Consider the following 57,671-nt stretch of genomic DNA (forward strand, 5'->3'; position numbering starts at 1 on the left):
CTTCTGCCGACCTTATATATCATCTGTCTGTCATGCGCACCGTTAAGCCATGCACATCTCACTTCCTGAAAACGCTTTTTTTGCTGTAGACCGCGTAGGAACGTTCATCATCGTTCACCGCATCTTCCAGCGCCTTTTCAGCCATGTCGTAAAGTTCGTCATAGTCGCCGCTGCTGTGAGGGAACACCGCCGCGCCTATACATATCTGCATATCACCCTGATTTGCCAGCATCACCGAGTTCATATGCTCGCTCAGCTTCACAAGGCTGTCTTTCAGCGCATCGTTCGCCTTGAACAGGTCATACTGGGTGAAGTTCGCCATAACTATGAACTTGCCCTCGCCTATCCTGCCGACTATGTTCTCAGATGTCGGGTCGTCTGTGCCGAAGAACTCTGCCAGACCGCGATAGGTCTTGATTATCGAGCCGTTGTATCCCGCTCTGCCGTAGCGCTTGCCCAGTTCTTCCATATTGACTATCTTCACCAGCGCCAGCATGTATGTCGAGCCTGCCGCGCAGGTTTCCAGCCTGTCTGCTATGGTGTTCTCAGCCTCTTCCGCGTTGGTTATGCCTGTAAGCATATCCACTTCGGGTGTCAGCATCGGTGAGCCGCCCAACGACTGTTCGTCCTTTGTACGCACCACATACATGACAGTCAGCACCGCCATAGTCAGCACCATCAGCACCGCCACTTCCAGCGCCAGCTTCTTATAGAATTCATAAATGGCTGTCATGTCCTTTATCAGCACGATCTTCCAGCCGTTGTCGAGCGTCCTGCAAACCTGAACTGCGGTATCTGTGATAACAGCGTAGCTGCCGCCCTCTCCCTCTTCAGGTTCGAGAGTTCCTTCGCTGTTGGATACCGACATTATCACATTGCCGTCACCGTCCTCCAGCAGCATGCCCACTTTGTCTTTCAGTTCAGCATCAGTCAGCATATATCGCAGTTCATCAGTGTAAAATCCGCCTACGAACAGCGTGTGTTCATTGGCGCGGCATATGTAAAACACCTTGTTGAAATTGCCATCTATGCCTGTCACCCATATCCTGCGCTTTTCGCCCAGCATATCGGTCAGCACAGGGTATATCTTTCCGTCATCATCGCCCAGCAGTTCCCGCGAACCCTCCGACAGCTTGCCTGCCGCCGCATCATTTCGGTAGAGCAGTGTGAAATCGCAGTAATTGTCGATAAGACTCAGCCCCGTGACCTTGTTCTTCAGTTCAGATAACCTGCGGGTCATATCATACTCGCTCATAGTCGAGAAGTCAGCCGCATCAAAATCGGTATACTCGCTGTCAGCCATCAGTGTAACGCTTGCATCTTCCAGCTTTGCGAGCTGCATATCCAGTCCCGAAGCCGCCTGCTGTGCGGATATCCTGAGCATCTCGGCTTCATTTTCCAGTTGTTTGTCATAGTGGATATACCCCATAAATTAAAAAACCCCTTTTGTCAAAATAGACAAAATTCGTATAGAATATTCTACTCCCCGTAAGGCGCGGTTAGTCTTGACAAAGAGGGACTTTTCGTGCGATAATCAAAAAAAGTCCAAAGGAGGAATTAACATGAAGAAGTTTGTATGTACGATCTGCGGTTATATCTATGAGGGCGAGTCTGCTCCCGAAAAGTGTCCCCAGTGCAACGCTCCCGCATCAAAGTTCGATGAACTTAAGGAAGCGGCTGAACTGACATGGGCTGATGAGCACAGAGTCGGCATCGCACAGGGTCTTGACCCTGAGATAGTTGCAGGTCTTAAGGAAAATTTCAACGGCGAGTGCAGTGAGGTAGGCATGTATCTGGCTATGGCAAGGGTCGCTTACAGAGAGGGCTATCCCGAAGTTGGTCTGTATTATGAGAAGGCGGCTTGGGAAGAGGCTGAGCATGCGGCTAAGTTCGCTGAACTGCTGGGCGAGGTCGTAACACCTTCCACAAAGAAGAACCTTGAAATGAGATACATGGCTGAGAACGGCGCATGCGAAGGCAAGATGAAGCTGGCAAAACGCGCTAAGGAACTGGGCTATGATGCAGTACACGACACCGTTCACGAGATGGCTAAGGACGAAGCAAGACACGGCTGCGGCTTCAAGGGTCTGTATGACAGATATTTCAAGTAATATGTACGCATAACGCAAAAGGCATGAGGATATCTCCCCATGCCTTTTTTTGTGCCTTTTTACAGAAATGCCCTCATATCGGCTGAAAGCTGTTCCTCGATGGATATGAGCTTTTTGGTGATGTCTTTGGAATATTCCTCAGCGGCGGCGTACTGGTTGAGGTACTTTGAAAGTGACTTTATGCCCATATTGCACCCATCGGTGATGAACTCTGCGGCGGCGCTGTCAGTGTCTTTGGTGACCAGCTTGAAGTTCGCCTTGATACTGCCCATGACCTCAGCTATCATCGGCGGGTCTTTGCCGTCATCTCCGAAACGGTCAAGGCGGCGGGCTATCTCACGGGACATCTCCATGTGCTGAGCTTTGCTGTGGTCAAGCACCTTTTTCAGCGGCTCGCTCAGCCGAAACTCCATCGTGTCCTCAATTGAAGAAACTCCCATCTTCACGCCCGCATCGCACTCCCTCAGCAGGCGTATGGTGTCTTTTTCTATCATGCTATCAGTCCTTTCGGTGTTGATGATCTTATTATTGCCGAAATGCCGCGCAAGTATACAAAAAGGCGGCACCGCCTCTCCGCCCCCTTACGGGGACGCAGTCTGGTGCCGCCACTCACTGTCAAATTGTTATTTCGCCGCGATATCCAGCTTGTAAACAGCTGTCAGCGGTTCGGCATCGGGAAGTTCTATCCCCGAAATATCGGGCGCATCGAGCGAACTGAAATACACCTCGCCATCAGCGATGTAAACAGGCGCACCGTCAATGCCGTGACCCTGTATAAAGCCCTTGCCCGCTTCAAAAAGTTCAGTCTGCGCGTTATCAGCGCCGCCGCCCGAAACATTGCCGTCTTCTGCCGTTGAAATGCACATCAGCAGGCGGTCGTCAGCCTTGTCGATGATGAAATATTCATATCCGCGTGCTTTGGCAGACCACACACCGTCATCAAGGGTGAAGTCATAAGCCATCTGCGGTTCGGCAAGCCAGAGGTCATCGGGGTTTCTGAACACCTCAGCCACCATGCTGTTTTCAGGGGCTTGCAGATAAGCGCTGTACTCACTGTTCAGGTATTCGCTTATTATCCTGCATTTCTCGGTCATATCGGGCTTATCTATGCCGCTGATGTCAACAGTCTGCCTGACCGCAGGCTGACTATCGCTGACGACTTTGCCGCATGCCGAAAATACCGTCGCACAAGCAAAGATCAAAGGTATCATCTTTTTCATAGTGAAGCACCTCCGAACTGATATATTGTACGTTGTCTGTTCATTTATGACATCATTATACCACTTTCCTCCCCCGATTTCAACAGTTAACGGCAGTTCTGTAACCATTTTTGTACATCTGCACATTTTGAGCGCACACTTTTCCGCCCTTTTCACAATTCGGGAGGGTCGAAAAAAGCGGCACGCTGTTTCGCATGCCGCCCTCTTTATCGCTTGTTACTTTTCTGCCGACAGGAATTTGTAAGTGAATGCCGCCAGTGCCGAACCTGCGAAAGGTCCCACGATGAACACCCACAGTTCCTTTATGGGCTGATCGTTGTCGAAGATAGCCGCGAATACTGCGGGGAACAGGCTTCTTGCGGGGTTTACCGATGTGCCTGTCAGACCGATGCCCAGTATGTGTACCAGCACCAGCGTCAGACCGATGATGAGTCCGCCGAAAGAACCGTGGCCCGCCTTGCTGTCGGTAACGCCCAGTATGGTCAGCACAAAGATGAATGTGAGAACTATCTCAACTACCAGACCTGCCGCGATACTGCCGTTAACACCGCCCAGACCGTTCGCGCCGAAGCCGCCTGTCTTGTCCTCAACGCCGCCCAGCGTGAAGATTATCGCCAGTATAGCCGAACCCAGAAGCGAACCCGCGCACTGTGAAAGCACATAGCCCACAAACTCACTGCCTGTCATGCCGCCCTTTATCAGAACGCCCAGCGATACCGCAGGGTTTATGTGACAGCCCGAAATGTTGCCCACGCAGTAAGCCATTCCCACTATCACCAGACCGAAAGCCAGCGCGGTGAGTATGTAGCCGCCGCCGTTCACGGCATCACAGCCCACCAGCATGGCAGTGCCGCAGCCGCAGGTCACAAGCACGCATGTGCCGATGCACTCGGCAAGATACTTTTTCATTTTTTCCATGTCAAGACCTCCTCTTAAATGTCAGAAAAACGCGCGTTTGCGCAGTTGCCGCCGATGTCCCCCGCCCGACGGGGCAGAGTTTACCATTTAAATTATATCCGAGTTCGGGCGGCTTGTCCAGCGAAAACGGACGGATTTTACATTGTATCTTTAAAATTATACTTTTTAGACAATCACGCCGCGTGATAATTGGGCAATTACACCGTCCCGAACGCCCCGCGCATAACTATCCCCAATACGCCCGCGAACCGCCCGTCATAAAACGGAGGGCATCATTCCGCCGACACCGCATCGTGCAGGACTTTTCTGACTGCCCCCGCACCTGCCAGCATCTTGTCGAGGTAAGCGGCTATCTTATCTGCCAGCCCGACACTCACAAGGTCAGCGCCGAAGAGAGCTTCGTTTTTCAGCACTGATTCAACAGCCGCCCTGTCACAGCCCTTGCCGAACCATTCGGGGCGGACTGTCTTCTGCATCTCGTCAAGCATCGGGTCGGCGCTGAGTTCCATCGGTGCGCCGTCATCTCCGACAGCTGTCAGGTATCTCAGCCAAGCCGCTATGACGAGTGGTATCATCTCCAGTTTTGATGCACTGCCCTTTTCGGCATACGCACGCACCGTCCCGCCGAAGCGTATGGCAAGTTTCTGGCTGGTATCGGTGGCTATGCGCTGGGGGGTATCGGGCAGATAGCTGTTAGGCAGACGTTCTTCAAGCACCTCTCTGAGGAAGTTTTCGGGGCTTATCATGTGCGGGTCGATGACCACAGGCAGACCCTCCTTATACCCCAGACGGTACACCAGCGCTTTCAGGTCGCTGTCTTCCATCTCTTCCGATATCTTCTTATGCCCCAGCAGACAGCCGAAAACTGCCAGCGCAGTGTGCAGAGGGTTAAGGCAGGTCATAACTTTCATCTTCTCAGCCCTGTCCACCGACTCTCTGTCGGTCATGTAAACGCCCGCCTTTTCAAGGGGCGGTCTGCCGTTGGGGAAATCGTCCTCTATGACCAGATATTCGGGCATCTCGGCATTTACGAAAGGCGCTGTGAAAGTGCCGCGCGAAGTTTTTACAGGCGACATGCCCTCAACGCCCAGCGCAGTCAGTTCGCCGCATATGGTGCTGTCGGGGCGCGGGGTTATCTTGTCTATCATGCTCCAGGGGAAGCTGACTTTCGGGCTTTTGAGCCATTCCACGAAATCAGCGCCGCAGAAGCCGCGCCTGCACCAGCCCTCAGCTATGGTCAGCACGCTTTCTTTCAGCTTTTCACCGTTGCGGCTGCAATTATCCATGCTGACGAGAGCGACAGGTGTGCCGCCCGCGCAGAACCTTTCATACATGAGCGCCGCCGTCACCGACATGGCAGAGCGCAGTTCACCCGACATGCCGTCGTCGATATCGGCTTGCACATACGGCAGTATATCGCCGTTCATATCTTTTACGGCATAGCCTTTCTCGGTTATGGTGTAGGATATCATTTGCAGGCTGTCACTTTTCGCGATAGTTCCGAGTTTCGCCATACCCTCGCCTTTTGCGCACACAGCGCCGCCGATACTGCCTATCACCCGCAGATATTTCTCGCCCCTTGCGGGCAGACCCACCAGCAGTGAGAGGTCATCGTATGGGTCGTATATCTTATCGATAGTTTCTGTATCGAAGCTGTCGGCGGCTATTATGCCGCTGTCCATATCGCCCTGACAGATAAGATCATCAGCCAGCCTTGCGATATACCCGCGAAAGATGTTGCCCCCGCCGAAATGCACCCAACGCGGGGCTTTTTCGGTGTTTCGCTTTATCATATCGGTATCGTACAGCGGCAGTATGAAGCCTTTCTCCTGCCAGAGGGCTTTTTCGCTGACGATGCTTTGGGTATTGAGTTTCATAGCAATTCTCCTTATCTTTGTACCTGTGCCGAGCCGTTCCCGAACGCCAGTGCTTTCACTTCATCGGCAGACATCAGGTTGCAGTCGCCCTCTACCGAGAGTTTCAGGCAGGAAGCCGCCGCCGCGAACTCCACCGCATCATGGGTGGACATACCCTCAGACAGGGCGTATATCAGCCCCGCCGCGAAGCTGTCGCCGCCGCCCACGCGGTCAACCACATGGGAGGTATACTCGCGGCTGAAGCAGTGCTGTTCGCCGTCATACAGCAGAGCCGCCCAGCGGTTGTCCTCCGCACTGAGGGTAGTGCGCAGTGTTATGGCGACTTTTTTCAGCCCGAAGCGTTCTCTCAGCTGTTCAGCCACAGCTTTGTAGGCGTTATAATCGCTGTCATCGCGGGCGTTGGTGGGTATGCCGAAGAGTTCTTCCGCCTGATCTCTTCCGCCGATGTAGATATCGGTATAGCGGAGTATCTCAGCCATGACCCGACCCGCAGTTTCCTTATCCCACAGTTTGCGGCGGAAATTTATATCACAGCTGACAGTCAGACCCATCTCCTTAGCGGTCCTGACGGCTTCAAGTGCGGCTTTGGCGGCTTCACCGCCCAGCGCGGGGGTTATGCCCGTTATGTGGAACCAGTCAGCGCCCGCGAGAAGTCCGCGCCAGTCATAGTCTTCCGCCTTAGCGGTGGCAAAAGCCGAACCTGCCCTGTCATAGATGACTTTTGAGGGTCTTTGCGCGGCACCTTTTTCGATGAAATAAATGCCTATCCTGTCACCGCCGCGAATGACCGCAGAGGTATCCACCCCGTACTGACGGAGTGTATTTATCGCCGCCTGACCTATCTCATGGGCAGGCAGTCGGCTGACGAACTTTGCATCATACCCGAACTGCACCAGCGAAACGGCGGTATTTGCTTCACCGCCGCCATATACCACGCCGAAGCTGTCCGCCTGAATAAATCTTTTATGTTCTTCGGGTGAGAGCCGCATAAGCAGTTCCCCGAATGTTACTACTTTTCTTGCCATATCTGTTCACCATTTTTTATTAGTTTTTTGTTTGATTTTTTGGGGTAGGGCGGGGGCTTGCTCCCGCCGTGTTACACCGCCACGCCGTGTTACATAACACCACCATGTTTAACGCCGAATTATCGGGTCACCGCCGCGAGGATTTGCCGTTTTATCGCGGGGGTGTGCGGCAAACTTGGGGTAGGGCGGGGGCTTGCTCCCGCCGCTTGATTATCGCCATGCCGTGTTAAAACGCCGAATTATCGGGTCACCGCCGCGAGGGTTCGCCGTTTTATCGCGAGTGTGTGCGGCAAACTTGGGGTAGGGCGGGGGCTTGCTCCCGCCGCTTGATTATCGCCATGCCGTGTTAAAACGCCGAATTATCGGGTCATCGCCGAAAGGGTTTGCCGTTTTATCGCGAGTGTGTGCGGGTCGAACGGCGGGAGCAAGCCCCCGCCCTACACTATTGACAGTTACCCGCCAAAACAGCCCGCTTTCGGTCATGTCAATAATTATGAATTATGAATTATGAATTAAAACACGCCCTACACCTTAGAATTGCGTTTCACGTAAGGGAGCGATGACCGACCGCCGCGAAAGTCTGCCTTTTTTATCACTTTGGAGCTATGACCGACCGCCGAAGACGCTGTCGCTGTTCGGCTAGATGTCGCGGGCAATTCGTCGCACGCACATGGTTTCTGCGGGGCGAGAATTTTGAGCACGCTCTTTTCTTTGCGAATTGCCCGCTCTTTTTTTGTAGGGCGGGGGCGTTCGCGACTGTGTCGGCGTTACTCTCGCCGTTGTTTACCGCCACGCCGTTGTTTACCGCCGCTTGTGGACGTTCATTTTGCTATGCTTTTATTGCTTGATGTGCATTTTGGCTTTGTGCTTCGGTGATTGAGGGCTCTGCCCTCAAACTCCCGCAAGCCTGCTGGCGCGAGGCTTGACCGCGCGCTTTTTCTCGCGCATAGCTTTGTGTTCTTACTCGGCTTTGTTGGGCGGCAAAGTGACCGCTGAAACTGCCCACTTTCGCCCCTGCCAATAATTATGAATTATGAATTATCCAAGCAGTCCCATACGCCTAAAATGTACATGATGCCTAATGCTCTGTCATATAAGCCGTATCCGGGACGGCATTTCTCCCCCCAGATGTGCCTGCCGTGATCGGGACGTATGTAACCATCAAAGCCGCAGTCATGGTACGCCTTTATGATGTCAAGGATACCCACATCTCCGTCACAGTCACGGTGTGATGTTTCACTGAAATCTCCGTTGTCAAAGTGCTTCACATTGCGTATGTGCGCAAACGCGATGCGATCACAGTGCTTGCGTACTATCTCAGCTACGTTGTTAGCAGGGTTCGACCCCAGCGACCCCGAACATAAGGTCAGACAGTTGTAAGGGTCATCTACCATTTTCAGGAAACGTTCCACCGCCGCTTCATCGGTGATAAGGCGCGGCAGACCAAATATGTCCCAGGGCGGATCATCGGGGTGTATAGCCATTTTGATGCCGCTCTCATGGCAGGTGGGCATTATCGCTTCAAGGAAATACTTGAGGTTCGCCCAGAGCGCCTCCTTGTCAACGTTCTTGTACAGTGCGAAAAGTTCTTTAAGGTTGGCGAGCCTTTCAGGTTCCCAGCCGGGCATCGTGTAGCCCTTAGTTTCTTTGAGAATGTACGCCGCCATCTCCTCAGGGTCTTGCTTTATCTTGCTTTTTTCGTAATACAGCGCGGTCGAACCATCGGGCAGTGGGTGGAACAGGTCAGTCCTCGTCCAGTCAAAGACAGGCATAAAGTTGTAGCATACCACTTTCACGCCGAATTCGCTGAGGTTCCTGAGCGTCTGCTTGTAGTTTTCGATATAGAGATCACGGTTCTTGCCAGCGGTCTTGATATCGTCATGAACGTTCACCGACTCAACTACTTCCATGCCGAAGCCGTACTTGTCAAGCTGATCTTTTACAGCCTGTATCTCAGCCTTTTCCCAGACTTCGCCTGGCTGTTTTTCATGCAGTGCCCAGACTATCTCGGTGACACCGGGTATTTGTCTGATATCAGCGAGAGATATGCTGTCATTGCCCTCGCCGTACCATCGGAAAGACATTTTCATACGCTTACCTCCTTATTTTCCGATTTTCAAGAATATTATACTGCAAAGCGGTCATAAATACAAGTAAAAATAAGCTATTCGCACATAAGGCACTGTAAACGATTATCAAGCCTGACTTCGGGGAAAAACGCAGTTCGGTCGGCAACAGGCGGGTTACCGATTATTGCGTTTTTGTGATACATAATCATTGGCATGACCGCAAGAAAGCGCGAACTAAGCCGCCCAACAAAGCCGAGTAAGAACACAAAGCTATGCGCGAGTCAAAGCGGTCGGTCAAGCCCGCCGCCAGAGGGCTTGCGGGAGTTTGAGGGCAGAGCCCTCAATCACCGAAGCGCAAAGCCAAAATGCACATCAAGCAGTAAAAGCAAAGCAAAACCAAAGCCCACAAGTCGGATAAGCAAAGCAAATTTTCCGACCAAAGAGCGGGCAATTCGCCAGAAATCAGCGGGGCGCACAAACCTCCGACAAACGCAGTCCTTTCGGGGCAAGACGAATTGCCCGCGACGTCCAGCCGAACAGCGGAGCGTCTTCGGCGGTCGGTCATCGCTCACCAGCGTGAAACGCAATTCTAAGGTGTAGGGCGGGGGCTTGCTCCCGCCGCTCGACCCGCACACACCCGCGATAAAACGGCAAAACCTCGCGGCGGTGACCCGATAATTTGGCGGTAAACACGGTGGTGTGATATAACACGGCGGGGGCAAGCCCCCGCCCTACCCGAATTTTGTCAAACCCACGATAAAACGGCTTACTTTCGTTCATGCCAATAATTATGAATCATGAATTATGAATTAAGAATTGCCCACAAATCCCGCTTATAAGGGGAGGTTACTTGTGTATATCGCTAAAACTTCGTTTTCTTCTTCCTGCCTTGCTTTACAAGCGCGATATTTAGTGCTATAATATACTTTGGCAAATTGCAGGGAGGTGCGGAAATGTTGTATAACAAGGTCATCAAAGACTATATGGACGACTGGGCTTCACGTTCCGCTAAGGCTGAATGTATCAGGTTCAAAAGGTTATCTCAGCGCGGTATGATGCTATCATGTACTGATGTGCAGATAAATGAGGTCATCGCTGAGGTGGCTGAGATTATGGAGTTCCGCTGTACCGATATCTCACTGTCTGACAATGAGGTGAAGGTGTGCTTTTACATGTCTTTCGCAAAAGGCGATATGATGGGCGAAGTTCCCGATGTGCTTGTCACCGATATCCCGCGCATTGCCGAAAAATTCAGGAACAAGTGCGCGGTGCTGTATACGGGCGCAGTCTTCGGGGCAGGCTTTGAACACAGCGCCGTTCCCCGCCCAAACAGCGCAACTGTCATACACGATGTCATCGGCGGAATGTTCTTCATGGCGTGCCGCACGCTGAAAAAAGGTGTGTACTACGCGGGCTTCGGCGGGTGCAGCATCAAGGCGAAAGCCCTCGCATCGGGCGGATATCTGCCTGTGATGACTTATGAGGACGCGCTCTTCATGGTGAAGTTTCAGCGCGAACGCCCCGATGAACTGTTCTGCTTTGACAACACCTACGGCGGCAGACTGGCTGACCTGCACAAAGCGCTCTTCACATGCCTTGATGAGTTCGACAGGATATGCAGAGCGAACGGCATAAAGTATTTTCTGGGCGGCGGGTCACTGCTGGGCGCAGTCCGTCACGGCGGCATGATACCCTGGGACGATGACATGGACGTTATGATGCTCCGCGATGACTACAGGCGCTTTCTCGAAGTGGTGGGAAGTGAGATAGACGATGAGAAGTTCTTCTTCCAGTCGGCTGAAACTGACAGCGATTACCACAGCATCTTCACCAAGATACGGCTGAACGGCACAGTTTTCACCACGCGGTTCTCGTCCCGTTTCGGCAGTTCGCATCAGGGCATATTCCTTGACATTTTCGTGCATGACAAGACGGCTGACATAAAGCCGCTGCAAAAACTGCATGTTTTCGCCACGCTGTTCGCGCGGTCGATGGTCTTCCACAAATGGGAGGGCACGCCGATGCACTTCTACGGCAAAGCGAAACTGCTGTGCAGGCTGGCGACATGGTACATAAAGCGCACCGACATGAAAAAGCTGGAGCGCATACAGGAGAGGGTCGTGACATTCTTCGACCGTTTCCCGACACACAGTCTGTATGACGGCACAGGCGAACATCTGCGGCATGGGGCATTTCCTGCGCGGTGGCTGAAAAAGTCGGCAGAGATGAAGTTCGGTGACAGGTCATATCCCGTCCCCGCAGGTTACGACAAATATCTGCGCTATTCATACGGCGACTACATGACCCTTATCCCCGCAAGCCTGCGCAAGGCGGGGCATGATATAGTCAGGTTCGATCTGGGTGAGTACGGTCGGTAAAAGGGCTGAACTTCCTGCATGACACGGCACAGCGCCGAAAGGGGCGCGGGCGTTCGGCAAAAGGGCGCGGGAGGATATCATCTCCCGCAGGGCGGCGCGTTATATGGCAAAGCCGCGACACGGCGGCAGGCTGACTGTTCCCGCGCGGGGCAAAAGTGTAAATTTTGGGAATAAAATACGTGGTTATCCCGCTGACACACCGCAAAAACGGCGGTTTTACGGAACTTAAGGTGGTTGGCGAATATCTTTAAGATATGGGGCGCTCAATTTGTTTACCGCATTTTCAGACGGTGTGCCAAAGGGATAGTCATAATAAAATAAATCGGAGGAATAAAAGGAAATGAGCGAGTATAAGGTACAGGGCAAGATAGGACAGATAGAAAGGCGCGCGGCTGAAAAGGCGTTCTTCAAATTTCTTTTCATGCGTGCAAGGCAGAAATCCGACCTGTTCATATCTTATCTGACCAAGACATATATCTCTTACAGCACACGCGACAAGGTCGAAAAGGACAAGATAGTTTTCATGCACTACAACGATGTTTATCAGTGCAATCCCAAGTACATCATCGAGGAGATACTCAGACAGGGGCTTGACTACGACATAGTTTTCGTGACCTCAAAGGCACATATGAACGAGTTCCCGCTGCCATTCCCCGAAGGTGTGAGAGTGGTGAGGAGAAACTCCCTCGAACACTTCTATGAAGCCGCCACCGCAAGGGTGTGGGTAGATAACGCTGTGTGCTTCCCCTGGAACTATGTTCCCAAAAAGAAGAACCAGATATATATAAACACATGGCATGGTTCGATGGGTCTTAAGAGGATAGACGCATCGAACATAACCAACAAGCACTGGCGCGATGCCGCTGAGATAGCGGGCAGGATAACCAATTTCATGATATCCGACTCGGAGTTTGAAACTATGGTATACCGCACCACTCACTGGCCTGACGAGAGGGTAAAGGTGCTTGAATACGGTCACCCCAGAAATGATATTCTCTTCTGCGATGACAAAAAGCGGGCTGAACTGAAAGCTAAGGTCTGTGAATTTTTCGATATCGAAGAGGACTGCAACCTGATACTTTACGCGCCGACTTTCCGCGATGCGAGAAATCTCGACTGCTACGACCTCGACTACAACAGGGTCATCGCGGCGGCAGAAGCACGCTTCGGCGGCAAGTGGAAGATAATCAACCGCTACCACTTCAAGGTGGCTAAGAAGCTGGCAGGTGTCAAGGCTATAAAGAACAATCCCGATATCCTCAGCGGCAACACCTACGATGATATACAGGAACTCATGGCAGTGTGCGATATCGGCATCACCGACTATTCCAGCTGGATATGCGATTTCGTGCTGACAGGCAGACCGGGCTTCATCTACGCCAACGACCTGAAAGCCTACGACAAGGAGAGGGGCTTCTACTATCCGCTCGACAGCACGCCTTTCCCCATAGCCGAGAACAACGATCAGCTTGAAGCTAACATACTTAGCTTCGATGCCGGCAAGTACGCCGCCGACAAGGAAGAATTCCTCAAAGCACGCGGCAGCAAGGAAGACGGCAGGGCGGCTGAGAGAGTCGTATCTCTGCTGAAGAGATACATGAAAGAAAAGAAACATAATAAGGAGGACTAATCACATGAATATAGCAGTTATCTTCGCAGGCGGAAGCGGCGTGAGAATGGGCGCGGGCATACCCAAACAGTTCCTTGAGATAAACGGCAAGCCCATCATAGTACACACGCTGGAACTTTTCGAGAACCACAACGAGATAGACAAAATATACATCGTGATGCTGGAGGACTATATCCCCTACATGAACAAGCTGGTGAAGAAATTCGCATTGAGCAAGGTGTGCGGCATAGTCAAGGGCGGCGAAACAGGTCAGGATTCCATCTACAACGGTCTTAAAAAGGCACAGAGCGAGAACCCCGATGACTCCATCGTACTGATACATGACGGTGTCCGTCCTTGGGTCAGCTACGATACCATCTGCAACAACATCGAGGGTGTAAAGAAGAACGGCAACGCCATCACCTGCACCCCATGCTTTGAGACCATACTGATGTCCACCACAGGCAAGACTGTCGAAACAGTACCCTACCGCAAGGACACCTACGCGGCGCAGGCACCCCAGAGTTTCTATCTGGGCGAGATAATCGCAGACCACGACAAGGTCCGCGCCACCGAGAACCGCTATGACAATCTGGTGGACTCCTGCACGCTTATCAAGAGCATCGGCAAGGAAGCCCACATGGTAGAGGGCAATCGCGGCAACATAAAGGTCACCACCCCCGAAGATGTCTACATGTACCGCGCACTTATCCAGTACCGCGAGAACGAACAGGCATTCGGCATCGGCTCGACCCCCGACATTCTCAAACAGAAATGATAATATCCCCCGACTGCAAAACACAGTCGGGGGATATTGTTGGGCATGAAAAACGCCGAAGAAGAGCAGTTCTCCTGCGTTTATTGTGAATGATGTGTGTGGTATTAAACATCTTCAGATATATTATACACCATTTTTTACTATTTGTCAAGCCCTGAACAGGTATTTTCCCCGCGCCGATGGCGGGAGAAGGTGACCTCCGGCGGAGGTTATCATGAACCTGATATCTGCTGTTGAAACATTACGGCTTCTGTATATGGCTGAACAGCAGAAAAAAGAAGCAGTCAGCATAAACGCCGAGGAACCGCCATTCCTCGGCGTTTTTTTGTGATTACTGATGGAGTTGATCAGTACCTTTATTGTCTATATTGTACACCGTTTTTCCCGATTTGTCAAGCCCTGTGATATCATTCCCTCATTGTCGGGCGGGGGACGATAATGGATCGACAGATCAGCTTATGAGCCAGTTGAGTATCTGGAAGTTGGGCTTATCGTCGCCGCTGATGAATTCTACGGTGACGGTGTGTTCTGCCGCTTCATCAGAAGAGAATATCTCATCGGCTTTGGCGTAGTTGCCCCAGCCGCCGGGAAAATCGCCGTCAATGATGACGGGTTCATTGTCATCGACCTTGACTGCCACCTGACCGAAATCGCCCTTGATATTTTTCAGATACAGCATACCCAGATTTTTGCAGTTTATCTTGAAAGTCGCACTGCCGCCCGACTCACTGCCCCAGCCGCCGTTGAAGTTAGCGAACTGTATGCGCTTGGTGAAAGTTCCCGCATCGACCACCTCAACAGTTTCGGGGGTGTCCATCGAACCCAGTGAAGCGCCCGCAAATTTGTCGCCTGTGGGGGACTCTACCGCCGCAGGGTCAAAGGGGGTGACTTCCTTATTTTCGTTTTCGAGGTTCTCCTTGACCTGCTCAAAGAGGTTCAGCACGCACTGCGCCATAACAGCGTGACCCGCATCGTTGGGGTGAACGTTGTCGTTGGAGGTATCCTTCCACTGGAAATTGCCCGCATCTATTTCGGGTATGATGGCATCGTGGTAGGATATGAACGGTATGTCGTAGGTCTGCGCGACCTTTAAATGCGCATTCTGTGGTGAGCCGCCGCCTTCGGTGGAAGGCTCGATAATTATTACAGCAGGCTGAGTTTCCATAGCAAGGCACTGTCTTACAAGGCTGTCCATCGTAGACTGATACAGCTCGTTGTCCTGATCGTTTATAAACTCGATGAAGATGATATCGCTCTCTTCGGGGACATCACGCGAAGCCCTGTGTACCGCGCAATAAGAGTCAGTCGCGCCGATGCCCGCATTAGTACCCAGCACATAGTAGCCCATATTTTCTTCCCACCATGCGTTTATCAGGTTGGTGTACTGCTTTGCGGAACCTGTCGCGCCCGAACCTGCTGTGATGGAGTCGCCCAGATAACAGATATTGGTTATCGCTTTGGGGTCATCGACTGCGCGCTGTAACTTTGCGGCTAAACGCGAAGTATCGCCGCGATAGAGAAGCGATCTGCCCAGCATATTTTCGGTCGCTCCTTTGGTAAAATCGTAAGCGCCGTCATTGACGGGGTACTGTGCGAGAAGCTGAGCGGAGAGCGAGTCATCTGCGGGAGTTTCCGCCGTTTCTGCGGTGCTTTCGGCTTCTTCGGGCGTGCTTTCAGCGGGAGCTTCTGCTGAACTTTCGGCAGAATTTGCGGCTGAGTTTTCAGCTTTTGCGGAACTGTCAGCGTTTCCGCCACAGCCGACAAAAGCTGTAGCACAGACAGATAATGCAAGTAATAAAGCGAGAGTTTTTTTCATAATAATATTCCTTTCATTTTTATAATTTCCTATTTTGATCCATAATTATTGGCACGAACGACGCCTTTTGTAATTCATAATTCATAATTCATAATTGTTGACATGACCAAAAGTGAGCCGTTTTATCGCGGGTGTGTGCGGGTCGAACGGCGTTCGCGACTGTGTCGGCATAACCCCCGCCGTGTTACATCACACCACCGTGTTTACCGCCAAATTATCGGGGATTTTCACGATGGTTCGCCGTTTTATTGCGGGTGTGGCAAACTTGGGGTAGGGTGGGGGCTTGCTCCCGCCGCTTGATTATCGCCATGCCGCGTTACACCGCCAAATTATCGGGGATTTTCGCGATGGTTCGCCGTTTTATCGCATGTGTGCGGCAAACTTTGGGTAGGGCGGGGGCTTGCCCCCGCCGTGTTACATCACACCACCGTGTTTACCGCCGAATTATCGGGGATTTCCGCGATGGTTCGCCATTTTATCGCGGGTGTGGCAAAATTGGGGTAGGGTGGGGGCTTGCCCCCACCGTGTTACACCGCCAAATTATCGTGGATTTCCGCGATGGTTCGCCGTTTTATCGCGGGTGTGTGCGGGTCGAACGGCGAGAGTAACGCCGACACAGTCGCGAACGCCCCCGCCCTACACTATTGACAGGCTTATCCTTTGGAGCTATGACCGACCGCCGAAGACGCTCCGCTGTTCGGCTAGTGGACGCGGGCAATTCGTCGCACGCACATGGTTTCTGCGGGTCGAAAATTTTGAGCACGCTCTTTTCTATGCGAATTGCCCGCTTTTGGCTTGCTTTGGTCGAATGCTTTGACCTCTTACCGTCCTTGCTTTGTTCGCCCAACTTGTTTTGTTTGTCGCTTGTGGACTGCTTCCCCGATTGAGGGCTCTGCCCTCAAACTCCCGCAAGCCTGCTGGCGCGAGGCTTGACCGCGCGCTTTGGTTCGCGCATAGCTTTGTGTTCTTACTTCACTTTGTTGGGCGGCACAGCATTCTCGCGTTCATGCCAATAATTATGAATTATGAATTCATTATACACCATCTTTGTGAATTTTTCAATAGTCTGCCCGCTAAAGCAAGCGAAAATCGTATGGAAAAGTCTTGTGCATTGTGCCAAAAATCTCAGTTTAATTTTGTCCTGTTGCATATAGCAAAATCAGGTCAAAAATGCTATAATAAAGTAGTATGTGATATAGCGAACGATATTAATATCAATATATATCCTGCGATCACAGCCACAATAATGTATATGCCGTTTGTCATAAATACCAACAGTCTTGGAGGACTTGTTATGAGATCAAAAAAAATAACAGAACTATTCCGCCGTACTCTGCCCGCTGTGATGTGCGCGGCTACAGTCCTGATAAGTTCGGGGTGCTACCTGCTGCCCGATGAGGAAGAAGCCGCCGTTCCGCCTGCCGTCAAAGCAAGCGAGGTCAGCTATACCACAGTTACGGCGAAACGCAAGGATATCGAGAAAAAACTTACCTCGACAGGTACAGTCACCGCCGAAAGGCAGTACGACCTCAGCTATGAAAAACAGAGCGGTGTCATATCTCAGTTCCATGTGCGTGCGGGCGACCGTGTGGCTGAGGGCGACCCCATCTGTGAGATAGATACCACCGACCTCGATGACCAGATAGCCGAAAAGGAACTCTATCTGCAAAAGGCTAAACTCAATGTCGATATGATATGGGAGAGCGGCGGCACGCAGGCGCAGATAGACTCGGCTTATGTTGATGTTCAGCTGATAGAACGCGAACTCAACAAGCTAAAAGCCAACAAAGAGGGCGCTGTGCTTCGTTCACCCATTGACGGCGTAGTTTCTCAGCTGGCAGATGTCCGCGCGGGTGACAGTGTAAATTCGGGGCAGACAGTAGCTACTGTCATAGACACCACCGCTCTGTACATTGCTGTCAAGCCTGATGACCTGACCAAATTCCCTGTTGACACCAAAGTGCAGATACGCATTGACCAGAACTTTTATGATGGCACAGTTTTCATGGATCCGAACGCCCTTGCAGAATATCAGGCTGAGGTGAAGGCGAGCCACGATGAAGAGGACAAGACGGGCATTGCCTACGAAGCTGACACCATATACGTTCGTTTTGACGGTGAAGCGCCAGCCGATGCGTTAGGACAGCTTGCTGATGTGATACTTGTGCTTGACAGAGTCGAGAATGCTATAGTCATATCAAACAATCTCATTAAAAAAGTTGACGGTGAGCAAGTAGTCTACCTTTTAAAAGACGGTGAAAAAGTTGCGGTACCTGTAGAAGTCGGGTTATCGACTGGTTCGCAGTCGGAGATACTTTCGGGAGTATCTGAGGGTGACGAACTGGTACTTAAGTAATTCATAATTCATAATTCATAATTATTGGCAGGGGCGAAAGCGAGTCGGTTCAACGGAAAAGAGAGCGAACCATGACGCGGACAAAGTGAAGTAAGAACACAAAGCTGTGCGCGAACCAAAGCGCGCGGTCAAGCCTCGCGCCAGCAGGCTTGCGGGAGTTTGAGGGCAGAGCCCTCAATCACCGAAGCGCAAAGCCAAAATGCACATCAAGCAGTAAAAGCAAAGCAAAACCAAAGCCCACAAGTCGGATAAGCAAAGCAAATTTTCCGACCAAAGAGCGGGCAATTCGCCAGAAATCAGCGGGGCGCACAAACCTCCGACAAACGCAGTTCTTTCGGGGCAAGACGAATTGCCCGCGTCATCTAGCCGAACAGCGGAGCGTCTTCGGCGGTCGGTCAGCACTCCAAAGGATAAGCCTGTCAATAGTTCAAGGCACAAAACCCGGTGGGCGGGTGGGCGGGCGCACTCCAAAGAAAAGCATGTCAAGGTTCAACGCACACACCCACGATAAAACGGCAAAATATCGCGAAAATCCCCGATAATTCGGCGGTGTAACGCGGTGGGACGGCAAACACGGCATAGCGGCGATAAACGGCAAATCATCGCGGCGATGACCCGATAATTCGGTGATAATCAAGCGGCGGGAGCAAGCCCCCGCCCTACCCCAAGTTTGCCGCACATGCGGGAAACGTCAAAACCGCGTTCCCGCAACTAAAATATTTATACCTTTATTTATTAAGACAAGCAAGGAGCAAATACTGTAATGTTTACACTTCTGCTTCGCAAAATGCGAAATACAAAATGGATGGTCTTCTGCCTGCTGATAGGCTTTATAATGGCTTCGGCAATGATGAGTACCATTCCCATATACATGAATGCTTCCCTACAGCGCATGCTGGTCAAGGATATGGACGCTTTTCAGGAAGAATTTATGATATATCCCGGCTCTTACAATACCTCTAAATCTTTCAGGAGCGGCATGGCGACCGACTCTCAGCTGCAAGCCATGAAAGATTATGTCAAAACGGTCGATGAACAGTTTGCCGCACTTGACCTGCCAGATGTGGGCAGTAAAAAGGTCATGCTGGATACTTACCTCTACTGCAAATCGTTCTCAATAGCTGACGGCGAATCTGCCGCAAGGCTGACTGTCGGCGGCATGTCGGATATCACCGAACATTCTGCGGCGGCTTCGGGACGCATGATGCAGAAAGGTCAGCGCGATGACGGCGTTTTTGAGTGCATGGCTACCGAAAGATCCCTTAAGACCAACGGTCTTGCACTTGATACCGTCTATGAGATAGCTAATGTCATGGGCGGCGATGCCTCCATCAAGATAGAGATAGTCGGTCTGCTTGATGTTGCCGATGAAAATGACCCCTACTGGGCTGAGGGCATAGATGAAGCCTACACCGCAACAGTCTTTACCGACTATGATACCATGCTTGACGAAATGTTACCCACAGGCGCGGTCAACCTCTCAAAGGCAAGCTATAACTATTTCATCGACTACACCCGCCTCGATATCGCACAGCTGGGCGGCATAAACAACAGCTACAACAAGCAGAAAGAAACTTTCAAAAAGAGCGGCATCGGCTTCACAATGCCCGCTAAGGATATCCTCTCCGACTACGCAAAGCGCTCGGAACAGCTGACACTTTTGCTCTGGCTGCTGCAAATACCTGTCATACTGATGATAATTTTCTACCTGTTCATGGTGTCAAAGCTGAACATCGAACAGGAGAAGAACGAGATAGCTGTTTTCAAGAGCAGAGGTGCTTCAAACAGGCAAGTTCTGGGCATCTACGCGATGGAGTCGATGGTGCTGGGCATCATCACGGCGGCGGCAGGACCTTTTGCGGGACTGGGGCTTTGCAGGATACTCGGCGCGTCCAACGGCTTTCTGGAGTTCGTCAACCGCCGCGCAATGCCCGTCAGACTGACGGCTGAGGCGTTCATATATGCGGCGGCGGCAGTGCTGGTGTTCTTCGTGACCACCCTCGTGCCGATAATCCCCGCATCAAAGACCACCATAGTCGAACACAAACAGTCAAAAGCCAAAAAGAAAAAGCACGCTCTCTGGGAGAAAGTCGGGCTTGATATCATTCTTGCGGGCGGTTCGTTCGCGTGGCTGTACTACTACAACCGCACTCAGGCAAAACTCCTTGAACTTGGTGTCACCGACACCACCGCCACCGTCAACCCGCTTATGTTCGTCACCTCGACCGCTTTCATACTGGGTCTGGGGCTGTTCCTTATAAGGGTATACCCGCTGTTCATACGCATCATAAGCCGCATCGGTCAGCGCTTCTGGTCACCTGCACAGTACGTTTCACTGACCAACATCGGGCGTTCGACCACAGGCAGGGAAAGATTTCTCATGCTGTTTCTGGTGCTGACCGTTTCACTGGGCGTATTCTTCGCGAACACCGCACGCGCCCTCAACCGCAACGCTGAGGAAACTGTATACTACGCCAACGGCGCTGACATCGTGCTGACCGAAGAGTGGTATTCCAGCAAGACCGAAGCCGCACAGAAAAGTGCCGCGCCCACAAACGGCGCACCTCAGCAGGCGGCAGAAGAACCCGAAGAAGAGGACACTGCCACTGTCGTGACCTACACTGAACCTGTTTTCGAGCGTTTTGAGAAGCTGGCAGGTGTCAGCCACACCGCAAAGGTCTTCCGCCGCGATGGTGTGACCCTGAAAAGCAGTAAGATGACGGTGGTGAAGCGCTCAGCGAAATCTGACAGCAAAAAGCGCGAGGACTACCTCGACCAGAACATGAACGCGAAGTCAGCCAACACCGACAAGAACGTTCAGCTGATGACCATACAGCCCGCAGATTTCGCAGAGGTCATAAACTTTGAACCGCGCCTTCTGCCGACACACATCAACAACTATCTTGAAGCGCTGGCAGAGTATACGCCCGGTGTCATACTTTCCTCGTCATTCCGCGATTACGGTCTTGAACTGGGCGACACAGTCGAGTGTGAGTGGGGCGCTAACGACCCATTTGATGTGACAGTGCTGGCGTTTGCCGACTACTGGCCGTCCCTCGACCCATACGCCGAAGCGGGCGATGGAAGCTACATGGATTTCGCCGTAATGAATTTTGACTATGTAAATGTACAGACCAACATGGAACCATATCAGGTGTGGATAGACCTTGAAGATGACGCATCGGTACAGGATTTCTACAACTCGGTAGAGGCGGCGCACATCGAGGTCACAGGCATGACTTCTGCCAAGCAGGAACTTATAGCCAAGAAGAATGACCCGATGTTACAGGGCATGAACGGTGCGCTGACGCTGGGCTTCATCACGATAATGATAATGTGCATCATCGGTTTCCTTATCTACTGGATACTTTCGATCAAGAGCCGCACTTTGCAGTTCGGCATACTGCGTGCAATGGGCATGAAGTACCGCGAGATAATCGCGATGATAGTATACGAGCAGATACTTGTATCGGGTGTGGCGATACTGGCGGCGATATTCATCGGCGGCATCACCAGCGAGTTATTCGTGCCGCTGTTCCAGAGCGTACTTGATGTAAGCAGTCGTGTTCCCGAATTTGTGGTTATACCACAGCGTTCGGATTATCTCAAGCTGTACGCTGTCATAGCGGCTATGCTGTTGGTAGGTTTCTTAGTACTGGGCAGACTTATCGGCAGGATAAATATTTCAAAGGCGCTCAAGCTGGGCGAAGACTAACACAAAAAAAGACCGTTCCCGCGCGGGGACGGTCTTTTATATTGGTGCGGGAAGGTGTTATGCTGACTTGCGCCCCCCGCCCTACACCTTAGAATTGCGTTTCACGTAAGGGAGCGATGACCGACCGCCGCGAGGGTTTGCCGTTTTATCGCGGGGGTGTGCGGGTCGAACGGCGAGAGTAACGCCGACACAGTCGCGAACGCCCCCGCCCTACACTATTGACAGGCTTATCCTTTGGAGCGATGACCGACCGCCGAAGACGCTGTCGCTGTTCGGCTGGTGGACGCGGGCAATTCGTCTTGCCCCGAAAGAACTGCGTTTGTCGGAGGTTTGTGCACCCCGCTGATTTCTGGCGAATTGCCCGCTCTTTAGTCGGAAAATTTGCTTTGCTTATCCGACTTGTGGGCTTTGGTTTTGCTTTGCTTTTACTGCTTGATGTGCATTTTGGCTTTGCGCTTCGGTGATTGAGGGCTCTGCCCTCAAACTCCCGCAAGCCTGCTGGCGCGAGGCTTGACCGCGCGCTTTTTCTCGCGCATAGCTTTGTGTTCTTACTTCACTTTGTTGGGCGGCAAAGTGACCGCTGAAACAGCCCGCTTTCGCCCCTGCCAATAATTATGAATTATGAATTATGAATTATGAATTATAATCATGCTTTTTATCAAACGGTCAAACATCTCTTTTAAGCCGACTTCCGCATGCCACCCCAGCGCTTCTGCTTTGTCGGTGGCAAGGTTCATCTTGACTTTCGGATTGTACCCCAGCTTGGTCACATCTTCCACTATGTTGAATTTCAGTGAAGTCCCACTGTCAGGGTAGTTGTCAATGAGCATCTGCGCCATGTCTTTTATGGAGATGAGCGTGTCCTTATTGGCAACATTGTATGCCTCCGCATTCTCACCCTTAAGAAGAACGGTCAGTATGCCCGTCACCGCATCGCTGATGTAGCAGTAGTTGCGTTCGGTCGAACCGTCTGTCATAAGCACTATGTCCGTACCCTCAATGATTGCCCTCGCAAACTGCGCGAAAACTCTGCCGTCGTTATATCCGACACCTGCACCCATGCTCTGGCAGAGCCTTGCAACTTTTACAGGCACACCGTATTCGTGCGCATAAGAGGTACACAGCGTTTCCACTATCCTCTTGCCCTCAGAATAACTGCTTCTCACACTCATCGGGTCGATACTGCCGAATGTCTTTTCGTCCACCGAGTCAAGCGAGAGATCCACCACACCGTAGACCTCCAGCGATGAAAGGTATACCATGCCCTCCACCTGCTTTGACTTCGCCAGTTCCAGCAGATTTTTCGTACCGTTTATCGCCGTGAAGATGGTTTCCACAGGGTAGTCAACAAAAGCCTTTGAACTTGTTATGCTCGCACCGTGTATTATAAAGTCGATGCCGCCCTCATAGCTGTACGGGTCGTTTACGTCCTGCACCAGCAGTTCAAGCGCCGACTTGTCAGCGTACTTAAAAAGTTCCTCCGCCTTTTCCCTGTTTCTCACCGCCGCGATGACTTTCATGCCCAGCCCGCGCTCAGCATTCGCGTTCAGCAGTGTCATGACCATCTGCCCGCCGATAAGACCTGTCGCGCCTGTCACCAGCACAGTCCTGCCCTTAAATCTCTCCCAGTCGATGAACTCAGCCGCCGAAGCGTGCTCAACATCTTCCTGCATTATCCTGTTGTCTGATAGCTTCATAGTTATTCCTCCCTCGTTATTTTTGGACATTCGCCTCAGCGGATATCCGTTTATTCGCCCATCTGCCCGATGACCCTTGCCGCCATCTCCTCAGCCTGCTCATAAGTCGAAAGTTCGCCGCATTCTGCCCTCAGCTTTGCCGAGTTCGGCAGACCTTTCACATACCACGCCACATTCTTGCGCGCCTCTTTCATGCCGCGTTCCTCGCCCTTGTATTTGCAGAGATACCCGCAGTGTTTCAGCATTATCTCCATGCGCTCTTTCACCGTCAGCGGGGGAAGGACTTCCCCTGTTTCCAGATAATGTCTTATCTCGCGGAACACCCAAGGTCTGCCGTAGCTTCCCCGCGCCAGCATCACAAGGTCACAGCCTGTCTGCTCGTACATCTGCTTACAGCTTTCGCCGTCGGTCACATCTCCGTTGCCGAACACAGGCACACTCACCGCCTGCTTCACCTGCCTGATGATCTCCCGATCGGCTTCCCCCGAATAGAACTGCGCCCGCGTCCTGCCGTGTACCGCCATAGCCGCCACGCCCGTCTGTTCAAGGGCTTTTGCGAACTCTACCGCGTTTATGCTCGTGTCGTCCCACCCTGCGCGGAACTTCACCGTCACGGGACACCCCGCGTTCTTCACCGTTTCGCGGGCTATCTCCACCGCGCGGGGGATATCTTTCATCAGCGCCGAACCCGAACCGTTCCCGACTATCTTCGGCACAGGACAGCCCATGTTTATATCGATGATATCGGGCTTATATTCCCCCAGCAGATAAGCCGCTTTGCCCATATAATACGGGTCTTCACCGAATATTTGCAGTGCATACGGACGCTCCTGCGGCTCTATCTCACACAGTTCACCTGTCTTGCGGTCGCCGTAGCACAGCCCCTTTGATGATATCATCTCGCTGACCATGTAAGCCGCCCCGAATTCTCTGCAAAGCAGTCTGTAAGACTTGTCCGCCACCGAAGCCATCGGTGCAAGCGCCGCAGTCTTTTCTATCTTCACACCGCCGATGTCAATGTATTCCATATTCAACTCCCAAAAACGGAGACCGCTTGACGATCTCCGCTTATCATTTTACTATTTCTTTCTGTTTTTGCGAGAAAAGACTATTTTGCGCAAAACAGTCCCCCACGCCCCGTCAAGCCTTGACTTTCAGCCACGCGCAGGCGATATCCAGTGCATCATACAGGCTTTCGGTATCGGTCTGCTTGTCGATGGTCGGCTTTGTCAGGTCGGTTGACATCTTTCTTATCTTCACCTTGTCAGCGACTTCCAGATCACCGACTTTCTTTGTGTGCTTTATCTCCATCCAAACCACGAACTCGTCATACATATTGCCGTAATAAAGCTGATTGCCCTTTCTCACCAGAGGAAGTCCCTTGTATGTGAAAAATTTCTTTGTTTCGCTCATTTATCTCTCCGCCTTTCTGAATGTTTGTCGTTTAATGTTTCTCTCCGCCGAACGATGATCCGTTCCGCGCCTTTTTTCTTATCTTTTTGGTGATGACCGACCGCATATCTGCCGAAGTCAGCCGATATTTAATAAGTGTCGCTCACCTTGCCGCCGTTGTACAGGCTGTCCATGTTGGACTTAAGGCTGTCCACCCATGTGCTTTGTATCCTGAACGAGGTCTTGCCGTTGAGCTTTACGATGTAACGCCTTGCAGTGTCCTTGTACAGTTCTATGACATCTTCGCCGCCGTCTTTGCGTATCTCTTTTATGACCACCTGCGGCTCTCCCTCAGGGTCATCAAAGCATATCTCGTTGGTGGGGCACCCCATGATGAACTGGTAAAGGCTCTTGTACTGGTAGATGTCGATATCCTTGCCGCCGACCTTTACCGCCGTCACATCAGCCGCCTTGCCGTTTTCATCGGTGTCGCTGCTGCCGCCGTTGGTGGTCATTTCGTAGACCGTTTCCTCGCCGTCGAACTCGATGCTCATTTTTTCCAGATCCACCAGATAGTTAGAGGTCATCAGATTTGATATGACATCTTCTATCTTGAAAGTCACCCAAGGAAGGCTCGCTTCGGGTATGATGTATACCGCGTTACAGCCCGCCGCGCCCTCGATGGTGCAGTAATAGCCCAGCAGAACAGGCGTGTCGGTTTCAGCCACGCTTTCATCAAAGGCTTCATTGCCCACCGACAGCTTGTAGTCGTAGTCCTCACCTTTCAGCGTCACCACGCATCGCGGCTCATCAAGCCCGTACTCTTTAAGCGTTGCTTCATCGTTCGATGCCGTTACGCACTTGTACGCCGTCAGACCCCACATGCCGTGTGTCACCGCGCTTGAACCCGTAATGTTAAGATATGCGAATATCGGCTCGCTTATTACCTGACTTGACATCATGCCCTCGATGTTCTTCGGGTCGTTCTCGAATACCACCTTGTAGTCCCAGTCGCTTCTTGTGACAGTTTCCTTGCCGTACTCAGGCCATTCGCTGTCACTGACAGGCTTATCTATCAGCACCAGGTCGGCAAAGTCCTCCGCGCCGCTGAGGAAGTATTTCAGCCGCGAACCCAACACCATCTGCACCATATCAGTGCCCTCGACACAGACATAGTTGTACTTGCTGTCAGGCGCTTCATCGCCCACCAGCACCTTTACAGTATCGCCGTTGCTGTAGCTTACGGTGAAATTCGCCTGCGGTTCTGCCAGACCGTACTTCGCCATATCATCAGCATGTTCCTCCGCGATCTTTGAAGCCTCCAGCATCTCACATTTTGATATCACATCGTCTATCATAGCCTTGTTCTGCTCAACAGAGTTTATCTCCTCTATCGTCCATGAACTTTTGCCCGATGCAGGCTTATCCAGCGTGAAGCCGCCCGCCGCATTCTCAGCCGTCAGCGATGTCACCTCAGCCTCGTCAGAGTAAAGCACGTAATAGTGTTCTGTCTCTGCCGCCGAAGATGACTCAGCCGCTGAACTGTCTTCCTTTTTGGCATCGCCGTCCGAAGCGTTCAGAAAGACCAGCATTCCCGCCAGACTCGCCGCTATAACGCCGCATATGATGATGCCCTGTACCTTACCGTTCATTACTTATTCTTTCTCCTTAACCACACAACAAGTCCCACAATAAGCACCGCCACAGGTATTATGACGATGAATGTCCACATCAGCACGCTCTTTTTGCTCTGGTCGATATCGAAAGCAGTGCCTTTGATGGTCTTCGGCTTGATGAACACGCCGTCTGTCTTGTGAGTGATGCCGTTGAGCACACTGAAGAAATACTCGCTGTTGCCGTACTGTTCAGCCGACATTATATTCGACTGCAACAGATACTCCGAGCCGAAGCACAGCAGGTTGCTGTAAGTGGTGTCGCCGCTGCCGTCATCGGCAAACTTAGCCTTTGAACCGATGGCGAAATAGCACTGCTGACCTCTCGTCAGCGTGTCGGTCGGCACCTGTATGTTGTTCTCGTTGTATTCCAGTTCGGCAGTATAGGCGTTGCCCGTACTCTGTACATACTTCTCGGTGGTGACCATGTTCTGCTCATCAAACAGTGTGTTGACAGGTCTTGTGTACATCGAACTTATCACTAAGTCCTTTGAAAGTATATCCTGACTGAAATTGTCCGATAACTCGCCCGCCACCGTCACGAACGGGTAGTTTATATAGTTCTCGCCGTAAGTTTCACAGATAACGCCCTCGCCTATCTCCAGACCGTATTCTGCCAGAAATTCGTCAAGGTTAGGTGTCTTGTCCTGACTGTATGATGCGATGTAGATAAGCTGCTTGCCCAGTTCACCGCCGTTGTTCATATAGTCGCTGACCTTCTGCACCTCTTCGGGCAGATAGTCAACGGTAGGCGCACCTATCACAGCGATATCAGTGCCTTCGGGGATATCTTCCTTAGTTATGTCTATCTCGCTGACATTGTAGCCGTTAGCCACCAGCAGTGTCCTGAAATAACTCAGCGGCGAACCGCCCGATATCAGGTCTTTCACCTCGCTCCTGCCCGTCAGGAAGCATACGTCCACAGGATTCGGGTCGGTGACAGTCATCAGCGCCGATGTGAAAGCCTGCTCAGCATTCGATGACTCCACATAACTTCCGTAGTAAGCCAGCAGGTTCATATCATTGCCTGCCTGTTCTCTCAGCATTTCGATGCTGTAGCCCGACTGTGAAAGCTGTGTTACCAGCTGGTCATTAAAGGTCAGCAGATCCACCATGCCCAGCTTTCTTGTGCGCTTGACAGTTTCGCCGTCCACCACGCTGTCAGTTTCAAATATGATGTCAAACGCCGATATCGTGTCGCTGTAATTCTTTATGACATCGGGGTTCGAGTCTATATCCACAAATCTGTAGGATATGTGGTGGTTCATTTTGCAGTAGTTTTTCAGCAGTTCTACAGCCTGCTTGTTGTATGCCGAGTAGTTGATGTAGGTGTCTTCATCGGCAAATATGGTCACAAGCACGTCCCTGTCAACTTTCTTCACATATTCCTCCGACTGTTCGGTCATCGAATATATCTTATCCTTTGTCAGGTCTATGGTGATGGGATACCTCTCAAACAGCACCGTTGTCACCACGTTCACCAGCACCAGCAGTGCTAAAAATACACAGGTGAACACCGTTGCCATAGTGCCGTGCTTCAGCTTCTTCGCCGCGCCCTCACTGCGCTCTTTCTTCGGCTTTTCGGGCTTTTCAGCCTTTTCCTCTTCAACTATCTGTTTCAGCACGTCTTTAACGTCTGATGATACTTTCTCTTCGTCCTTTTCCATCTGCGACACCCCCTTAACTCCAGCGGCGCTTTTCGAGCACTCTCACTGTCAGGAACAGGAACGCCACCATAGCGCTGATGAAAAATACCACGTTCGAGAAATTGAACACGCCGTATGTGAAATCAAAATACCGCTCGCTGAAAGACACCTGCGTCAGCGCAGTCCTTATGCCCTCAACGACCTTAGTGTACCAGTGTCCCTCGTCCAGCGCAGGCAGAAGTGAGCCTATCACCGACAGAAACGACACCGCTATCAGCACGATAAAGCTGATGACCGCCGCCACCACCTGATTTTCGGTGAATGACGAGCAGAAAATGCCGATGGCGATGAACGCACCGCCCACCAGCAGAAGTGCCAGTATGTTGCCGACCACCACGTTCCAGTCGGGGTCACCGTAGACCGATACCACCACAGCCATCACAGCCGTGATGGATACGCCCACAGCGTACACCAGAAAAGCCGCAAAGAACTTGCCCGCAACTATCCCGCCCAGACTCACCGGAGCGGTCAGCAGACACTGGTCTGTCCTCGTGCGCTTCTCGTCCGCGATGGTGCGCATGGTCAGTATCGGTATCAGCACGATTATTATGGTCAGCAGTGATGAAAACAGGCTGTCCAGCTTGGTGTAGCCGCTGCTCAGGCTGTCCACCGAGAACATTATGCCCGCATACGCGAAAAATGCCGCGATAAATATATAACCTATCGGTGAGGTAAAATAACTCCTCACCTCACGCCTGAATACAGCGCCCATCAGTCATCAGCCCCCTCTTCTTCATCAATAGCGGGTATCTTCTCGCCCATCGTCAGTTTCAGGAATATATCTTCTAGATTCATCTCAGCGCTCTTCAGTTCCAGTATCGTGAAACCGTTCTGCGCCATAACTTTAAAGAGGTCATAGCGTATCTCACTGCCCTCTCTCGCTTCAATGCGGTAGTCGCAGATATGCCCCTTGTGTTCGGCATCGCAGTATACCTTGTCAACACCGTCTATCTTCTGCAAAAGTCGCATCACAGTTTCCTTGCCGCCGTCTATCTTGCAGATGAACTTGCTGTCGCCCGTCAGCTTGTGTGACAGGTTCTCTTCGGTGTCGTTAGCCACCACTCTGCCCTCGTTTATCACGACTATCCTGTCGCACACCGCCTGCACCTCACTGAGTATGTGCGATGACAGTATCACCGTATGGTTCTTGCCCAGCTTGCGTATCAGCGTCCTTATCTCGATTATCTGCTTCGGGTCGAGTCCCACAGTCGGTTCGTCCAGTATCAGCACCTTAGGATTGCCCACCAATGCCTGCGCCAGCCCGACTCTCTGCTTGTAGCCCTTTGACAGGTTCTTTATCAGCCTGTTGTAAACGTGGTCTATCTTCACAAGACTGCATATATCCTGCAAATGGGATATCTTCGGCAGTTTGCACTTTTTCAGGTCGTATATGAAATACAGATACTCCTTCACCGTCATATCGAGATACAGCGGCGGTATCTCAGGCAGATACCCGATGTTCTTCTTAGCCTTCACAGGTTCTTCCAGAATATCCACCCCGTCTATCAGCGCCTTGCCCGATGTGCAGGATATGTACCCCGTAAGTATGTTCATCGTGGTGGATTTTCCCGCACCGTTAGGTCCCAGAAAGCCCAGCACTTCACCGTCCTCAGCCTTGAACGATATGTTGTTGACGGCTTTTTTGTCGCCGTAATGTTTGGATAATTCGATTACCTCTATCAACTCATTTTCCTCCCAACGGAAAATCAATTTACTGTAAGTCACCGCGCGGACAGCCGCAGCGATGCCCCGCACATCTATAGTAAACGACATAATATTTCATACCTGTCCCGCTCACAGATACGATCATCGCATTATACGCGGGCAGTCATGTGGAATTTTTTATGTCTGTTACTATAATTATACACGACCGTTGTGTGCATACTGTGACAAAAGCCCGAAAACCTGAACTTTTCAGTCCGGAACATCACATGATGTCTTCGCCGTCAGTCGCAACCGTGTTGTCGGACATTCTGCCCAGCCTTTTCAGAATGTAGCTGACACTGTATGCCGATGCGTCGTCATCTTCGCCCATCACCTTGCACCCCGATGCGACCATCTGTAATTCGCCGCTGTCATCGGGCGCATGCAGTGAGAAGCAGTAGTTCTGCGGGCTTACCGTGTATTCGCAGTAATCGCCCCCGAATTTCAGAAGTTTCTGCGATACCGCGTCCACATCTGCCGCATCTTCGAGCGTTATGTATATCTGCATGCCGTTGGTCTTCATCTGCGCCCAGCTTTTAAGTTCTGTGTCCACATAGCTGACACCGCTCTTGCTGTCAAGGTCGGCTTCCAGTATCTCATCAGACGGGTCGAAAAGGTCATAGCACTCGGCTATCACCGTCAGTGTGAAACCGTCGCCCTCATACTTAAATGGGTCTTCTGCGCTCTGCACACAGTCGAAATTCGGCTTTATCAGCTGTTCATAAAGTTCATCGTTAACTGCCAGTCCTATCTGCCCCTCCACAAAATTGAGCATCTGCCAGTTACACTCGTACTTCGCAAAGTCTTCGTCACTTTCTATATCCAGTGTTATCTCTTTGGTCTTTTCACTGCCCTTCTTGTCAGTGAAAGTTATCTCCCAGACATTCTGTTCTTCGTTACACTTCTCAGCATTCTTCTTTATGCTGTAGTTCCCGCCGAATGTGTATTCGAGGAAATCCTTGTGTACCTTCGCAATATCGGGATCGCTCCCGCCGCCGCACCCGCACAGCATCAGCGCCGCACAGCATGCCATACAGACTGCTTTTCTCATCGCTCGTCAACTCCGTAAAATCTCCGCACTTTGTCGGTATCCTTAGCTATCTGCGCCCGCAGTTCGTCGATGCTGTCAAAGCCCTTTTCGGGTCTGATGAACTTGTCCAGCATTATCTCGATCTTCTGCCCGTACAGATCGCCCTCAAAATCCAGTATAAAAGTTTCCGCCAGCGGAGCGTCATGGGCTTTCAGCGTCGGCTTCACACCGATGTTCGTCACCCCGAACTTCTCTTCGCCCCCGACAGTCACCCTTGTGGCGTATACCCCGAATTTCGGCATTATCTGTCCGCGCGGTATCGTCTGGTTCATTGTCGGGAAATTCCATGTGCGCCCCAGTTCCCTGCCGTGTTCCACCTCCAGCTTAAGGCTGAAGATGTAACCCAGCATTTCGTTGGCTTTCTCTATCTTACCTGTCCGTATGCACTCGCGTATCATGGTCGAACTGACTTCCTCGCCCTTGTAACTCAGCTTGTCGCAGACGATCACCTCGATACCATATATCCGCCCGTAAAGTTCCAGTGATGAACAGTCGCCCTCAGCGCCTTTTCCAAATCGGAAATCGTCACCGCAGACCACTGCCCTGCACCCCAGCACTCCCACAAGTATATCCCGCACGAATGCCTCAGCGCTCATATCCTTAAGTTCCTCAAAACTTGGCGAATACAGAAGTTCAACACCCAGATCCCCGAAATGCCTGCGCTTCTCTTCATCGCTCAGTATCATTTCGAGCCTTCCGTCATGCCCCTTTGAGGTCACCGTATTCGTCTTGAAAGTGAACACCGCAGACTGCGCCCCCAGCTCTTTCGCCAGCGACACCGCAGTGTTTATGACCAGCCTGTGTCCCCTGTGTACACCGTCAAACAGCCCCAGCGCACAGACAGTTCCGTTTTCGGGCTTGATGCCCCCGCTTATCTCTTTCAATCAAAGTCAGTCCTTTAAAACCCATCTCTTATACCGAACGCCCTGCTTTCGGTATGTCAGCCCAAAGCGCCTTGCGCCCTCAGGCACCAACTCATATCCTTCCGCCAACGGACACACCCGCACCCGTCAATTGCTGAAGAAATTCTTTATGCTCCGAAACTCGCCATCGACCATCTGTGCTATTCCCAGAAATACACCGTCAGCACCGTATACCCGATGTATTTTACTGTCATCTGCTTCCAGACCGACCTGCTCGCCCCTCAGCTTCACGCCGTTTTTGTACAGCCCTGTCAGCCTGTCGTCCAGCCTGACCTCTTTGTAAAAGCCGAAGACCTTGTCCAGCGGCATCAGCACGCTCTGTACGCCCTCGCACATCACACGCCCTTCTATCTCTTCTATCCTCATGCAGTCTTTCAGCTCTATGCCTGTCGAGTAAGTCCTCACCAGCGAGGTCATGGTCGCACAGCAGCCCATCGCCTCACCGATGTCGTTGATAAGCGTCCTCACATACGTACCTTTACTGCACATTATCTTAAGACGACCCAGACACATGTGCTCATCATAGTCCAGCACACGTATTGCCCTCACCACTATCGGTCTTGCTTCGCGCTCGATGGTCTTGCCCTCACGCGCCAGTTCATACAGCTTCTTCCCGCCGACTTTTACTGCCGAATACATCGGCGGCACCTGCATTATCTCGCCCACAAATTCTGGCAGAGCGTCAGCCAGTTCCCTGATGCTCACGCGCTTGCTCGAACGCTTTATCACTTCGCCCGTGATATCCTGTGTGTCAGTGGCTATGCCTGTCCTGAACTCCGCGATATACTCTTTTTCGGTATCGGGCATCACATCGCACGCTTTTGTCGCCTGACCGACCAGTACAGGCAGTACACCCTCAGCCATCGGGTCAAGAGTTCCCCCGTGACCTATCTTGCGCACATGCAGTACGCCCCTGAGTTTAGCCACAACATCGAACGATGTCCAGTCCATCGGCTTGTATACACCTATAACTCCGCTGATATCTTCTTCCATCATCATTTTCCGAGCACCTGTTCAGCCCTTTCCAGCAGCTTTGCTTTTACCTCTTCCAGCGTTCCGCGTATCTCACAGCCCGCCGCACGTATGTGACCGCCGCCTCCAAAATAATTGCAGAACGCCGATGCGTCCATATCCTCAGTAGTCCTGACAGATATCTTGAATACCCTCTCATGCCTCTGCTTTACGGTAATGCCTATCACTACCCCCTCAGCCGAGAGCGGTATAGATGCCAGACCATCAAACTCAGCCTGGTCTACCCCACAGCTTTCCATAAGTTCGGTGGTTATACATATCATCGCGCACCTGTCATGCAGATGGTACTCCATCTTGCCTGTGACTATCTGCTCTATCTTGATGCGCCCCTTGCTCTTCACATCGAACATTCTGCGGTTCACATTGGCAAAGTCGATGTCATACGCCATCAGTTCTGCCGCCGCAAGGTGCGTGTCGGGTCGGGTGTTCTCATACTTGAAACACCCCGTATCGGTGGCGATGCCCGTGTAAAGGCACTTTGCGGTGATATCGCTTATCTTCCGCCCCGATGACTTGAATATCTTGTAGAGTATATGTGCCGCCGCCGCAGTGTCGCCCTCAACGTGTGACAGCTTGGCAAAATGCTTGTTCGAGATGTGATGGTCTATACAGAGATCCACCACCCCTTTTTCCTGATACGCCGCCAGACCGCTGCCCATCAGTGCAGGGTCGGCAACATCCACCGCTATGATATACTCAGGCTCGAACTCCTGCGGTGCGTAGTCAACATACATAAAATCATACCTGTCGGGGAAGCCGTCAGAATTTACCACATTCGCCATTTTTCCCATCTCACGCAGAAAATAGCACAGCCCGAAGCCGCTGCCCAGCGTGTCACCGTCAGGGCTTTTGTGCGTGATTATGAGAAATTTGTCATGCGACTCAAAAATATCAATGATCTCGCTGTATTCCATCTATGATCCCTTTCTATAAGACCCGCGCAGACGGTCACCCGCCTGCCGAAACAATGCTGTTAAAGCCCGCACGCTCTCCCCCGACAGCCATAGTATGCGTGCCATTATCAGGATAAGCACGACCGCTCACCGAAACTGCCGCGCCCACCATCTCAATTACCGACGTGCATCGTAAACGCCCGCCGTTCCCGATCTTTATTGCGTTCAAAGCCCTCTCAGCCGCCGCTGCAGCCGACTGTCAGTCTTCGCCGTTTTCCTCATCGACCTCGTCTTCAGCTTCATCAGCCGTATCCCTGACCAGTTCTCTGAGTTTTTTAGTTATAGCCGCCGAATGCTCGATAGAGTCATCAGCCACGAATTTCAGTTCAGGGCATTTTTTCAGCCCCAGAACATTAGATATCTCCCTTTTGAGGTACCCTGTAGCCGACTCAAAGCCTTTGACAGCTTTTTTAGCTTCATCAATGCCTTTAAAGCTGGAGATATAGACCCTGCAAAAAGACCCGTCCCTTGCCACATCACAGCGCACAACTGTCAGGAACTCGCCGCCGTTTATTCTGGGGTCTTTCAGGTCTGCCATTTTACCGGATATTATCCGTCTTATATCTTCGGACATACGTCCTGCCTTGTGTGATGCCATTTGAACTCCTATCTTAAAATGTGAGACGAAGCCCCATGCCCCGACCATCAGCTTTCCCGATGCGGTGTGCTGATGTGTTCCGTCAGACATCAAGGCTTTGCCGAACCCACGTTATTCTGTTTTTATCTTATTTTTGGGGACTCGCCCCGAAGTCACGCCGAAGACGCTCCGCTGTTTAACGACGGCAAAGCTGTCGCGCTTGCGGGCTTTCGCTTTGTTCGCCCAACCGGTTTTGCTTATTGCGTTGCTTTCTGCTTCCCCGATTGAGGGCTCTGCCCTCAAACTCCCGCAAGCCCTCTGGCGGCGGGCTTGACCGACCGCTTTGGCTCGCGCATAGCTTTGTGTTCTTACTCGGCTTTGTTGGGCGGCAAAGTGACCGCTGAAACGGCATTCTCGCGCCCCTGCCAATAATTATGAATTATGAATTATGAATTATGAATTTCATTCACGGTATTCTTCCATAACGTATCCCTCAAAGATGTCCCCTTCCTTGATGTCGGAGAATTTCTCTAAAGTGATACCGCATTCAAAGCCTTCGCTGACTTCCTTTGCATCGTCCTTGAATCGCTTCAATGAACTCATCTTGTCGTCAGCTATGATTATGCCGTCACGTACTACTCTTATAAGGTCGTTCCTGCCTATCTTGCCATCAAGTACATAACAGCCCGCTACTGTGCCCACAGAACTTATCTTGTATACCTGCCTTACCTCAACACGCGCTGTTTCTACCTCGCGGAACTTAGGTGCAAGCATGCCCTTCATAGCATCGGTTATCTCTTCTATCGCATCGTAGATTATGCGGTACAGCCTGATGTCAACACCGTCCTGCTCAGCATTTGCTTTCGCAACAGGGTCGGGTCTTACGTTAAATCCTACGATTATCGCATTCGATGCGTTCGCAAGCATTACATCGCTCTCGTTTACCGCACCGACTGCGCCATGTATTACTCTTACTCTTACTTCTTCGTTCGAGATCTTCTCCAGCGACTGCTTTACAGCTTCCACAGAACCCTGAACATCTGCCTTTACGATGATAGGCAGTTCCTTCATCTCGCCTTCGGATATCTGCGAGAACAGATTGTCCAGCGTTACCTTCTGGAACTTCCTGAACTCGTCTTCCTTAGCTTCGTGCTTACGCTGTTCTACCAGTTCTCTTGCCAGCTTCTCGTCCTCTACCGCGTTGAAAGTTTCGCCCGCGGTAGGTACTTCGCCCAGACCTGTTATCTCCACAGGTGTCGAAGGACCTGCTTCGCTGATGGGTCTGCCCCTGAAATCTGTCATAGTCCTTATCCTGCCGACAGATGTGCCCGCAATAATGACATCGCCCGAATGCAGTGTGCCGTTCTGTACCAGCAGTGTAGCCACAGGGCCCTTGCCCTTGTCAAGCCTTGCCTCGATGACAGCACCCTTAGCCAGCCTGTGAGGATTAGCTTTCAGTTCCTTTACCTCAGCAACCAGCAGTACGTTTTCAAGCAGTTCATCAATGCCCATGCCCGTCTTTGCAGATACAGGCACCGCGATAACATCGCCGCCCCACTCTTCTACTACCAGTTCATGTTCGGTAAGCTGCTGCTTTACTCTGTCAGGGTCAGCGCCCTCTTTATCCATCTTGTTTATCGCAACTATCACCGATACGCCCGCCGCCTTAGCATGGTTTATCGATTCAACTGTCTGCGGCATGATACCGTCATCAGCCGCAACGACCAGTATTGCGATATCGGTTATGTTCGCTCCTCTCGCTCTCATCGAAGTAAATGCTTCGTGACCGGGAGTGTCCAAGAAAGTTATCTTCTGTCCGTTGCACTTTACCTGATATGCACCGATATGCTGTGTGATGCCGCCTGCTTCACCCTCTGCAACGTTCGCATTTCTTATCCTGTCCAGTATCGAAGTCTTGCCGTGATCGACGTGACCCATTACGACTACTACAGGGCAGCGCTCTTCCAGATCCTCAGGTGCATCTGCTTCGTCCTCGATAAGTCTTTCCTCGATGGTGATGTGTACTTCCTTCTCGACCTTTGCGCCCAGTTCCTCAGCCACCAGTGATGCGGTATCAAAGTCCACCACTTCATTGATAGATGCGAACACGCCCAGACCCATCAGCTTCTTGATGACTTCGGTAGCAGTAACTTTCAGCCTGCTTGCCAGTTCGCTGACAACTATCTCTTCGGGTATCATTACCTTGAGCTGCTGCTTTCTCGCCTTTTCAAGAGCCATTCTGTTCAGCTTATCCTGCTCTGTCTCCTTCTTGTGCGAGTGCTGCTGCTTCTTGTACTGCTGCGACTTCTGGGTTATCTTCTGCTTCTTGCGGAAGTTGTCGTTCTTGTTGCCCTGTTTGCTGGTAGCCATGTTGTCGTACTTTTCATTGTACTTGTCCAGTTCGATGTAGCTGCCGCGTGTGTCAACAGTTCTTCTTGAAGAATTCTGCCTGTCATCACTGCTCTCCGAAACGGTATAGCCCTTGTCATCGCTGCCCCCGAACGAACTGCCGCCGCCCAGCTGCATCTTGACACCGTGTTCCTGCTTCTTTGCTTCCTTCTTCTCTTTCTTCTTATCCTGCTTCCTCTCGGCAGGCTTAGGCTCTTCCGCCTTGACCTCAGGCTTCTTCTCTTCGGTCTTTACTTCGGTTTTTACTTCTGCCTTTACCTCAGCAGTCTTAGGCTGTTCCTCAGTCTTCGGCTCTGCCTTAGCCTCAGTCTTTGGCTTCTCCTCAGCCTTTACCTCAGCCTTAGCCTCGACCTTAGGCTTTTCTTCGGTCTTAGGCTTTTCTTCGGTCTTAGGCTCGTTCTTCTTGACCTCGTTCTTCTTCTCAGCCGCCTTAGGCTCAGGCTTTTTATCCTCTGCCGCAGGCTTTACAGTATTTGCGAAATACTCATCAAAGTTTTCCACCTGAATGTTCTGGGTAAAATACTCGAACACGTAATTCACTTCATCAACGTCCAGCGAAGCCTGATTTTTCCTTACAACAGTATCACGCTTTTCCAGACATTTTATAACATCATCATTTGAAAGTTCAAGGCTTTTCGCCAGAACATTGAGCTTTATCTTCTTAGTGGTTTTCGTACTCACAGGCATTATCCTCCTTATCTTGAATGGGGGTACAGCCCCATTTGACGGCGTTTTCAGCTGACCTGCCGCACATAACTTTACCTTTTGCCCGAAGCGGCAGTCTGCGCACGCCCCGTCAGTCCGCCCGCGCCGATATACCGCCGCGCCGTCCCGACTCTCATTTTCTCTAAACTTCTCTCGGCTATCCCTTCCGCCCACCACACATCTGCGCGGTGTCAGTCGTTCTCCTATCCACATATCGCTCGTTTGGTGAACCAAAGGGATAGCCAAGTCCCTTACAGGTCGAACTCTTCCCTGTCAATGGCTATCTCTTCCAGCCCTTTGACGCAGGACTTAGCAAAACCCGCATCTGTCATAGCCAGTACACCCGTCCGCTTGCCGATGCCCAGCGCTATCTCGTCCATCGTCAGACCCAGCGCATACAGCTTTGCATCGTACCTTGCGCAAGTGTATCTTACCTCTTTCAGCGACTTCACCGAAAGGTCACTCGCCACGAACACCGCCCGCGCATTTCCCAGCGCACAAGCGTCCTTTACCATGTCCATGCCCATCACGAGCTTGCCCGCCTTGCGGCACATCGAGATAAGTCCCGTCTTGTTCTTGTCACTCACCGCCGTTCAGCTCCCTTTCCATCATGTCGTATATCTCATCATCTATCCTGCATGCGAAGCTCTTTTCAAGCCGCCTTGCTTTCCTCGCCTTTTTAAGACACTCCGCATCTGCACATATATATGCGCCTCTGCCCGCTTTCTTGCCTGTCAGGTCAAGGCTTATCTCGCCCTCTTTCGAGCGCACCACCCTGACCAGTTCTTTCTTAGGCTTCATCTCCGAACAGCCCAGACACATTCTCATCGGTATCTTCTTCGGCTTTACAGGCATATCATTCAGCCTCGTCCTCAGCCGCTTCTTCGGGCGCGTTCTCAGGAACTATGTCGATCTTGTAGCCTGTCAGACCTGCCGCCAGCTTCGCATTCTGTCCCTTGTTGCCTATCGCCAGCGAGAACTGATTGTTCGGCACTACCACGCGGCACTTCTTGATGACTCTCTCAAACTCCTTCTCCTCGCCCTTGTGCTCTATCCTCACCTCAGGCTCCAGCAGTTCGACTTTCAGCACCTCAGCAGGTGCCAGCGCCTTAGCTATGAACTGTTCTTCGTCCTCTACCCAGTTTATGACATCTATCTTCTCGCCCTTGAGTTCCTGACATACAGCGGTTATCCTCGACTTCTTCGGACCGATGCAGGCACCCACAGCATCAACGTTCGGGTCTTTCGACCATACCGCAATCTTGCTTCTTACGCCCTCAGTACGCGATATCGCCTTTACCTCAACGGTGCCGTCAGCAATTTCGGGAACTTCCAGTTCAAACAATCTCTTTACCAGATCTTTGTGAGTTCTCGACAGCTTGACAACAGGCTGTCTTTTCTCGCTGTCACCCAGACTCACGATATACACCTTTATCTTGTCGCCCTCTTTCAGTACCTCACCGGGTATCTGCTCACTGCGGTAGAAGTAGTGCTCGTTCTTGTCGATGGTGATTATCGCATTGCCCGTTGCAGGCTCGACCTTCTGTACAGTGGCAGTGACTATCTCATGCTCTCTGTCCTTGTACTGCTCTATCAGCTTGTTTCTCTCGAAATCCTTGATATCGTGCTTTATCGACTGCTTTGCGAACTGCGCCGCAACTCTGCCTATTTTCGCAGGATTGACAGGTATCTCAACAAAGTCGCCCACCTTTATGTCGGGGTCGTATGCCTGCGCCTCACCGATGTATATCTCGTTCTCAGGTTCGTCAACGAACATTACCTTCATTACTTCCTTAAGAATGTACATCTCCAGCTTGCCTGTGGCAGGGTCGATATCGACTCTCACGTTCTCACTGCCTGTTTCCTTCTTTATCGCCTTTGTTATGGCATCTCTTATCTTCTCGATCAGCACTTCCCTGTCGATCTCGTTCTCGCTGACCAGATCTGCCAGCGCATTAAAAAACTGCTCGTTCATTTTTTATGACCAATCCTTCCTGAATGTATCTTTCGGGTCGCCCCGCATGTATTTTCCGTCTGTAAAAAAGCTGTCAGCCGACGCCCTAGTCGAACTTGGCACCCGCCAGTTCCGACTCTAAGTCGCCGTCATCGAACAGCTTGACAAAAGCGCAGTCGCTCAGCCTGAACTGTACGTTCTCCACACCGTCGCCGTTCTCGTCAAGCGTCTGGCAGGCTATTACCTTCTCTTCGTCATCATACCCCACCAGCCCCACGATGAACTCGCGCTCACCGTTCTCATCGGGTCTTATCAGCCGCACCCGCACAGCATCACCGATGCAGACTTCAAAGTGTATCGGCTTTCTCAGTTCTCTTCCCAGTCCGGGACTGCCGCATTCAAACACGTAACTCTGCGCTATCGGGTCTTCATCGTCAAGTATCTTGTTGAACGGTCTTGTGAAGTTCTCGCAGTCTTCCATAGTCACGCCGCCGTCCTTGTCGATAAGCACCCTCAGATACCACGTAGCGCCCTCTTTCTCAAACCTCACGTCCCACAGGAAAAGCCCCAGTTCATCTGCCAGCGGCTGTGCCAGTTCAGTCACCCGCTCGACAGTGTTCTTCTTCGGACGGTCTGCCCCGCCCTTACCTTTACTCATTCTTATCTTCTGCCCCCTATTTTCAGGAAATACGCCGCACCGACATTTTTCCCGCAGTGTCTATACAAACACAAAAGACCGGAGGTTTTAATTCCAGTCTTTCGTCAAGCCTATTGCTGATATTATACCACATTACAGTACATTTTGCAAGGTCTGACGGGAATTTTTACAGGAAATTTACAAACAGATACCTAATAAACGGTAAACAGTCTGTTAACTGCCCTCTTTTTTACCCTTTTTGCCCTTGCCGTCTTCAAGATCTTCCAGCCGCCCCGCAGTCCTGCGTTTGCGCCTGCCCTCGACAAAATCCAGCGGTACCGTGAACAGTATGCCCGTGTTCGGCTGTGAAAGGTCGCCCACCGTGTTATATATCACTCTCCGCGCGATGTCCAGCTGGTCGTTCTCTATCACCGAGATGATGGTCTTGTTGTCGTCTTCGTCACCGCTGAACATTCCGCGTATCGATGAACTCAGGAAACTTGAATTCATCTTCGACAAAGTCATCGCCATGCCCGATGACGGTATTATGGTAGCGCCGCCTATACCCGCCGCCGAAAGTCCCTCCAGCAGGTATTCCAGCGCTTCGGTCTTATTCAGTATCAGTACCATGAGTTTCATAAGTCATCACTTTCCTTGATATTTACACTTGCCCCGACTCCTGCGCCGTACCCTTATGAAATGTCAGCGTGAACGCCGTCAGTGACCGCCCCGCGCCTTTTGCCGACCTACTTCTCAGCCGACTTTGCTATAGCCTCACCGCCGCCTATCTCAGGGGTAGTTTCTGCCGCCTTCTCTTTCAGCTTCTCTATAAATTTGTCGCTTATCGTGAAGTTTTCGTCATTCTCAGCCCATGTACCCTCAGGCACCATCTTCTCGGCAGGCACTATGCCGCCCGAAAGCATATCCTTGATATAAGATTTCTGCAATTTGAAATCGTCTATGTTCATGTCGGTGTCGCTGTTTGTCGTGATTATATTGTAAAGATTATCCAGATTGTCGCGGGTTATGTTTGAATGCAGGAACATGTTGTTTATCAGCGATTCCATCGCAAGTCCCAGAAATTCGTTGTTGCCCTGCTTGCCGTTCGAGAATACAGGGTACTGTGTCAGAAGCCTTATCTGCCTGCCTGCCAGCGTCACCAGTTCGCCTTTTCTTATCGAGATATCGTTAGCATCATTTTCCTTTGAAAGATAGTAAAGTTCTTCGGTCGCCTGATAGGTTATGCCGCCGTAGATGTCGCACACCCTCTCGAATGATTCGTTGGTCAGTGTGGCATAGTTGTCCACCTTCATGCCAAGCGTTGCTTCCACAGCTTCCTTTACGCCTGCCATGCCCGCATCAGCGTAGGTGTCGCGCATCGACACCTTGTTCTGACTGTTCAGCGTCAGCGCAGGTATAGGCACCACAAGTATGCTGTTGTCGGTGGGGTCAATCCTTATCAGCGTCATCTCAGAAAGTACGCCCTTGCTGTTGACCCTTGCAAAAAGGTCGTTGAAAGTGTGTACCGTTACTACCGCTTCCTCTTCCTCTTCCTTGCCTATAATGTTGAACGTTTTCAGCAGATATACCGAGATCATGGATATCAGCGCCATGAAGACCAGCACCGTCACCACGTATACCAGCGCAACAGGCGCCTGCGACCTCTTTTTCCTCTTTTTGGCAAATGACATATGATTCTTTCTCCTTACCTTATGTTGTTATACAGCTGTAAACCGCACAAATGCGGCATTTTAATACGATATCGCCATTCCTCACGCACACCGTTCTATACGTCGGCATAACTTTGCTTCCGTCCGCCGCAGGTCATTCCACATAAAAATGCGAATTGTCCCGCTCGTCCAGCCTTATGATGTGCATATCCAGCCCGGCGCGCCTTGCCATGTTGATAGTCTGCAAAGTGCCCGAACCCGCTGGCTTTTCCTTGTAGACCGCTATCATGCGCGATGAATGATCCACCATGAACTGATTGCGCACACGGTACCTGCCCTTGTCACTGGCATTCCCCGTCACCACTACAGCTTCGGCGCACTGCATCAGCAGGCTGTGTATGTAGCGATCCTTAACGCTGTTCAGTTCCCTGCGCTGTTCAGCATACGGAAGTACACAATACAGCTTTATATCCGGGTACCTCTTGTCGTTCATAACATCGAACATGACAGAACCGCAAAGCAGATCCACACCCTCAGCCATACCTGTCATAAAATTCCTTGAACCCGCTTCATAGGCTTCTATTATGTGGAAATGCACGATACTCAGCAGATTACGCATACCCTGAGTTGAAAGATCCCCGTGAAAAGGAAGGTCACGATTTCTGTGACCCGTAAAACAACATGTACGTTCCCTATCGACCACCAGATCTTTTGCTTCTACAAAAACAGCCACACAGTTCACCGCCTTCCGATAGCACTTATAGTCATTATAACACACATTTTCCCATTTTTCAATACCCTTTTTTCGATTTTGCCCCTGACTCAGCCGCCGTCGTACAGACTCCGCCATCTCCCAATGTCCCGCGTGCTGTCAGCTGTGACCTGTTCAGCAGGTGCGATATAGTTTAAAACTATATCTACCTATAGCGTTTTCATATATGCTTATATCCCGCTGTCGGAACAGTCCCACTTGCAAAAATCATAGCAGTATGATATAATTACCTTGTTATAGGACATACAGATGCCCCAAATTTCTAACAGAACGGAGAATGTAAAATGAGAAAAAGACCCGCTAAATTCCTGAGCGCTTTCTGCGCCGCTGTACTGGCTGTAAACGCGGCGGCTGTTTCCGCTATGGCAGAAAATACCGTCACCGATGCAGAAACTGCCCCCTATACCTATGACTGCCCCATCTTCACCGATGCCGATGATTCTGTGCTGTACTGGGCAACACAGGTAGGCTGGGATAAGGACTGGTGGTCGGATGCACCATCGGGCATAACTGCCGCCGATAACGGATATCTCTATGTCTGCTCGGCTTACAGCATCTACAAGCTGGATAAATATACAGGCAAGATAGCAGGCAGCGGCAAGATGGCAGGTCAGGCTTCATATGCCACCAAAGGTCCTGCTTATGCTGACGGCAAAGTTTTCATGGCACTGGATAACGGCACTGTTCAGGCGTTCGATGCCGACACGCTCGAATCTCTCTGGATATACAAGAACAAGCTGGGCGGCAGTCCTACCTGTGATATCGTTGTCAATGACGGCAAGATATATACAGGCTTCTGGAACGGTGAAGATGTCGATGCCGACTACGTTTGCCTCGACACTTCCGACCCCGATGCAGATACCACGAACGAACAGATAGAAGCTGACTGGGAGTTCACCAACTGCGGCGGCTACTACTGGACAACTGCCGCTTTCACCGATGACTACATCTTCATCGGCAGAGAGAACGGCGTTGCAGGCACCGAAGCCGATGAACCGCTCGGACTGATAAAGATAGATAAGAAGACCCTCGAAGCATCACTTCTCACAGGCGGCATAAAAAACGATGTCCGCAGTAAGATAGTCACTTACGGCAATAAACTCATCTTTACCGACCGTTCGGGCACCCTCTATTCGGTCGATGCGAACACAGGCGTTACTTCCTCATACAAGCTGGCAGAACAGCTGGGTCTTGAGGGCTTCACCTGCACCTCCACACCGATAATCGAAAACGGCAGAGTGTATATCACCCTTAACGGCACAGGCTGGGGCGACTATAACGGCTCGATGATAGCTGTATTCGACTACGTGGGCGGCGAGTTCCCGTTTGAACTTGCATATACCGTTGAAACAAAGTACGCTTGTCAGGCTGACGGCATCTTCGCAGGTGTTGACGCTGACGGCTATAATACCATCTACTACGTTGAGAACGGCTATCCGGGTACTATCCGTGTGCTGAAAGATAAAAAGGGTATGACCGCACCTGTAAATACTGTCACCGAAACAGACGGCGACGGCAAGGAACACATCTGCCCCGACTTCGTTTTCAAGCCGCAGGGCGCACATTCACAGTACTGCGCGGTAGACCCCGTGTTTGACCCGCAGACAGGTCTTATCTTCGTAAGATATGACTCTTTCAACATTCTCGCTGTAGGTCCTGCCACAAAAGATATAGAATTTACAGCAGATGACATAACTATCCATCGCGGCGGCAAAGAAACTCTCGTTTACATGGCTGACCAGACTCCTACCGACTGCGACTATACGCTGAGCGTATGGAACACCACAGGCATATACGACTACGACCCGACAGAATACACCACTTTCAGCGTTGACAAGTTCACCACCGATGACGAGATACTGACTGTTTCTTTCGGATTTGGTCTGTACACAGGCACAGGAAGCGCACCTGAATGCACTACCGATGTTGAAGTGCTGGTAGCCGAAACAGAAGACCAGTACAAGCGCGCACTGGCACAGCGCGGCGATGTCAACGGCGACGGTGTCGTAAATGTCACCGATGTTTCGCTCATCGCGGCACATGTCAAGAGTGTCAGGAAGATAGACAAGTACAGCATGAATGCCGCCGACACTAATGCTGACGGCGCTGTGAATGTCAGCGATATCTCCCTTGCCGCCGCACAGGTCAAGAGCGTCAAGAAGATAGACAAGGCAAGATAAGCCGAAAAACACAGGCTGTCCGTTACCATACCGACAGCTGAAAAACATAATGCTGAGGGCAGAGCGAAATCATATCTCGTTCTGCCTTTAGGCGTATAAAGGGGCGCTTTTATGGCAGACAAGAAAAGCCGCAGAACAGCTGTAACAGCAATGGCTGCCGCTGCCGTCATTACGGTGGGCGGGGTCTGCTTTGGTGCGCTTTTTTACCGAAATGCCCCGCGTTCGCTGACTGCCGCCGAAGTCATACACCGCGAAGCCGACCTGCCCGATATAACATTCAGCGGCACTGCCGATAACATCAGCAAAGCCGATGAAACGAGCAGTTCCCCCGAAAGTTCGCGCACTGACAGCAGTTCACAAGACAGTTCGGAGAGGGAGAGTTCTCTTTCGGAGAGTCTTCCCCGCACAGAAAGCCGTACACCCGCCGCAAGTGACGACAGCCGCTCAGGAAATATACCGCAGAGCACTGAAACTGTCTATACATCGGCAGAAAGTTCACTTGCCGAGAACAGCAGTCTTACGGACGAGAGCCGCCCCGCCCCCACAGCGGTGCAGGCTGTCCCCGATGCGGGCACGCCCGCCAAAACAGCCCCAAGCGGCAAAGAAGCCGACCGCGAATACTTCACCACCTCGATAAATGACGGCGAAACTGTCAGCGAAAGTGTGTATTTCTTCACCATCGAGCATCTTGTGAAAGAACTTGAAGTGGTGCGCTGTGATGTGGAACTCAACGGTTCGGTGCTGACAGGCTACGCGGGCAAGTGCCGCCTTAAAGAGGGTGAGAACAGCATACGTGTCAGCTGTACCTACAAAGACGGCGACAACCGCGTTTACAGGGCATTCCGCGACTACACGGTGAACCTTGTCAGCCCCGACAGCGCCATATATACCGACCTCACCGACTGCGATGTTTTTGAAAGCGCATTCAGCTTCACAGCCGAGTGCGAAGACGGTCTTTCGGTGTGGCTGAACGGCATACCTGTTGAGGGTGACGGGCGCTACACTGTTACCCTCAGCGAGGGCGAGAACATGATAAGGCTGTCATCGGGCAGGCGCGAACTGAATTTCTCGGTGACATACATACCTCTGCGTGAACTTGACATAATCACCGACCTTACCGACTGCACCGTTTACGGCAGTGAACTTGTTTTCACAGCGCAGGCGGTCGGCAGTTCGCCAAAACTGACCGTACAGCTTAACCGCAAAACTCTGCGCGGTGACGGCGGTATCTATACAGCGGCACTGAATGACGGCACCAACAGCATACATCTGCTTGCCCTTGACGGCGCAAAGCGGGTCGAAAAGACCTTTACGGTGACCTGCCTGCCCACCGCCGAAGAGGGTCGTTCGCCGTACATAGCCGATATAAACCTCACAGATAATATGACCGTAAAGGGGAGCAGTTATTCGCTCAGCCTTAAAGCCGCCGACTATGAGGGCGGGCGCATCTACGCTGACGGCATCGAAGTAGCCTGCGGCGGTGCATCTGCCGAGCGCAGGTGGGAGGACTCACAGTCAACGGGGTATCTGCTGAAACTCCATGCAGGCGAGAACAGCGTGTATATCCGCCTGAAAGACAGCATCGGCAGGACTGCCGAATTTTTCTACAGCATAAACTGCGAAGCGGCAGGCATCGGTGAAGAAGTCGGGCGCATATCCATAAAAGCGCAGGCGGACATCTTAGGATTGGGCGTGCTTTGCGAAGATGACAGCTATCCCGTTTTAGAGGGCGAAACAGGCTTTGATACGATAGTGAGATTTCTGCGCGACAACGGATTTGAGGTAAGTTCGCGCGGCAGTGAGAACAGCCGCTATCTTGACAGGATATACAAAGAGGGCAGATTTGCGGGCGGTGCGCTTTCGGAAGAAGCCCTTGCATATACCGAAAGGGCGGGCATAAGCATCAACGGCGGCAAAGATGATGACTCACTGGGCGAATTTGACTACACCGCAGGTTCGGGCTGGTTATACAGCCGCGGCGGACGAAAGCCGTCTTACGCGATGTCGGCGGCAGTCTTTGCCGATGGTGAGGACATCGAACTGAGTTTCTCGCTGGATTTCGGCAATGATGTTGTGAAGTGACCGCCATACACTCTTGACATGTTATCGCAAGAAAATGCGTCATGGTTTGCGCTTTCTTTCCGCCAGACCAGCTATCTTTCGCCCCTGCCAATAATTATGAATTGTGAATTATGAATTATGAATTATATTATGATTCCGGAGTGTTTATTACATGAAATTTTTTCCTATCGCTTTTCTCTCTGCTGTGTTATGCCTTTCCCCCCTCACGGCTTCCGCTCTCGATGTTTCTGCCGCTAAAGGCTATGCACAAGGTATCATAACTTATGAAAAGGATATAAATGATATCTCCCCCAACGAAAGCCTGCTGTCAGGCAAAATAGCCGATAATGCCGCCGAAGACAGTTCCGACTGGCTCGCCATCGGCGCGGTGAGATACGGTCTGGAAAATGATACTTACTCCTACTACCTCAGCTGGAAAAAGAACATAAATGATAAGTATACCCATGACGGCGGTCTGCACCGCATGAAAGCCACCGAATGGCACCGCGCTGTCCTCACCTGCCTCTGTCTTGGTGCCGACCCCTCCGACTTATCTGGCATCGACCTCCTCGAAGACGGCATTTTCAGCCGCGGCGATGCTTCCCCTCTCGATGCACAAGGGCTGAACGGTCTTGTCTGGGGTCTTATCGCCCTCGACAGCTGTGACTGGAAAGTTCCCGATGATGCAGAAGTTGACAGACTCGGAATAATAAGGGAGATAATAAATTCCCAAAACGAAGACGGCGGTTTTTCGATGGAAAGCGGCGCAGGCAGAAGTGACCCCGACCTCACCGCGATGGTATTGCAGTCCCTCGCCCCCTACCGCGAATGCAGTGAGGTCAGGCAGGTCATAACAGCGGCACTCGACTATCTTAACGATGAAAAGGACGATTTTTCCACCTGCGAAACATACGCGCAGGTCATCTGCGGACTTTGCTGTCTTGGAATCGACCCCGACAACGATGAACGTTTCAGCGGACTTACCGAAGAACTTGTCAGCTACGCCAACGACGACGGCGGTTTCGCCCACGAAAAAGACGGTGAAAGCAGTGAGATAGCCTCCGCGCAGGCACTTATCGCCCTGTGCAGTATCGACAGGCTTCGCGGCGGCGAGCGAAGCATCTACGACATGAACATCGGCGCTCCCGCAGAAATGACCGCCCAAAGCCTTGTTTCTGCGGCAAACGCCAAAGAGGTCAACACAAAGTCCCCCGTCACCGATGGTCTGCCATCGCCCATAAAGCACGAAAGCGTGCGCTTCAAACGCCTGCTGATAGCCTCGCTGACATCGGGCATAACGGTCGCGGTGGTCATCGGCGTGATACTTCGCAGAAAAAGGAGCTGACGCGGCAGTTGTACCGATACAACTCCCCCCGCGCCATGACATACCGCAAACAGCTATCCCCCAAAAAGAAAGGTGAAACTTATGAACGAATTTCCTGCAAGGCTGAAAGAAAACCTGACAAAAGTGATAGTCGGCAAGGACGACACTATCGAGATGCTGATAGCGGCAGTGCTGGCAGGCGGTCATGTGCTTCTTGAAGATGCACCGGGCACAGGCAAGACCACCCTTGCACTGGCACTGGCGAGAAGTCTGGGACTTAAATTCAAGCGCCTTCAGCTGACCCCCGACACGGTAGCATCTGACATAACAGGCTACTCGGCATATGACCCCGCAAAAGGCGGGATGGTCTTCCACGCGGGGGCGGCTATGACCAATTTACTGCTGGCAGACGAACTTAACCGCACATCGGGCAGAACTCAGTCTGCACTGCTGGAAGCTATGGAAGAGGGTCAGCTGACAGTTGACGGCGTGACCTACCCCCTGCCAAAGCCTTTCACCGTCATCGCCACACAGAACCCCGTCGGAACAGCGGGTACAGCGGCTATCCCACTCTCTCAGCTTGACAGGTTCATGGTGCGGCTGAGTCTTGGTGCGCCCGACAGCGAGTCACTGAAAAAACTGCTGACCGACCGCGCATCGGCTGACCCCCTGGAAAGCGTTGAAGAAGTCTGCGGTGCTGAGGAACTGTCTGCCATAAAGGAAGATATCTCCGCCGTGACTTTCAGCGAAGAACTCACCGACTATGTATGCGCGCTGTGGCAGGCTATAGCTGACAGCGAAGACACTCTCTGCGGCATATCGCCGCGCGGCGCTCTCGCACTTTGCAGGATAGCGCGCGCGGGCGCGTATCTTGACGGGCGTGACTATGTAGTGCCATCGGATATAAGGGTCTGCTTTTCGGCAGTATGCGCTCACAGGCTGACCCTCACCCGCGAAGCAAAAGCGGCAGGCAGGTCGGCGGAAGATGTGCTTGCGGCAGTGCTCAGAGCAGTCCCCTGCCCCGAAAACAGGGGAAATAAATGAAGCGGGCGGCATTCACAGCACTCATCGCGGTAGGGCTTATATTGTGGAAGTTTTCTGCGGCGGGGCTTTATCTGGCGGCGGCAGTCATCGCGGCGGGTGTCATTGCGGCGGCTGAAAATCTGGCTGACAAGGGTGAAGTCAAAGTCAGCTGTGACGAACTTTTCCCCAAAAAAGGTCACGCCCCTGTGCTGACTTTCGGCGGCAGAAAACGGCTGAAAGGTCGGGTGCTGTGCGAGAACATCGTCACAGGCGAGCGCAGTGCTTTTGATGTGAAGATCGGCAGAACGCGCAGTTTCGCCCTCCCCGCGCAGGCTGACTGCGGCGGGCTGTTCATTCGTTTCGTGCAGTTTTCGCGCTGTGACCTGCTGGGGCTTACGCGGCTCACAGTGGTCTGCCATGCGGACGGATATATCACCATAATGCCCGAAAACACCGATGTCAGCGCCCTTTTTGACCCGTCATCGGGCGAAGAGGAACTTGACGGCGCACGCGAACTGACAGGCGGCGAACCTCTGCGGCGGCTGAACTACAAGCTGACCCACCGCTTCGGCAAACCGTATGTGAACATCTACTCGCCCGAAAATGCGGGAGATATATGGCTTTTCGGTGACTACGGGCTGGCTGACGGCGCGGCAGATGCGGCAGAAAAACTCTGTGCGCTGGCGGCATTTCTCGAAGAGCGCGGCGTTCCTTTCGGGCTGGCACTGCCCTGCGGAGAAAATGATGTTCAGCTGACCGACCGCGCTGACAGCGAGAGCGTCCTGCAAGCGGTACTGCACTTCCCGCTTTATTCATGCGAGGGTCACAGCGTACTGCCCGCACTGATGACCCGCCTGCCCGATGATGTGCAGGTGCTTGCATTCACCCGCAATACTGCCTTTGAAGACGACCGCGTGACGATACTGAGAACCGTCAAAAACTAATCTTACAGGAGAAACCATGAAAAACAGGCGTGACTTTCCTGCCGCACTGATATTCGCATTCGCGGCGGGGCTTTTGGTCTATATGCTGTCGGGGGTGACTGCGGGTGCGTCAGCCCTGCTTTTGTGTACCATCACGGCGGCGGCATCGAATAAATTCGGGCGGCTGTGGGGATTTGCACCTGCTGTCTGCGCAGTGGCGGCGGCAGTGGTATTTCGCCGCGAATTTATGGCAGAATGCGCCCTCTGCGCCGATGAATTTGCCTACCGCACAGCGGTCAGGGCGCAAACCCTCTATGCCCCTGTTTCGGGCGCGGCAGACAGCGCTTGGCTTGTCCTGCTTGCTTTCTGCGGGGCGGCATGTGCAGTGTATGCGGCTTTCGGCGCGAGGGTCTTCTGCCTCACAGCGGCATTGTTCGCGGCGGCGGCAGAACTTTTCACAGACGTTCCCGCATGGGCGCTGTGTACGCTCATCGGGCTGACGGTCGGTGCGTTCTGCTTTGGCGAAAATGGCGGAAAAGCCTTGCTTTTAACGGCACTGACCGCTCTGCTGACAGCACCCGCATCACTGCTTGCTTTCCCCGAAACTCCCCCGAAAGGCGAAGTCACCGCATCGGGCGGTCTGCCCCTTTATCTGGCAGAAGAATATGAGCGCGCCGACCTGACAAAAAGCGAATACGCGCGTGCTTCTGCCATATTCTTAGCACTTGAAGAACAGGGCTTCGACCCGCACATGCAGTCGGGTCTGCTTATCGAAGCGTCAGGCGAAGAACTCCCCCTTGACGATGTGACCGCACCCGAAGGTTATCAGCCCGCAAACATCTGCGCGGCTGACAGCGGCAGAACACAGGTCTGCCGACAGTTCGGTGAGAACGTCTTTCTGCTGATATCAAAGCTGAAAAGCGGCAGATACCTCGACTGTGAAGGGCTTTACAGGGAGTATGTCTACTCAGCCTACGGCAAGCTGACCGCTGACGAACAGCGCGAAATGGAAGAAAAATTCGGCATTGACGGTACCCTGCCCCTTGACCGCAAGCTGGCGGCTGTGAAGTCGGGCATAAACGCCAAAGTCACCGATGAGAGCGAACGTTCACCCCTTACCGTGAAACTGGCGCGAAGCTGTGGTCTGGCGGCGCGTGAAGTGCGCGGCGTTTACTTTGGTGCGATGCCTGCAAGCGGCAGGGCTGACCTTTCTGAGGGCGAACAGAGAAGCTGGGTGGAAGTCTACATAGACGGTGCAGGCTGGGCAGTTTTTGAGAGCAAGCCCGAATATGCGGGCGCATCTCCCCTACTGCCCGAAGGTGCATCACCTGACGGCGAAAGCACATTCAGTGACAGCGCAGAACAGTACATCTACGCCGCCGCGCCGCCCCGCACAGCGGCAGAGATACGCACCCCCGATAAGGCGAAAAAGCCCTCACCGACATGGGCGGCACTGCCTGCGGGCGCGGTCGTTCTTCTTATCTTTGCGGGTCGTGCAAGGGCTTTTGTGAGATGGCGAAAGCGCTCTTCAAAGGACTTCGGCAAAGCTGTGACAGCCTCGCATTTTCAGGGCAGAGAACTTCTTTCAGCGGCGCTTTGCATCAGCGAAAAACTCCCCCCCGAAGAAGCCGCATCACAGCTTGACGGTCTTCTGCGCACACGTTTCGAGCGCTCGGAGCGTGCATTCGAGCGAATGCGCTTTTCCGACCTCGCCGCAGACGAAGAGTCAGCAAAATGCGCGGCAGAATTCCACAAAGAAGCGCAGACAGCCGCCAAAAAATGCGGCTTGCGCAAGCGTTTCGCACTGTGGCTGAAAGGTCTTGTCTGAACGCACGAAAATGCCCCGATCTATCAACACTCACACCGAAAAAATGTTGAAAAACAGGCTATGCGCGGCAGTTTCGGGCAGAGTGCAGGCAGTCCGATGATATGCAAACGCATAACTTCCCAAAACGCCCCGAATTATCAACATTTGCGGCTGAAAAATGTTGAAAGATCGGCGCATTCGGATATTTACAGCAACGGGCGCATGACAGCCCCATAAAAAAGAAAAGAGGTGACGGCGTGAAAAAACGGGATATATTGTTTTTTGGCGGGTGCGCGGCTGCGGCTGCGGCGCTTCTGCTGACGGTGGACATACAGACCCCCGCCGAGTACTACGCCGCTCACCCCACCGCAATAACCGAAGACGGCGCATTTATCGAACTTCGGGTGGACAGTTCCGCTGTGGCTGAGGGCGGCGTTATCTTAGACGGACGCTATGCCCTCGCTGAGGGTGACAGCGTTTTCGATGTGGTCGAACGTGTGCTGAGGGCTGAGGGCATCTCTTTAGACTACAGCGGCGGCAGGAACATCTACGTGGACGGCATCAACGGCATATACGAACTCGACTACGGCGCACAGTCGGGCTGGATATATAAAGTGAACGGCACAGCCCCCGACATCAACTGCGGCGAATATCAGCCTGTTTCGGGCGACGACATCGAATTTGTCTACGTGACGGAATACTACGGGGGTGGCAGATGAAGGCTTTTCACCCTTTAGCGCGGCTTGCGGCGACGACGGCTGTGCTGGTCATACTGATGTTCTGCCGTTCTGTCACTGCGGCGGCAGTGGGACTTGTGACGGGTCTTTGCTGTATCGGTCTTACAGACGGCAGAAAAAGCCTGCTGAAATGGCTCGGCGCGTCCCTGCTGACAGCGGCATTGATGGCGTTCATCGACCCGCTGGTGTCCCATCGCGGCATGACCGTTCTTCTCTTCGTAAACGGCAGAGCCTACACGCTGGAGTCGATGCTCTACGGGCTTGAACTGGGGCTTTCGCTGGGCGGCGTGACAGTCTGGCTGACGGCTGGCAGACGACTCATCAGCGAGCGCGAGATGCTCTGCATGATGGGCAGGCTGTCCCCGAAACTTGCGCTGACAGTCAGCATGACGCTGGGCTTCATTCCCCGCCTTGCCGAAACTCAGCGCCGCATAAGAGATGCACAGCGGGGCGCGGGTCTTTTTGCCGACAACAGCCCCACAGGGCGCATGGGCGAAGCTATGGCAGTGTTCACCGCATGCGCGGCGCGGGCGGCTGAGAATGCGGCAGGCGCGGCAAGGTCGATGAACGCGCGGGGCTTCGGGCGGCATCGGCTGACATATTCTGACAGGCGAAAACTGCGCCGCGCAGATATTATCCTCACAGCCGCAGAAGTCCTGCTTACGGCGGTTTCACTGGTATTTGCGGCGCTGGGCGGCGCAACAGAATTCTACCCTGCATTGAAATTCGGCAGATATGAACCCGCACTGGCCGTCATCTGCGGCGCGGCGGGTCTGCCTGCGGTCATAAGTCTTGCAAAGGAGGTCATCGAATGGAAGCTGTATCTGCCAAAGGGCTGAGTTTTCGGCATAACACAGCCAAAAAGCCCGCCCTTGAGGGCGTCCGACTGTCTGCGGCGGCGGGCGAACTTGTCATGCTGATGGGCAGTTCGGGAAGCGGCAAGACCACCCTCCTGCGGCTGTTAAAGCCCGAAATCGCGCCGCTGGGCGAAGTTTCGGGCGAGATACGCATATTCGGTGAAAAAGCCGCCGCCCCTCAGCCGAAAGTGGGCTATGTACCACAGCACCCCGAAGAGGGCTTCGTCAGTGACACAGTGCGCGGTGAGATAATGTTCGCGCCCGAAAATGCGGGGCTTTCACCCGAAGAGGTGCGGCGGCTGACCGCTGAAACGGTGTCGCGCTTCGGGCTGGGCAAACTCCTCACCCGCAAACTTGACGGTCTTTCGGGCGGCGAAAAACAGCTGGTCAGCCTGTGCGCCGCGATGGTCGTTCAGCCCGACATTCTCCTGCTTGACGAGCCTTTCAGCCGCCTTGACCCCGTTGCGGCTGAAAACATGGCGGCGCTGATACTGCGGGTCAACCGCGAACTCGGCGTGACGGTCATCGTGGCTGAACACTCGGCTGAACAGCTGTTTGCAGAGTGTGACAGGGTGGTATTCCTCGAAAACGGTCGTGTCACAGCAGACCTCCCCCCGCGCAAAGCGGCGGCTCTGCCTGCGGTGAGGGCTTATGCACCTGCGGCGGCGCGGGCTTTTGCGAATGCCGAACCCCTCCCGCTGACGGTGCGCGAGGGCCGCGAGATGCTGGCTCACTCCGAACACCTTGTCGAAGTACCTCTGCCGCAAGGCAAAGTCTTCACCGAAAAAGTCCTCGAAGCCGACGGTCTGCGTTTCGCTTTCACACGCGGCGGCGAGGATATCCTTGACGGCACAGACATCGTACTGCACAAGGGCGAATTTCTCGCGCTGGCAGGCGCTAACGGCAGTGGCAAGACCACTCTGCTGAGGGTGCTGGCAGGGCTGGCGCGACCTTACGCAGGCAAGCTGATGATAGGCGGCAAGCCCCCTAAAAAGGCGGCTCTGCGTGTCGGTATGCTCCCGCAGGAAGCGGCTGACCTCTTCTTACAGCCCACAGTCCTCGAAGATTACCGCTATGCGCTCAGAGCGATGGGCAAGCCCGAAAACATGGCAGAAGAGATGCTCGCGCGGCTTGGCGCGGAACATCTCGGCAATATGCACCCCTACGACCTCAGCGGCGGCGAATTACAGCTGTGCGCACTGGGACGTGTGCTTCTGTGTAAGCCCGATATACTCCTTGCAGACGAGCCGACAAAGGGTCTTGACCCCATTTCTGCAAGCCGCATCGGTCATCTGCTGAAAGAACTCTGCGCAGAGGGCAAAGCAGTGCTGGCAGTCACCCACGACCTTGAATTTGCCGCATGTCACGCCGACAGCTGTGCGCTTTTCTGCGGCGGCAGAGCCGAAAGCCTTATGCCGTCACCGCACTTTTTCGCCCGCGCAGGCTTTTACAGCACCGCCGCAGGACGTATCTCGCGAGGCATGGTAAAAAACGCCTATCTCACCGAACATTTGCAGGCGGCTTTCGGGGGTGGCACATATGATAGATAAAAAAAGCGCCGCACTGCTGGCGGCGGCTCTGTCCATCATCGGGGCTGGCTGTGCCGCCTTTGCTGACAGGGCGGCAAGCTGGGTGATATGTTCGGCGGCGGTGGCAGTCTGCGGCGGTCTGCTGATACGCTTTGAGAAACGTCAGGACACTTCCGGCGACATCGCTCTCGCCGCAGTCATGACAGCCCTCGCAGTGGTGGGAAGGCTCATCTTCGCCGCTGTGCCCGCGTTCAAGCCCTGTGCGGCGGTCATAATACTGGCGGGCATATATCTGGGCGGCGAGCGCGGATTCACCATCGGGGCGCTGACTGCGCTGATATCGAATTTCTACTTTTCGCAGGGCATCTGGACACCTTTCCAGATGATGGTCTGGGGGCTGACAGGTCTGCTGGCTGGCGTGCTTGGCAGATATCTCCGCAACAACCGCGTATTTCTGGCGCTTTTCGGCATTCTTGCAGGGGCGGTCTACTCGGTAAGCCTTGATGTGTGCAGTATGCTTTGGCTGGGCGGCGGCTTTTCGGCAGAACGTTTCATCGGTCTGACGGCGGCATCTGCGTACTTCACCGTCAGCTACATGCTGTCGAACGCAGTGTTCCTGCTTGTGTTCGTCAGACCCGCCGCGCGCATCTTCGACCGTCTGCGCGACAAATACGGCATCGGCAGATAGCGAACGTTTCGGCGTTCGCTTTTTTGCATACCCCCCACAGCCGCCGCGCATCTCACCCGCAAACTCGCCCCCATAACTTTCCTTGACAGGATCAGCTTTTGCGTGCTTTCCTCGAAGCTGTTCCCAGAATGCCCTTAAATTCCACCTCTGTGAAGTAACTCAGTTTGTATATCCTTTCACCATCGTCAATTGCACGTTCTATACATTCCAGTTCCTTTGCGGCTTCATCTTCGCTTTCATACCAGCCGAGTATCACGGTATGCTCACCGAAAATACCTGTTCTGTCAACACCCACCAGTATATAAGGCGGCTCGTTTTTGGCTGGTGCGGCTATTTTTGAATATCTTACCGACAAAACGGCGGTGATACTGCCGTCATGTGAACAGATGTGTATGCGGCTGTCCACTGCACAGCCCTTTTCGCTTTGCTCTTCCTGCGGTCGTATACCTATCAGTCTATCAGCCGAAACACCCAGCAGTGCCGATAATTCAGCCAGCTTTTCCGTTTCGGGCATACCCTTGCCCGACTCCCATTTCGACACTGCCTGCCTTGAAACACCCATTTTCTCAGCAAGCATTTCCTGAGTCATGCCCTTTTTCTTTCTTGCATTTCTGATGTTTTCGCCAATATCCATTTTCCGTCCTCCTGTTTTCTTAAAGCCGCCCGCCGGAATACCGTTAACTGCGGTGTGTCAGCGGGATAACTACGTTTATTAATATAATATGGTTATCCCGCTGACACACCACAAAAACAGCGGCTATACAGAACTTAAGGTTCTTGGCGTATATTTTTTCCCCCGCCTGCGGCGGGGAAAAATATACAACGCTCAATTATCATTTTGTTTACCGCATTTTTAGTTGGTGTGCTAAAGGGATAGTCATAATATAATTATATCATATCATATTTTAAAAATCAACCAACCACAGCTTGCGTTTTGTCAACTCAAAGTTGCACCGTGTATTTGGGGAGATATATGCAAAAAGTCAAAACAATATTGCTATAAGTTATTGACAAGCGGCTTTGTATCTGGTATACTTTTTACAAAACGCGAGCTTTCATATTTTTATAGGAGGTCGTAATGTACACTAACGGCATAATAGTCCAGCGAAAGACAGATGCCCCCTGCGGTTACAGAGGTATAGACGGCAGCGGGTTCAGCTATGCAGTGGGCGAGAACTGGTTTCTCAGGTACGAGGAGAATTTTGAAGAGTATTACGATGAAAACATCGGGCTGACCTATTACGATGTCGGTGACCGCGAATGGGTTAACGCCTGCACCGACAGGGCGCATATCCGCCAATATATCGAGGAAGCCGAAAAGCGCGGCATACCTTACAGGCTGATACTCTGTGAAAGCTGTGTCCCTCAGCCCATAATGGAAGATGTGCCGCAGAAAAAGACTTTTCTGGGCTACGACTACGCCTATTCGGACGGCGACAACTATTCGGCGGTGTACAACGAGATACCCTGTGTGTTTGACAGTTTCAGGCTGAACGAAAACGGTCTGTTCGACAGAGAAGAGGAACTTCAAAAGTATCTGGAGGCGCGTGAGAAATTCGTGCGCAGTCACCCGCCCCACACCCTTGAGGACGGCGGATTTGTCATTTTCAGATTATGGGAGATAGACAGAAGTGAGTTTATGGGAGGTCAACCATGAAAATAAAAGGCACACAACTCATCGCACTGGTCATGGCTGTGCTGACCCTTGCATCATGCGGCGGCAAGGCAGACAGCGCCAACGACAGCACAAAAAACACTGACAGCGGCAAGACCGTC

Annotated in this window: 48 protein-coding genes (1 of these 48 running past the window's edge); 18 read left to right on the forward strand and 30 right to left on the reverse strand. The window is 52.3% G+C overall.

Annotated elements, in window-relative coordinates:
• Window positions 1-58 precede the first annotated feature (58 nt).
• Window positions 59-1,429 carry a diguanylate cyclase domain-containing protein gene (locus tag CUS_RS00810; RefSeq protein WP_002847172.1) on the reverse strand — a complete coding sequence of 457 codons (1,371 nt, stop codon included), beginning with the start codon at window positions 1,427-1,429 and terminating at the stop codon, window positions 59-61.
• A gap of 133 nt (window positions 1,430-1,562) precedes the next feature.
• Between CUS_RS00810 and CUS_RS00815 the strand changes: the two genes are divergently transcribed.
• Window positions 1,563-2,111 (forward strand): NADH peroxidase, encoded by a 549-nt coding sequence (locus CUS_RS00815; RefSeq protein WP_002847084.1) that lies wholly within the window; start codon window positions 1,563-1,565, stop codon window positions 2,109-2,111.
• A gap of 59 nt (window positions 2,112-2,170) precedes the next feature.
• Here CUS_RS00815 and CUS_RS00820 read toward each other — a convergent pair whose 3' ends face one another.
• From CUS_RS00820 to uxuA, 6 genes are all read right to left on the reverse strand, one after another.
• Window positions 2,171-2,677: a hypothetical protein gene (locus tag CUS_RS00820; protein ID WP_002846944.1), complete on the reverse strand. Its 507-nt coding sequence runs from the start codon at window positions 2,675-2,677 to the stop codon at window positions 2,171-2,173.
• Between the two features lie 57 nt (window positions 2,678-2,734).
• Window positions 2,735-3,331 carry a hypothetical protein gene (locus CUS_RS00825; RefSeq protein ID WP_002846957.1) on the reverse strand — a complete coding sequence of 199 codons (597 nt, stop codon included), beginning with the start codon at window positions 3,329-3,331 and terminating at the stop codon, window positions 2,735-2,737.
• Window positions 3,332-3,547: 216 nt separating this feature from the next.
• Window positions 3,548-4,249: an MIP/aquaporin family protein gene (locus tag CUS_RS00830; protein WP_002847047.1), complete on the reverse strand. Its 702-nt coding sequence runs from the start codon at window positions 4,247-4,249 to the stop codon at window positions 3,548-3,550.
• A gap of 272 nt (window positions 4,250-4,521) precedes the next feature.
• Complete coding sequence (locus CUS_RS00835) at window positions 4,522-6,126, reverse strand: mannitol dehydrogenase family protein (protein WP_002847073.1); 1,605 nt, start codon at window positions 6,124-6,126, stop codon at window positions 4,522-4,524.
• Window positions 6,127-6,137: 11 nt separating this feature from the next.
• A complete protein-coding gene (locus tag CUS_RS00840; protein WP_002847177.1) occupies window positions 6,138-7,151 on the reverse strand; it encodes a sugar kinase in 1,014 nt (337 codons plus the stop codon).
• Between the two features lie 1,031 nt (window positions 7,152-8,182).
• Window positions 8,183-9,241, reverse strand: a complete 1,059-nt coding sequence (gene uxuA, locus CUS_RS00845; protein WP_002847035.1) for a mannonate dehydratase — start codon at window positions 9,239-9,241, stop codon at window positions 8,183-8,185.
• A 932-nt stretch (window positions 9,242-10,173) separates the two neighbouring features.
• Here uxuA and CUS_RS00850 point away from each other — a divergent pair.
• The 3 genes from CUS_RS00850 to CUS_RS00860 all read left to right on the forward strand — a co-directional run bounded on the left by CUS_RS00850 (window position 10,174) and on the right by CUS_RS00860 (window position 13,985).
• The gene (locus tag CUS_RS00850) at window positions 10,174-11,598 is read left to right on the forward strand and encodes a LicD family protein (RefSeq protein ID WP_002847076.1); all 1,425 of its coding nucleotides are present in this window, start codon (window positions 10,174-10,176) and stop codon (window positions 11,596-11,598) included.
• Window positions 11,599-11,938: 340 nt separating this feature from the next.
• On the forward strand, window positions 11,939-13,228 hold the full coding sequence (locus tag CUS_RS00855) for a CDP-glycerol--glycerophosphate glycerophosphotransferase (RefSeq protein ID WP_002847042.1): 1,290 nt from the start codon (window positions 11,939-11,941) through the stop codon (window positions 13,226-13,228).
• A 4-nt stretch (window positions 13,229-13,232) separates the two neighbouring features.
• Entirely contained in the window at window positions 13,233-13,985 is a 753-nt protein-coding gene (locus CUS_RS00860; RefSeq protein WP_002846999.1) for an IspD/TarI family cytidylyltransferase, read from the forward strand.
• Between the two features lie 451 nt (window positions 13,986-14,436).
• Here CUS_RS00860 and CUS_RS00865 read toward each other — a convergent pair whose 3' ends face one another.
• On the reverse strand, window positions 14,437-15,801 hold the full coding sequence (locus CUS_RS00865; protein WP_002847040.1) for an SGNH/GDSL hydrolase family protein: 1,365 nt from the start codon (window positions 15,799-15,801) through the stop codon (window positions 14,437-14,439).
• Between the two features lie 1,294 nt (window positions 15,802-17,095).
• Here CUS_RS00865 and CUS_RS00870 point away from each other — a divergent pair.
• Window positions 17,096-18,157, forward strand: coding sequence for an efflux RND transporter periplasmic adaptor subunit (locus CUS_RS00870; RefSeq protein WP_037275949.1), 1,062 nt, complete (start codon window positions 17,096-17,098; stop codon window positions 18,155-18,157).
• Window positions 18,158-18,920: 763 nt separating this feature from the next.
• Window positions 18,921-21,872 (forward strand): ABC transporter permease, encoded by a 2,952-nt coding sequence (locus CUS_RS00875; RefSeq protein WP_037275953.1) that lies wholly within the window; start codon window positions 18,921-18,923, stop codon window positions 21,870-21,872.
• Between the two features lie 626 nt (window positions 21,873-22,498).
• Here the strand turns inward: CUS_RS00875 and CUS_RS00880 are convergent.
• The 21 genes from CUS_RS00880 to CUS_RS00975 form a co-directional block, all read right to left on the reverse strand.
• Window positions 22,499-23,569, reverse strand: coding sequence for an NAD-dependent epimerase/dehydratase family protein (locus CUS_RS00880; protein ID WP_002846971.1), 1,071 nt, complete (start codon window positions 23,567-23,569; stop codon window positions 22,499-22,501).
• A 50-nt stretch (window positions 23,570-23,619) separates the two neighbouring features.
• Window positions 23,620-24,597: a tRNA dihydrouridine synthase DusB gene (dusB, locus tag CUS_RS00885; protein WP_002847125.1), complete on the reverse strand. Its 978-nt coding sequence runs from the start codon at window positions 24,595-24,597 to the stop codon at window positions 23,620-23,622.
• 112 nt (window positions 24,598-24,709) lie between these two features.
• Entirely contained in the window at window positions 24,710-24,982 is a 273-nt protein-coding gene (locus tag CUS_RS00890) for a hypothetical protein (RefSeq protein WP_002847059.1), read from the reverse strand.
• A 128-nt stretch (window positions 24,983-25,110) separates the two neighbouring features.
• Entirely contained in the window at window positions 25,111-26,613 is a 1,503-nt protein-coding gene (locus tag CUS_RS00895) for a DUF4340 domain-containing protein (RefSeq protein WP_002847143.1), read from the reverse strand.
• Window positions 26,613-28,301, reverse strand: coding sequence for a GldG family protein (locus tag CUS_RS00900; protein ID WP_002847036.1), 1,689 nt, complete (start codon window positions 28,299-28,301; stop codon window positions 26,613-26,615). The genes CUS_RS00895 and CUS_RS00900 overlap by 1 nt, the downstream gene beginning before the upstream one ends.
• A 13-nt stretch (window positions 28,302-28,314) precedes the next feature.
• Window positions 28,315-29,052: an ABC transporter permease subunit gene (locus CUS_RS00905; protein ID WP_002847077.1), complete on the reverse strand. Its 738-nt coding sequence runs from the start codon at window positions 29,050-29,052 to the stop codon at window positions 28,315-28,317.
• Window positions 29,052-30,023, reverse strand: a complete 972-nt coding sequence (locus CUS_RS00910; RefSeq protein ID WP_037276021.1) for an ABC transporter ATP-binding protein — start codon at window positions 30,021-30,023, stop codon at window positions 29,052-29,054. The genes CUS_RS00905 and CUS_RS00910 overlap by 1 nt, the downstream gene beginning before the upstream one ends.
• Window positions 30,024-30,267: 244 nt before the next feature.
• Window positions 30,268-31,095, reverse strand: a complete 828-nt coding sequence (locus tag CUS_RS00915; RefSeq protein ID WP_002847147.1) for a hypothetical protein — start codon at window positions 31,093-31,095, stop codon at window positions 30,268-30,270.
• On the reverse strand, window positions 31,092-32,018 hold the full coding sequence (ribF, locus tag CUS_RS00920; RefSeq protein WP_002847017.1) for a riboflavin biosynthesis protein RibF: 927 nt from the start codon (window positions 32,016-32,018) through the stop codon (window positions 31,092-31,094). The genes CUS_RS00915 and ribF overlap by 4 nt, the downstream gene beginning before the upstream one ends.
• A 126-nt stretch (window positions 32,019-32,144) precedes the next feature.
• Window positions 32,145-33,056: a tRNA pseudouridine(55) synthase TruB gene (truB, locus tag CUS_RS00925; RefSeq protein ID WP_002847134.1), complete on the reverse strand. Its 912-nt coding sequence runs from the start codon at window positions 33,054-33,056 to the stop codon at window positions 32,145-32,147.
• A complete protein-coding gene (locus CUS_RS00930; protein ID WP_002847070.1) occupies window positions 33,053-34,003 on the reverse strand; it encodes a DHH family phosphoesterase in 951 nt (316 codons plus the stop codon). The genes truB and CUS_RS00930 overlap by 4 nt, the downstream gene beginning before the upstream one ends.
• 34 nt (window positions 34,004-34,037) lie before the next feature.
• Window positions 34,038-34,211, reverse strand: a complete 174-nt coding sequence (locus CUS_RS19685) for a hypothetical protein (RefSeq protein ID WP_157769477.1) — start codon at window positions 34,209-34,211, stop codon at window positions 34,038-34,040.
• 30 nt (window positions 34,212-34,241) lie between these two features.
• On the reverse strand, window positions 34,242-34,640 hold the full coding sequence (gene rbfA / locus CUS_RS00935) for a 30S ribosome-binding factor RbfA (protein WP_002847094.1): 399 nt from the start codon (window positions 34,638-34,640) through the stop codon (window positions 34,242-34,244).
• 441 nt (window positions 34,641-35,081) lie between these two features.
• Window positions 35,082-37,715, reverse strand: a complete 2,634-nt coding sequence (gene infB / locus CUS_RS18940) for a translation initiation factor IF-2 (RefSeq protein WP_037275960.1) — start codon at window positions 37,713-37,715, stop codon at window positions 35,082-35,084.
• Between the two features lie 269 nt (window positions 37,716-37,984).
• Entirely contained in the window at window positions 37,985-38,320 is a 336-nt protein-coding gene (locus CUS_RS00945; protein WP_002847019.1) for a L7Ae/L30e/S12e/Gadd45 family ribosomal protein, read from the reverse strand.
• Window positions 38,313-38,588: an RNase P modulator RnpM gene (gene rnpM / locus CUS_RS00950; protein ID WP_002847090.1), complete on the reverse strand. Its 276-nt coding sequence runs from the start codon at window positions 38,586-38,588 to the stop codon at window positions 38,313-38,315. The genes CUS_RS00945 and rnpM overlap by 8 nt, the downstream gene beginning before the upstream one ends.
• 1 nt (window position 38,589) lies before the next feature.
• Window positions 38,590-39,708, reverse strand: coding sequence for a transcription termination factor NusA (gene nusA / locus CUS_RS00955; RefSeq protein WP_002847096.1), 1,119 nt, complete (start codon window positions 39,706-39,708; stop codon window positions 38,590-38,592).
• Between the two features lie 85 nt (window positions 39,709-39,793).
• Window positions 39,794-40,345 carry a ribosome maturation factor RimP gene (gene rimP, locus CUS_RS00960; protein WP_002847080.1) on the reverse strand — a complete coding sequence of 184 codons (552 nt, stop codon included), beginning with the start codon at window positions 40,343-40,345 and terminating at the stop codon, window positions 39,794-39,796.
• 213 nt (window positions 40,346-40,558) lie between these two features.
• Window positions 40,559-40,963 carry a hypothetical protein gene (locus tag CUS_RS00965; RefSeq protein ID WP_002847024.1) on the reverse strand — a complete coding sequence of 135 codons (405 nt, stop codon included), beginning with the start codon at window positions 40,961-40,963 and terminating at the stop codon, window positions 40,559-40,561.
• Between the two features lie 107 nt (window positions 40,964-41,070).
• On the reverse strand, window positions 41,071-42,015 hold the full coding sequence (locus CUS_RS00970; protein ID WP_002847087.1) for an LCP family protein: 945 nt from the start codon (window positions 42,013-42,015) through the stop codon (window positions 41,071-41,073).
• A 133-nt stretch (window positions 42,016-42,148) separates the two neighbouring features.
• Window positions 42,149-42,727: an SLOG family protein gene (locus CUS_RS00975; RefSeq protein WP_002846966.1), complete on the reverse strand. Its 579-nt coding sequence runs from the start codon at window positions 42,725-42,727 to the stop codon at window positions 42,149-42,151.
• A gap of 323 nt (window positions 42,728-43,050) precedes the next feature.
• Between CUS_RS00975 and CUS_RS00980 the strand changes: the two genes are divergently transcribed.
• The 10 genes from CUS_RS00980 to CUS_RS01025 all read left to right on the forward strand — a co-directional run bounded on the left by CUS_RS00980 (window position 43,051) and on the right by CUS_RS01025 (window position 55,895).
• The gene (locus CUS_RS00980; RefSeq protein ID WP_002846954.1) at window positions 43,051-44,946 is read left to right on the forward strand and encodes a PQQ-binding-like beta-propeller repeat protein; all 1,896 of its coding nucleotides are present in this window, start codon (window positions 43,051-43,053) and stop codon (window positions 44,944-44,946) included.
• A gap of 111 nt (window positions 44,947-45,057) precedes the next feature.
• The gene (locus CUS_RS19995; RefSeq protein WP_002847072.1) at window positions 45,058-47,028 is read left to right on the forward strand and encodes a hypothetical protein; all 1,971 of its coding nucleotides are present in this window, start codon (window positions 45,058-45,060) and stop codon (window positions 47,026-47,028) included.
• Window positions 47,029-47,179: 151 nt separating this feature from the next.
• Complete coding sequence (locus CUS_RS00990; RefSeq protein WP_002847160.1) at window positions 47,180-48,352, forward strand: prenyltransferase/squalene oxidase repeat-containing protein; 1,173 nt, start codon at window positions 47,180-47,182, stop codon at window positions 48,350-48,352.
• A gap of 81 nt (window positions 48,353-48,433) precedes the next feature.
• Complete coding sequence (locus CUS_RS00995) at window positions 48,434-49,375, forward strand: AAA family ATPase (protein WP_002847126.1); 942 nt, start codon at window positions 48,434-48,436, stop codon at window positions 49,373-49,375.
• Window positions 49,372-50,298 carry a DUF58 domain-containing protein gene (locus tag CUS_RS01000; protein WP_002847028.1) on the forward strand — a complete coding sequence of 309 codons (927 nt, stop codon included), beginning with the start codon at window positions 49,372-49,374 and terminating at the stop codon, window positions 50,296-50,298. Before CUS_RS00995 ends, CUS_RS01000 begins: the two co-directional genes overlap by 4 nt.
• A 16-nt stretch (window positions 50,299-50,314) precedes the next feature.
• Window positions 50,315-52,105 (forward strand): transglutaminase domain-containing protein, encoded by a 1,791-nt coding sequence (locus tag CUS_RS01005; protein ID WP_002847075.1) that lies wholly within the window; start codon window positions 50,315-50,317, stop codon window positions 52,103-52,105.
• A 236-nt stretch (window positions 52,106-52,341) separates the two neighbouring features.
• Complete coding sequence (locus CUS_RS18400; RefSeq protein WP_002847107.1) at window positions 52,342-52,803, forward strand: DUF4430 domain-containing protein; 462 nt, start codon at window positions 52,342-52,344, stop codon at window positions 52,801-52,803.
• Window positions 52,800-53,660: an energy-coupling factor transporter transmembrane component T gene (locus CUS_RS01015; RefSeq protein WP_002846984.1), complete on the forward strand. Its 861-nt coding sequence runs from the start codon at window positions 52,800-52,802 to the stop codon at window positions 53,658-53,660. Before CUS_RS18400 ends, CUS_RS01015 begins: the two co-directional genes overlap by 4 nt.
• On the forward strand, window positions 53,633-55,228 hold the full coding sequence (locus CUS_RS01020) for an ABC transporter ATP-binding protein (protein ID WP_002847122.1): 1,596 nt from the start codon (window positions 53,633-53,635) through the stop codon (window positions 55,226-55,228). Before CUS_RS01015 ends, CUS_RS01020 begins: the two co-directional genes overlap by 28 nt.
• Complete coding sequence (locus CUS_RS01025) at window positions 55,218-55,895, forward strand: ECF transporter S component (RefSeq protein ID WP_037275966.1); 678 nt, start codon at window positions 55,218-55,220, stop codon at window positions 55,893-55,895. The genes CUS_RS01020 and CUS_RS01025 overlap by 11 nt, the downstream gene beginning before the upstream one ends.
• Window positions 55,896-55,986: 91 nt before the next feature.
• Here CUS_RS01025 and CUS_RS01030 read toward each other — a convergent pair whose 3' ends face one another.
• Complete coding sequence (locus CUS_RS01030) at window positions 55,987-56,529, reverse strand: helix-turn-helix domain-containing protein (RefSeq protein ID WP_002847038.1); 543 nt, start codon at window positions 56,527-56,529, stop codon at window positions 55,987-55,989.
• Between the two features lie 444 nt (window positions 56,530-56,973).
• Here CUS_RS01030 and CUS_RS01035 point away from each other — a divergent pair, with 444 nt between their 5' ends.
• Window positions 56,974-57,552, forward strand: a complete 579-nt coding sequence (locus tag CUS_RS01035; RefSeq protein ID WP_002847029.1) for a hypothetical protein — start codon at window positions 56,974-56,976, stop codon at window positions 57,550-57,552.
• Window positions 57,549-57,671 carry the start of a CotH kinase family protein gene (locus tag CUS_RS01040; protein WP_002846990.1) on the forward strand. It continues 1,899 nt past the right edge of the window, so the window shows 123 of its 2,022 coding nt (coding positions 1-123); it begins with the start codon at window positions 57,549-57,551; the stop codon falls past the right edge of the window. The genes CUS_RS01035 and CUS_RS01040 overlap by 4 nt, the downstream gene beginning before the upstream one ends.

Source organism: Hominimerdicola alba 8 (genome assembly GCF_000178155.2).
GTDB lineage: Bacteria > Bacillota > Clostridia > Oscillospirales > Ruminococcaceae > Hominimerdicola > Hominimerdicola alba_C.

What these genes read in the sequence shown, in the direction of transcription:
- CUS_RS00810 (WP_002847172.1), bottom strand. Translation starts at nt 1,429, where the DNA reads ATGGGGTATATCCACTATGACAAACAACTGGAAAATGAAGCCGAGATG.
- CUS_RS00815 (WP_002847084.1), top strand. Translation starts at nt 1,563, where the DNA reads ATGAAGAAGTTTGTATGTACGATCTGCGGTTATATCTATGAGGGCGAG.
- CUS_RS00825 (WP_002846957.1), bottom strand. Translation starts at nt 3,331, where the DNA reads ATGAAAAAGATGATACCTTTGATCTTTGCTTGTGCGACGGTATTTTCG.
- CUS_RS00830 (WP_002847047.1), bottom strand. Translation starts at nt 4,249, where the DNA reads ATGGAAAAAATGAAAAAGTATCTTGCCGAGTGCATCGGCACATGCGTG.
- CUS_RS00835 (WP_002847073.1), bottom strand. Translation starts at nt 6,126, where the DNA reads ATGAAACTCAATACCCAAAGCATCGTCAGCGAAAAAGCCCTCTGGCAG.
- CUS_RS00840 (WP_002847177.1), bottom strand. Translation starts at nt 7,151, where the DNA reads ATGGCAAGAAAAGTAGTAACATTCGGGGAACTGCTTATGCGGCTCTCA.
- uxuA (WP_002847035.1), bottom strand. Translation starts at nt 9,241, where the DNA reads ATGAAAATGTCTTTCCGATGGTACGGCGAGGGCAATGACAGCATATCT.
- CUS_RS00850 (WP_002847076.1), top strand. Translation starts at nt 10,174, where the DNA reads ATGTTGTATAACAAGGTCATCAAAGACTATATGGACGACTGGGCTTCA.
- CUS_RS00855 (WP_002847042.1), top strand. Translation starts at nt 11,939, where the DNA reads ATGAGCGAGTATAAGGTACAGGGCAAGATAGGACAGATAGAAAGGCGC.
- CUS_RS00860 (WP_002846999.1), top strand. Translation starts at nt 13,233, where the DNA reads ATGAATATAGCAGTTATCTTCGCAGGCGGAAGCGGCGTGAGAATGGGC.
- CUS_RS00865 (WP_002847040.1), bottom strand. Translation starts at nt 15,801, where the DNA reads ATGAAAAAAACTCTCGCTTTATTACTTGCATTATCTGTCTGTGCTACA.
- CUS_RS00870 (WP_037275949.1), top strand. Translation starts at nt 17,096, where the DNA reads ATGAGATCAAAAAAAATAACAGAACTATTCCGCCGTACTCTGCCCGCT.
- CUS_RS00875 (WP_037275953.1), top strand. Translation starts at nt 18,921, where the DNA reads ATGTTTACACTTCTGCTTCGCAAAATGCGAAATACAAAATGGATGGTC.
- CUS_RS00880 (WP_002846971.1), bottom strand. Translation starts at nt 23,569, where the DNA reads ATGAAGCTATCAGACAACAGGATAATGCAGGAAGATGTTGAGCACGCT.
- dusB (WP_002847125.1), bottom strand. Translation starts at nt 24,597, where the DNA reads ATGGAATACATTGACATCGGCGGTGTGAAGATAGAAAAGACTGCGGCG.
- CUS_RS00890 (WP_002847059.1), bottom strand. Translation starts at nt 24,982, where the DNA reads ATGAGCGAAACAAAGAAATTTTTCACATACAAGGGACTTCCTCTGGTG.
- CUS_RS00895 (WP_002847143.1), bottom strand. Translation starts at nt 26,613, where the DNA reads ATGAACGGTAAGGTACAGGGCATCATCATATGCGGCGTTATAGCGGCG.
- CUS_RS00900 (WP_002847036.1), bottom strand. Translation starts at nt 28,301, where the DNA reads ATGGAAAAGGACGAAGAGAAAGTATCATCAGACGTTAAAGACGTGCTG.
- CUS_RS00905 (WP_002847077.1), bottom strand. Translation starts at nt 29,052, where the DNA reads ATGGGCGCTGTATTCAGGCGTGAGGTGAGGAGTTATTTTACCTCACCG.
- CUS_RS00915 (WP_002847147.1), bottom strand. Translation starts at nt 31,095, where the DNA reads ATGAGAAAAGCAGTCTGTATGGCATGCTGTGCGGCGCTGATGCTGTGC.
- truB (WP_002847134.1), bottom strand. Translation starts at nt 33,056, where the DNA reads ATGATGATGGAAGAAGATATCAGCGGAGTTATAGGTGTATACAAGCCG.
- CUS_RS00930 (WP_002847070.1), bottom strand. Translation starts at nt 34,003, where the DNA reads ATGGAATACAGCGAGATCATTGATATTTTTGAGTCGCATGACAAATTT.
- rbfA (WP_002847094.1), bottom strand. Translation starts at nt 34,640, where the DNA reads ATGGCATCACACAAGGCAGGACGTATGTCCGAAGATATAAGACGGATA.
- infB (WP_037275960.1), bottom strand. Translation starts at nt 37,715, where the DNA reads ATGCCTGTGAGTACGAAAACCACTAAGAAGATAAAGCTCAATGTTCTG.
- rnpM (WP_002847090.1), bottom strand. Translation starts at nt 38,588, where the DNA reads ATGCCTGTAAAGCCGAAGAAGATACCGATGAGAATGTGTCTGGGCTGT.
- nusA (WP_002847096.1), bottom strand. Translation starts at nt 39,708, where the DNA reads ATGAACGAGCAGTTTTTTAATGCGCTGGCAGATCTGGTCAGCGAGAAC.
- rimP (WP_002847080.1), bottom strand. Translation starts at nt 40,345, where the DNA reads ATGAGTAAAGGTAAGGGCGGGGCAGACCGTCCGAAGAAGAACACTGTC.
- CUS_RS00965 (WP_002847024.1), bottom strand. Translation starts at nt 40,963, where the DNA reads ATGAAACTCATGGTACTGATACTGAATAAGACCGAAGCGCTGGAATAC.
- CUS_RS00970 (WP_002847087.1), bottom strand. Translation starts at nt 42,015, where the DNA reads ATGTCATTTGCCAAAAAGAGGAAAAAGAGGTCGCAGGCGCCTGTTGCG.
- CUS_RS00980 (WP_002846954.1), top strand. Translation starts at nt 43,051, where the DNA reads ATGAGAAAAAGACCCGCTAAATTCCTGAGCGCTTTCTGCGCCGCTGTA.
- CUS_RS19995 (WP_002847072.1), top strand. Translation starts at nt 45,058, where the DNA reads ATGGCAGACAAGAAAAGCCGCAGAACAGCTGTAACAGCAATGGCTGCC.
- CUS_RS00990 (WP_002847160.1), top strand. Translation starts at nt 47,180, where the DNA reads ATGAAATTTTTTCCTATCGCTTTTCTCTCTGCTGTGTTATGCCTTTCC.
- CUS_RS00995 (WP_002847126.1), top strand. Translation starts at nt 48,434, where the DNA reads ATGAACGAATTTCCTGCAAGGCTGAAAGAAAACCTGACAAAAGTGATA.
- CUS_RS01000 (WP_002847028.1), top strand. Translation starts at nt 49,372, where the DNA reads ATGAAGCGGGCGGCATTCACAGCACTCATCGCGGTAGGGCTTATATTG.
- CUS_RS01005 (WP_002847075.1), top strand. Translation starts at nt 50,315, where the DNA reads ATGAAAAACAGGCGTGACTTTCCTGCCGCACTGATATTCGCATTCGCG.
- CUS_RS01015 (WP_002846984.1), top strand. Translation starts at nt 52,800, where the DNA reads ATGAAGGCTTTTCACCCTTTAGCGCGGCTTGCGGCGACGACGGCTGTG.
- CUS_RS01020 (WP_002847122.1), top strand. Translation starts at nt 53,633, where the DNA reads ATGGAAGCTGTATCTGCCAAAGGGCTGAGTTTTCGGCATAACACAGCC.
- CUS_RS01025 (WP_037275966.1), top strand. Translation starts at nt 55,218, where the DNA reads ATGATAGATAAAAAAAGCGCCGCACTGCTGGCGGCGGCTCTGTCCATC.
- CUS_RS01030 (WP_002847038.1), bottom strand. Translation starts at nt 56,529, where the DNA reads ATGGATATTGGCGAAAACATCAGAAATGCAAGAAAGAAAAAGGGCATG.
- CUS_RS01035 (WP_002847029.1), top strand. Translation starts at nt 56,974, where the DNA reads ATGTACACTAACGGCATAATAGTCCAGCGAAAGACAGATGCCCCCTGC.